Source organism: Streptomyces sp. NPDC008125 (assembly GCF_042957125.1).
Taxonomy (GTDB): domain Bacteria; phylum Actinomycetota; class Actinomycetes; order Streptomycetales; family Streptomycetaceae; genus Streptomyces.
On the sequence record NZ_JBIBHR010000029.1, the window covers coordinates 1 to 54,818 of the forward strand.

The 54,818-nt window shown below is 72.7% G+C and carries 52 protein-coding genes and 1 pseudogene (1 of these 53 running past the window's edge); 16 read left to right on the top strand and 37 right to left on the bottom strand.

Going from position 1 to position 54,818, the window contains the following annotated elements:
* A partial coding sequence (locus ACFZAX_RS32445) for a glycosyltransferase (RefSeq protein ID WP_390966092.1) occupies positions 1 to 1,089 on the bottom strand: 1,089 nt, incomplete at its 3' end.
* 322 nt (positions 1,090 to 1,411) lie between these two features.
* On the opposite strand from ACFZAX_RS32445, the gene ACFZAX_RS32450 reads away from it, so the two are divergent.
* Positions 1,412 to 2,788: an LCP family protein gene (locus ACFZAX_RS32450; protein ID WP_390966094.1), complete on the top strand. Its 1,377-nt coding sequence runs from the start codon at positions 1,412 to 1,414 to the stop codon at positions 2,786 to 2,788.
* Positions 2,789 to 2,821: 33 nt separating this feature from the next.
* Here ACFZAX_RS32450 and ACFZAX_RS32455 read toward each other — a convergent pair whose 3' ends face one another.
* On the bottom strand, positions 2,822 to 3,445 hold the full coding sequence (locus ACFZAX_RS32455) for a hotdog domain-containing protein (protein ID WP_390966096.1): 624 nt from the start codon (positions 3,443 to 3,445) through the stop codon (positions 2,822 to 2,824).
* A 117-nt stretch (positions 3,446 to 3,562) separates the two neighbouring features.
* Here ACFZAX_RS32455 and ACFZAX_RS32460 point away from each other — a divergent pair, with 117 nt between their 5' ends.
* Entirely contained in the window at positions 3,563 to 4,933 is a 1,371-nt protein-coding gene (locus ACFZAX_RS32460) for an LCP family protein (protein ID WP_390966097.1), read from the top strand.
* A gap of 93 nt (positions 4,934 to 5,026) precedes the next feature.
* Here the strand turns inward: ACFZAX_RS32460 and ACFZAX_RS32465 are convergent, their stop codons facing one another.
* Positions 5,027 to 6,403: an SGNH/GDSL hydrolase family protein gene (locus tag ACFZAX_RS32465; RefSeq protein WP_390966098.1), complete on the bottom strand. Its 1,377-nt coding sequence runs from the start codon at positions 6,401 to 6,403 to the stop codon at positions 5,027 to 5,029.
* Between the two features lie 289 nt (positions 6,404 to 6,692).
* Entirely contained in the window at positions 6,693 to 7,850 is a 1,158-nt protein-coding gene (locus tag ACFZAX_RS32470; protein WP_386893249.1) for an acyl-CoA dehydrogenase, read from the bottom strand.
* A 238-nt stretch (positions 7,851 to 8,088) separates the two neighbouring features.
* Between ACFZAX_RS32470 and ACFZAX_RS32475 the strand changes: the two genes are divergently transcribed.
* A complete protein-coding gene (locus ACFZAX_RS32475) occupies positions 8,089 to 9,432 on the top strand; it encodes a nucleotide sugar dehydrogenase (RefSeq protein WP_390966100.1) in 1,344 nt (447 codons plus the stop codon).
* A gap of 92 nt (positions 9,433 to 9,524) precedes the next feature.
* On the opposite strand, the gene ACFZAX_RS32480 is transcribed toward ACFZAX_RS32475, so the two are convergent.
* Genes ACFZAX_RS32480 through ACFZAX_RS32490 form a run of 3 tightly spaced genes read right to left on the bottom strand, consistent with a single transcriptional unit; the run spans position 9,525 to position 12,445 of the window.
* Positions 9,525 to 10,748, bottom strand: coding sequence for a membrane dipeptidase (locus ACFZAX_RS32480; protein ID WP_390966102.1), 1,224 nt, complete (start codon positions 10,746 to 10,748; stop codon positions 9,525 to 9,527).
* Positions 10,749 to 10,760: 12 nt separating this feature from the next.
* The gene (gene purE / locus ACFZAX_RS32485; protein WP_327176131.1) at positions 10,761 to 11,297 is read right to left on the bottom strand and encodes a 5-(carboxyamino)imidazole ribonucleotide mutase; all 537 of its coding nucleotides are present in this window, start codon (positions 11,295 to 11,297) and stop codon (positions 10,761 to 10,763) included.
* Positions 11,294 to 12,445, bottom strand: a complete 1,152-nt coding sequence (locus ACFZAX_RS32490; protein WP_390966104.1) for a 5-(carboxyamino)imidazole ribonucleotide synthase — start codon at positions 12,443 to 12,445, stop codon at positions 11,294 to 11,296. The genes purE and ACFZAX_RS32490 overlap by 4 nt, the downstream gene beginning before the upstream one ends.
* A 173-nt stretch (positions 12,446 to 12,618) precedes the next feature.
* Here ACFZAX_RS32490 and ACFZAX_RS32495 point away from each other — a divergent pair, with 173 nt between their 5' ends.
* Positions 12,619 to 13,137: a GtrA family protein gene (locus tag ACFZAX_RS32495; RefSeq protein ID WP_390966105.1), complete on the top strand. Its 519-nt coding sequence runs from the start codon at positions 12,619 to 12,621 to the stop codon at positions 13,135 to 13,137.
* Between the two features lie 39 nt (positions 13,138 to 13,176).
* Here the strand turns inward: ACFZAX_RS32495 and ACFZAX_RS32500 are convergent, their stop codons facing one another.
* A complete protein-coding gene (locus ACFZAX_RS32500; RefSeq protein ID WP_390966107.1) occupies positions 13,177 to 14,442 on the bottom strand; it encodes an ATP-binding protein in 1,266 nt (421 codons plus the stop codon).
* 108 nt (positions 14,443 to 14,550) lie between these two features.
* Positions 14,551 to 15,228: a response regulator transcription factor gene (locus ACFZAX_RS32505; RefSeq protein ID WP_327176135.1), complete on the bottom strand. Its 678-nt coding sequence runs from the start codon at positions 15,226 to 15,228 to the stop codon at positions 14,551 to 14,553.
* Between the two features lie 488 nt (positions 15,229 to 15,716).
* Between ACFZAX_RS32505 and ACFZAX_RS32510 the strand changes: the two genes are divergently transcribed.
* Positions 15,717 to 17,204 (top strand): oligopeptide:H+ symporter, encoded by a 1,488-nt coding sequence (locus ACFZAX_RS32510; RefSeq protein ID WP_390966110.1) that lies wholly within the window; start codon positions 15,717 to 15,719, stop codon positions 17,202 to 17,204.
* 126 nt (positions 17,205 to 17,330) lie between these two features.
* On the opposite strand, the gene ACFZAX_RS32515 is transcribed toward ACFZAX_RS32510, so the two are convergent.
* Entirely contained in the window at positions 17,331 to 17,822 is a 492-nt protein-coding gene (locus ACFZAX_RS32515; protein WP_390966112.1) for an ATP-binding protein, read from the bottom strand.
* A 190-nt stretch (positions 17,823 to 18,012) separates the two neighbouring features.
* On the bottom strand, positions 18,013 to 18,381 hold the full coding sequence (locus tag ACFZAX_RS32520) for an anti-sigma factor antagonist (RefSeq protein ID WP_390966114.1): 369 nt from the start codon (positions 18,379 to 18,381) through the stop codon (positions 18,013 to 18,015).
* Between the two features lie 302 nt (positions 18,382 to 18,683).
* Here ACFZAX_RS32520 and ACFZAX_RS32525 point away from each other — a divergent pair, with 302 nt between their 5' ends.
* Positions 18,684 to 19,748: a SigB/SigF/SigG family RNA polymerase sigma factor gene (locus tag ACFZAX_RS32525; RefSeq protein ID WP_390966115.1), complete on the top strand. Its 1,065-nt coding sequence runs from the start codon at positions 18,684 to 18,686 to the stop codon at positions 19,746 to 19,748.
* A 232-nt stretch (positions 19,749 to 19,980) separates the two neighbouring features.
* Here the strand turns inward: ACFZAX_RS32525 and hutI are convergent, their stop codons facing one another.
* From hutI to hutU, 4 genes are read right to left on the bottom strand one after another with little or no spacing between them, the layout of a single operon-like run.
* Entirely contained in the window at positions 19,981 to 21,153 is a 1,173-nt protein-coding gene (gene hutI, locus ACFZAX_RS32530; RefSeq protein WP_390966116.1) for an imidazolonepropionase, read from the bottom strand.
* 50 nt (positions 21,154 to 21,203) lie between these two features.
* Positions 21,204 to 22,541, bottom strand: a complete 1,338-nt coding sequence (locus tag ACFZAX_RS32535; RefSeq protein WP_390966117.1) for a formimidoylglutamate deiminase — start codon at positions 22,539 to 22,541, stop codon at positions 21,204 to 21,206.
* Positions 22,532 to 23,830 carry an allantoate amidohydrolase gene (locus tag ACFZAX_RS32540; RefSeq protein ID WP_390966119.1) on the bottom strand — a complete coding sequence of 433 codons (1,299 nt, stop codon included), beginning with the start codon at positions 23,828 to 23,830 and terminating at the stop codon, positions 22,532 to 22,534. The genes ACFZAX_RS32535 and ACFZAX_RS32540 overlap by 10 nt, the downstream gene beginning before the upstream one ends.
* On the bottom strand, positions 23,827 to 25,569 hold the full coding sequence (gene hutU / locus ACFZAX_RS32545; protein ID WP_390966121.1) for a urocanate hydratase: 1,743 nt from the start codon (positions 25,567 to 25,569) through the stop codon (positions 23,827 to 23,829). The genes ACFZAX_RS32540 and hutU overlap by 4 nt, the downstream gene beginning before the upstream one ends.
* Positions 25,570 to 26,194: 625 nt before the next feature.
* On the opposite strand from hutU, the gene ACFZAX_RS32550 reads away from it, so the two are divergent.
* The 4 genes from ACFZAX_RS32550 to ACFZAX_RS32565 all read left to right on the top strand — a co-directional run bounded on the left by ACFZAX_RS32550 (position 26,195) and on the right by ACFZAX_RS32565 (position 28,377).
* Positions 26,195 to 26,608, top strand: a complete 414-nt coding sequence (locus ACFZAX_RS32550) for a hypothetical protein (RefSeq protein ID WP_390966123.1) — start codon at positions 26,195 to 26,197, stop codon at positions 26,606 to 26,608.
* A complete protein-coding gene (locus tag ACFZAX_RS32555; protein WP_390966125.1) occupies positions 26,605 to 27,402 on the top strand; it encodes a transcriptional regulator in 798 nt (265 codons plus the stop codon). Before ACFZAX_RS32550 ends, ACFZAX_RS32555 begins: the two co-directional genes overlap by 4 nt.
* Before the next feature lie 38 nt (positions 27,403 to 27,440).
* Complete coding sequence (locus ACFZAX_RS32560) at positions 27,441 to 27,899, top strand: roadblock/LC7 domain-containing protein (protein ID WP_390966127.1); 459 nt, start codon at positions 27,441 to 27,443, stop codon at positions 27,897 to 27,899.
* A 103-nt stretch (positions 27,900 to 28,002) separates the two neighbouring features.
* Positions 28,003 to 28,377 carry a hypothetical protein gene (locus tag ACFZAX_RS32565; RefSeq protein ID WP_390966129.1) on the top strand — a complete coding sequence of 125 codons (375 nt, stop codon included), beginning with the start codon at positions 28,003 to 28,005 and terminating at the stop codon, positions 28,375 to 28,377.
* A 96-nt stretch (positions 28,378 to 28,473) separates the two neighbouring features.
* Here ACFZAX_RS32565 and ACFZAX_RS32570 read toward each other — a convergent pair whose 3' ends face one another.
* From ACFZAX_RS32570 to ACFZAX_RS32580, 3 genes are all read right to left on the bottom strand, one after another.
* Positions 28,474 to 29,043: a hypothetical protein gene (locus ACFZAX_RS32570; RefSeq protein WP_390966131.1), complete on the bottom strand. Its 570-nt coding sequence runs from the start codon at positions 29,041 to 29,043 to the stop codon at positions 28,474 to 28,476.
* Between the two features lie 151 nt (positions 29,044 to 29,194).
* Complete coding sequence (locus tag ACFZAX_RS32575; protein ID WP_390966133.1) at positions 29,195 to 30,049, bottom strand: MurR/RpiR family transcriptional regulator; 855 nt, start codon at positions 30,047 to 30,049, stop codon at positions 29,195 to 29,197.
* A gap of 613 nt (positions 30,050 to 30,662) precedes the next feature.
* Entirely contained in the window at positions 30,663 to 32,066 is a 1,404-nt protein-coding gene (locus ACFZAX_RS32580; protein WP_390966134.1) for a cystathionine beta-synthase, read from the bottom strand.
* 156 nt (positions 32,067 to 32,222) lie between these two features.
* Here ACFZAX_RS32580 and ACFZAX_RS32585 point away from each other — a divergent pair.
* The 3 genes and pseudogenes from ACFZAX_RS32585 to ACFZAX_RS32595 form a co-directional block, all read left to right on the top strand.
* Positions 32,223 to 33,212, top strand: a pseudogene (locus tag ACFZAX_RS32585) (SGNH/GDSL hydrolase family protein); the annotation flags it as partial.
* 492 nt (positions 33,213 to 33,704) lie between these two features.
* Positions 33,705 to 34,925: an acetyl-CoA C-acetyltransferase gene (locus ACFZAX_RS32590; protein ID WP_390966136.1), complete on the top strand. Its 1,221-nt coding sequence runs from the start codon at positions 33,705 to 33,707 to the stop codon at positions 34,923 to 34,925.
* Between the two features lie 373 nt (positions 34,926 to 35,298).
* The gene (locus ACFZAX_RS32595) at positions 35,299 to 36,201 is read left to right on the top strand and encodes a hypothetical protein (protein WP_390966138.1); all 903 of its coding nucleotides are present in this window, start codon (positions 35,299 to 35,301) and stop codon (positions 36,199 to 36,201) included.
* 86 nt (positions 36,202 to 36,287) lie between these two features.
* On the opposite strand, the gene ACFZAX_RS32600 is transcribed toward ACFZAX_RS32595, so the two are convergent.
* Together ACFZAX_RS32600 and ACFZAX_RS32605 are read right to left on the bottom strand one after the other, a co-directional pair.
* On the bottom strand, positions 36,288 to 36,605 hold the full coding sequence (locus ACFZAX_RS32600) for a hypothetical protein (RefSeq protein WP_390966140.1): 318 nt from the start codon (positions 36,603 to 36,605) through the stop codon (positions 36,288 to 36,290).
* Between the two features lie 107 nt (positions 36,606 to 36,712).
* On the bottom strand, positions 36,713 to 37,576 hold the full coding sequence (locus ACFZAX_RS32605; protein ID WP_390966141.1) for a Bax inhibitor-1/YccA family protein: 864 nt from the start codon (positions 37,574 to 37,576) through the stop codon (positions 36,713 to 36,715).
* Positions 37,577 to 37,915: 339 nt separating this feature from the next.
* On the opposite strand from ACFZAX_RS32605, the gene ACFZAX_RS32610 reads away from it, so the two are divergent.
* Positions 37,916 to 38,689, top strand: coding sequence for an SDR family NAD(P)-dependent oxidoreductase (locus tag ACFZAX_RS32610; protein WP_390966143.1), 774 nt, complete (start codon positions 37,916 to 37,918; stop codon positions 38,687 to 38,689).
* A 127-nt stretch (positions 38,690 to 38,816) separates the two neighbouring features.
* On the opposite strand, the gene groL is transcribed toward ACFZAX_RS32610, so the two are convergent.
* The 3 genes from groL to ACFZAX_RS32625 all read right to left on the bottom strand — a co-directional run bounded on the left by groL (position 38,817) and on the right by ACFZAX_RS32625 (position 42,301).
* Complete coding sequence (gene groL / locus ACFZAX_RS32615) at positions 38,817 to 40,439, bottom strand: chaperonin GroEL (protein ID WP_266705118.1); 1,623 nt, start codon at positions 40,437 to 40,439, stop codon at positions 38,817 to 38,819.
* A 98-nt stretch (positions 40,440 to 40,537) separates the two neighbouring features.
* Entirely contained in the window at positions 40,538 to 40,846 is a 309-nt protein-coding gene (gene groES, locus ACFZAX_RS32620) for a co-chaperone GroES (protein ID WP_028439209.1), read from the bottom strand.
* Between the two features lie 498 nt (positions 40,847 to 41,344).
* Positions 41,345 to 42,301, bottom strand: a complete 957-nt coding sequence (locus ACFZAX_RS32625; RefSeq protein WP_390966146.1) for a polysaccharide deacetylase family protein — start codon at positions 42,299 to 42,301, stop codon at positions 41,345 to 41,347.
* A gap of 190 nt (positions 42,302 to 42,491) precedes the next feature.
* Here ACFZAX_RS32625 and ACFZAX_RS32630 point away from each other — a divergent pair, with 190 nt between their 5' ends.
* Complete coding sequence (locus ACFZAX_RS32630) at positions 42,492 to 43,727, top strand: methyltransferase domain-containing protein (protein ID WP_390966148.1); 1,236 nt, start codon at positions 42,492 to 42,494, stop codon at positions 43,725 to 43,727.
* Here the strand turns inward: ACFZAX_RS32630 and ACFZAX_RS32635 are convergent, their stop codons facing one another.
* The 6 genes from ACFZAX_RS32635 to tsaB all read right to left on the bottom strand — a co-directional run bounded on the left by ACFZAX_RS32635 (position 43,728) and on the right by tsaB (position 47,650).
* Positions 43,728 to 44,378, bottom strand: coding sequence for a hypothetical protein (locus ACFZAX_RS32635; RefSeq protein ID WP_390966150.1), 651 nt, complete (start codon positions 44,376 to 44,378; stop codon positions 43,728 to 43,730).
* Between the two features lie 141 nt (positions 44,379 to 44,519).
* On the bottom strand, positions 44,520 to 44,984 hold the full coding sequence (locus ACFZAX_RS32640; protein ID WP_390966152.1) for a VOC family protein: 465 nt from the start codon (positions 44,982 to 44,984) through the stop codon (positions 44,520 to 44,522).
* 143 nt (positions 44,985 to 45,127) lie between these two features.
* A complete protein-coding gene (locus tag ACFZAX_RS32645; protein ID WP_390966154.1) occupies positions 45,128 to 45,397 on the bottom strand; it encodes a hypothetical protein in 270 nt (89 codons plus the stop codon).
* Positions 45,394 to 46,509: a tRNA (adenosine(37)-N6)-threonylcarbamoyltransferase complex transferase subunit TsaD gene (tsaD, locus tag ACFZAX_RS32650; protein ID WP_390966175.1), complete on the bottom strand. Its 1,116-nt coding sequence runs from the start codon at positions 46,507 to 46,509 to the stop codon at positions 45,394 to 45,396. Before tsaD ends, ACFZAX_RS32645 begins: the two co-directional genes overlap by 4 nt.
* Positions 46,510 to 46,514: 5 nt before the next feature.
* The gene (gene rimI, locus ACFZAX_RS32655) at positions 46,515 to 46,976 is read right to left on the bottom strand and encodes a ribosomal protein S18-alanine N-acetyltransferase (protein ID WP_387367372.1); all 462 of its coding nucleotides are present in this window, start codon (positions 46,974 to 46,976) and stop codon (positions 46,515 to 46,517) included.
* A gap of 26 nt (positions 46,977 to 47,002) precedes the next feature.
* The gene (gene tsaB / locus ACFZAX_RS32660; protein WP_390966177.1) at positions 47,003 to 47,650 is read right to left on the bottom strand and encodes a tRNA (adenosine(37)-N6)-threonylcarbamoyltransferase complex dimerization subunit type 1 TsaB; all 648 of its coding nucleotides are present in this window, start codon (positions 47,648 to 47,650) and stop codon (positions 47,003 to 47,005) included.
* Between the two features lie 204 nt (positions 47,651 to 47,854).
* On the opposite strand from tsaB, the gene ACFZAX_RS32665 reads away from it, so the two are divergent.
* The gene (locus tag ACFZAX_RS32665; protein WP_390966179.1) at positions 47,855 to 48,394 is read left to right on the top strand and encodes a hypothetical protein; all 540 of its coding nucleotides are present in this window, start codon (positions 47,855 to 47,857) and stop codon (positions 48,392 to 48,394) included.
* 48 nt (positions 48,395 to 48,442) lie between these two features.
* Here the strand turns inward: ACFZAX_RS32665 and ACFZAX_RS32670 are convergent, their stop codons facing one another.
* The 8 genes from ACFZAX_RS32670 to glmS all read right to left on the bottom strand — a co-directional run.
* A complete protein-coding gene (locus ACFZAX_RS32670; protein WP_390966156.1) occupies positions 48,443 to 48,661 on the bottom strand; it encodes a hypothetical protein in 219 nt (72 codons plus the stop codon).
* A 270-nt stretch (positions 48,662 to 48,931) separates the two neighbouring features.
* Positions 48,932 to 49,474 carry a tRNA (adenosine(37)-N6)-threonylcarbamoyltransferase complex ATPase subunit type 1 TsaE gene (gene tsaE / locus ACFZAX_RS32675; RefSeq protein ID WP_390966158.1) on the bottom strand — a complete coding sequence of 181 codons (543 nt, stop codon included), beginning with the start codon at positions 49,472 to 49,474 and terminating at the stop codon, positions 48,932 to 48,934.
* Between the two features lies 1 nt (position 49,475).
* Complete coding sequence (locus tag ACFZAX_RS32680; protein ID WP_390966160.1) at positions 49,476 to 50,690, bottom strand: alpha/beta fold hydrolase; 1,215 nt, start codon at positions 50,688 to 50,690, stop codon at positions 49,476 to 49,478.
* A gap of 66 nt (positions 50,691 to 50,756) precedes the next feature.
* Positions 50,757 to 51,896, bottom strand: a complete 1,140-nt coding sequence (alr, locus tag ACFZAX_RS32685; protein ID WP_390966162.1) for an alanine racemase — start codon at positions 51,894 to 51,896, stop codon at positions 50,757 to 50,759.
* A gap of 64 nt (positions 51,897 to 51,960) precedes the next feature.
* Positions 51,961 to 52,359 (bottom strand): DUF488 family protein, encoded by a 399-nt coding sequence (locus ACFZAX_RS32690; protein WP_390966181.1) that lies wholly within the window; start codon positions 52,357 to 52,359, stop codon positions 51,961 to 51,963.
* A 68-nt stretch (positions 52,360 to 52,427) separates the two neighbouring features.
* A complete protein-coding gene (locus ACFZAX_RS32695; protein WP_390966164.1) occupies positions 52,428 to 53,879 on the bottom strand; it encodes an NAD(P)H-hydrate dehydratase in 1,452 nt (483 codons plus the stop codon).
* A gap of 107 nt (positions 53,880 to 53,986) precedes the next feature.
* A complete protein-coding gene (locus ACFZAX_RS32700) occupies positions 53,987 to 54,355 on the bottom strand; it encodes a holo-ACP synthase (protein WP_327176171.1) in 369 nt (122 codons plus the stop codon).
* A 21-nt stretch (positions 54,356 to 54,376) separates the two neighbouring features.
* Positions 54,377 to 54,818, bottom strand: partial view of a glutamine--fructose-6-phosphate transaminase (isomerizing) gene (gene glmS, locus ACFZAX_RS32705; protein ID WP_390966167.1) — the 3' end only. 1,433 nt of this gene lie beyond the right edge of the window; only the last 442 of its 1,875 coding nucleotides appear in the window; its start codon lies beyond the right edge, outside the window; its stop codon occupies positions 54,377 to 54,379.

Genomic DNA, 54,818 nt, shown 5'->3' on the forward strand with positions numbered 1-54,818 from the left:
GCGAAGGCCCTCAGCGGGGACGACGAGAAGGCCTGCATGCACGTGAACCCGGACTTCACCTGGTAGGCCCCGGGGCACGCGTACGAGGGAGGGGCGGCGGCCGGCGATGACGCGCCGGGCCAGCGAGCGGGGGCTGGTGAGGAAGCCGTACCCCCAGGACATGTGCATGGTGGCGAGGGCGACCGGGATCTGCGCGCGGGCCTTCAGCGACAGCCCCTTGCCGGCGGGCAGCGATCCGGCGGTGATGGCGGCCGCGTAGGCGGCGGGGACCAGGAAGGCCCAGGGGGTGACCGCGGCGCCGACGACGATGCCCGCGGCGATGGCGCAGACGGCGGTCGGCGGGGCGAGGTAGCGCAGGTTGATCGAGCCGGCGTGGTAGCGGGCGACGACGTGCCGCCAGCGGCCGTAGTCCTTGTACTGCTTGGCGAGCGCCCGCACCGAGGGGCGGGGCCGGTACTGGACCTTCAGCTCGGGCGAGAACCAGATCAGGCCGCCGGCCTCGCGGATGCGGAAGTTCAGCTCCCAGTCCTGGGCCCGGATGAACTCGACGTTGTACCCGTCGGCCTTCTCCAGCGCCTCGCGGCGGAAGACGCCGAGGTACACCGTCTCGGCGGGGCCCGCCTGGCCGCCGGTGTGGAAGGCGGCGTTGCCGACGCCGATCTTCGAGGTCATCGCCGCGGCGACGGCGTCCTCCCAGGCGTTCTCGCCCTCGGCGTGCATGATGCCGCCGACGTTCTGCGCGCCGGTCTCCTCCAGGAGGCGGACGGCGGTGGCGATGTAGTCGGGCGAGAGCATGCCGTGCCCGTCGACCCGCACCACGATCGGGTGGCGGGAGGCGGCGATGGCGGCGTTGAGGGCGGCGGGGGTGCGGCCCGTGGGGTTGGGGACGGTGTGGACGCGGGAATCCTCGCGCACCAGTTCGGCGGCGATCTCGTCGGTGCGGTCCTTGGACGGGCCGAGCGCGATCACCACCTCCATCTCACCGGCGTACTCCTGTTCCAGGATGTGCCGGACCGAGTTCCTCAGGTGCCGCTCCTCGTCGAGCACCGGCATGATCACTGAGACGGCGGGGTACTGCGCGGCAGACATGTGGTCCTCGGGGGGTCCTCGGGGGCGCCGGGCTCCGGGTCGCACCACGGGAGACGGCGGTTGATCGACAGGTGGTGCGCGCGGCCACGTTACCGCTTACGGGGGACAACGGCGCGTCCCGCCGGGTCGCAGCCCGGAGCGGAGATCGTATGGACTTACCGTACGGACGGTCTGCCCACGCCCAGGAGGTTTCCCCCTCGTGATCACGCCGCCCGGACCGCCCCGTCCACCGCACCCCCGGCGCACCCCGCCGCGGCGCGGTCCGGCGCCGTCCGCGAGGCCGCCGAGATCGCGGCGGCAGGACGAGCGGCCCCGCTGGGGGATGCGGCTGGCGACGGGGCTGTCGGTGCTGGTGCTCGGTGCGGGCGGCATCGGCCACGCTCTGGTCACCGGCCTGGAGACCGGGATCGACCGGGTGGACCCCTTCCGGGACATGAAGAACCGGCCGTCCGGGAGCCGCGGGACGAACCTGCTGGTCGTCGGCACCGACGGCCGCGACAGCATCACCGCGGCGGAGAAGAAGAAGTACCGGCTCGGCGGCGCCCCCTGCCACTGCACCGACACCCTCATGCTGGTGCACCTCTCCCGGGACCGGCGGCGGGCGAGCGTGGTGAGCCTGCCGCGCGACAGCTACGCCGTGATCCCCGCGCACACGGACAGGACGACCGGCAAGCAGCACGCCGCGCACCCCGTGAAGCTGAACGCCGCCTACGCCGAGGGCGGGCCGAACCTGACCGTGCGCACCGTGGAGCAGCTGACCGGGGTCAAGATCGACCACTACCTGGAGGCGGACTTCACCAGCTTCATGAAGACGGTGGACGCCCTGGACGGCGTGGACATCTGCACGGTGAGGCCGCTGAAGGACGCGTACACCGGCCTGGATCTCCCGGCGGGCACCCACGAGCTCGACGGCGGCCAGGCCCTCCAGTACGTCCGCTCGCGGCACATCGACGGGGCGGCCGATCTGGGGCGGATGGAACGGCAGCAGAAGTTCGTCGCGGCGGTGATCGAGCGGGCGACCAGCAAGGGGGTGCTGCTGAACCCCGTGAAGTTCCAGCAGGTCGTCTCGGCGATGCTGGGGTCGGTACGGGCGGACGAGGGGTTCGGCACCGAGGAGTTGCTGGAGCTTGGCTCGGCGATGCGCGGGTTCACCGCCGCCTCGTCGGAGTTCGCCTCCGTCCCGGTGGGTGACCCGAGCTTCCCGGTCAAGGGGATCGGGTCGACCGTGAAGTGGGACACCGCGCGGGCGGACGCGCTGTTCCGGACCCTGCGCGAGGACGAGCCGCTCACCGCGGCGAAGCCGTCCGCCGCTCCCGAGGAGTCGAAGGCGACGGTGGTGGACGTGGCGCCCCAGCAGATCCGGGTCCAGGTCTACAACGGAACGCCGCGGGCCGGTCTCGGCAAGGAGCTGGACGCCGCCCTGCGCGCCACCGGCTTCAACACCACCATGGCGCCCCTCAACGGCGCGGTCCGCGACCTCGCGCGCACCCTGATCACCTACGACCCGCGCTGGGACCGCTCGGCGAAGTCGCTGGCCACGGCGTTGCCCGGCAGCGAGCTGCGGGCGGCGCCCGGCCAGGGCGCCACGCTGCGGGTGACGGTCGGAGCGGACTGGACGGCGGTGGTGCCGGTGCGGGCGGAGACCGTACCCCGGGGTACGTTCCACGCCGTCACCGGCGACGAGGTCGTCTGCCCGTGACTCCGGCCGCGGAGAGCTCGTCCCCGGCCGGGGTCAGCTCTCGTCGATGCCGTCCGCGGCGCGCTGCTCGCGCAGCTCCTTGATCGCGCGGCGCCGGGCGAGGCGGTGCGTACGCCGGATCTGGGCCTCCTGGTGGCGCCGCTTGTCGCGCTCGGTGCTGGGGATCACCGGCGGCACGGGCCGGGGGCGGCCGTCCGCGTCGACGGCGGCGAAGACGAGGTAGGCGCTGCCGACCTGCTGGGCGGGGGTCGACTCGTTCCACCGCTCGGCCATCACCCGTACCCCGACCTCCATGGAGGAGCGGCCCGTCCAGTTCACCTGGGCGCGTACGTGCACGAGGTCGCCGACCCGGACCGGCTCCAGGAAGACCATCTCGTCCATCGAGGCGGTCACGGCGGGCCCGCCCGAGTGCCGGCCGGCCACGGCCCCGGCCGCGTCGTCCACCAGCTTCATGATCACGCCGCCGTGCACCGTGCCCAGGAGGTTGGTGTCGGTGCCGGTCATGATGTGGCTGAGGGTGGTGCGGGACGCCTCGGTGGGCTTGCCGGGGAGGTCACCGGCACCGTCGCGGCCGTCCTCGCCGTCCGTACCGGTCGGGGAACGGCTTCCGTCCTCGGGGCTGCTTTCGTCCTGGAGGCGATTGGCCAGTTTTGTCATACCGTCCACTGTATGCGGCCGATGCGTGACCGAATTTGCATCAGCTTCGCAACAGCCCTGAACCGTTTCTTCTCACACCCTGTGATCCGCGTGCCCGGGGACGGCAGACTGGTCCGCATGAGTGACAGGCCCGGATGGACCGACGACAGCGACCGTTACGGCCGGGGCAGCGCCTCCCCCGAGCCCGAGGGTGCGCGCTCCATGCCCCGTGTCCAGCGACGCACCCCGCCGCGCGCCCCTCAGGTGCCGCCGCAGGGGCAGGGTTACCAGGGACGCCAGGGGTACGGCGCCCCCGAGGCGCCCCGGAACGACCCGTACGGCCAGGGCGACCCGTACGGCCGGGGCGACCAGGCCGCCGGGCCCGGGTACGACAGCGGCTACAACACCGGCCAGGTCTACGGATCGCCCCAGGGCCCCGGACACGGCCAGGGCCACGGGCCGGGGCCGGGCGGCGGCCGTGGCGGGCGCGGCGGTGACGGCGGCTACGTCCAGGGCCGGCCCGCGCCGGACTGGCGGCGCCGGATCAAGCTCGGCGCGCTGGCCCTGGTGGTCGTCGTGCTGGCGGTCTCCGTCTCCACGTACTTCTGGGCGGACTCCAAGCTCAAGCGCGAGGTCGACCTCTCCAAGGTCATCGACCGCCCGGACGCGGGCGACGGCACCAACTACCTGATCGTCGGTTCCGACAGCCGCCAGGGCATGTCGGCCGCGGACAAGAAGAAGCTGCACACCGGCTCCGCCGAGGGCAAGCGCACCGACTCGATGATGATCCTGCACAACGGGTCGAACGGGCCGACGCTGGTCTCGCTGCCCCGTGACTCGAACGTGGAGATCCCCTCGTTCGTGGGCTCCGAGTCGGGCAAGAGGTACGAGGGCACCGGCCGGACGGTGAAGCTGAACGCCGCGTACGCGGAGGACGGCCCGGAGCTGCTGGTGCGGACCGTCGAGTACAACACCGGGCTGCACATCGACCACTACGTCGAGATCGGCTTCGGCGGCTTCGCCAACATCGTGGACGCGATCGGCGGGGTCGAGCTCGACATCCCGAAGGCCTTCAAGGACAAGAACTCCGGCGCCGACTTCCAGGCGGGCAAGCAGACGCTCAACGGCGAGCAGTCCCTCGCCTTCGTCCGTACCCGCTACGCCTTCGCGGGCAGCGACCTGGACCGTACGAAGAACCAGCAGAAGTTCCTCGCGGCCCTCGCGAGCCAGACGGCGACCCCGTCGACACTGATCAACCCGTTCACGCTGTACCCGGTGCTGGGCGCGGGTCTCGACACCCTCGTCGTGGACAAGGACATGTCGCTCTGGTCGCTGGCCCGGATGTTCTTCGCCATGAAGGGCGTCACCGGCGGCGACGGTACGTCGATGAACATCCCGCTCTCCGGGCAGAGCACCAGCGGGGGCAACCTCATCTGGGACAAGGCGAAGGTCAAGCAGCTCGTGGAGCAGCTGAAGAACGACGAGAAGGTCACGGTGCAGGGCAACTGACCCTTCCGGTCACGGCGGAGCCGGGCCCCCGATCGGGGGCCCGGCTCCGCCGTGCGGGGGGTCCGCCGGGCCCGCGCGACGGCCGGAGCGGGGTCAGTCGAAGCCGAAGCCCCTGGGCAGCGGCTCCTGGTGGAAGAGCCCGGCCGGCACGGCGGCGGCGAGCGCCCCGTAGCCCGTCGGGTTCAGGTGCAGGTGGTCGGGGTCGCCGTACGCGGACAGGATCTGGCGCGGGCTCTTCGGGTCGCGGACCGCGCGGTCGAAGTCGACCACGCTGTCGAACCGGCCGCTGGTGCGGATCCAGGCGTTGACCTTCTGCCGGGCCTGCTCGCGGTACCCGTTCGGGTCGTCGTAGGCGGCGTTGCCGCCGAAGGGCGTCAGCGTCGCCCCGTAGACCCGGATGCCCCGGGTGTGGGCCCGGACGATGATCTGGTCGTAGGCGGCGATGAGGTCGTCCGCCGTCTTCTGCTGGGCGGCCCCGGTGGCGTCGGCCGTACCGATGTCGTTGACGCCCTCGAAGACGAGGGCCCATGCGACGCCGCTCTGCGCCAGGACGTCGCGGTCCACCCGGGAGAGGGCGTTGGGCCCGAGGCCGTCGTTGAGCACGCGGTTGCCGCCTGCCGCCTGGTTGAGGATGGCGGTACCGGCCGTGTCCGGGCGCGACCGCAGCCGGTCGAGGAGCTGGTCCGGCCAGCGGTTGTTGGCGTCGGTGGTGGAGCCCCGGCCGTCGGTGAGCGAGTCGCCGACGATGACGGCGGCGGCGGTGGTGTCCGGGGACCAGACCTCGACGCCGCTGAGGAAGTACCAGTGGGCCGCAGAGGCGGCACCGGCCAGGTCCTCGTCCCGCACGTGGTCGCCGGCGAGCAGGTACGAGGTGGTCCGCGAGCCGGGGTGCGAGGTGATGCTGTTCGACGCCTGCCCGTCCGCCAGGTACACGGTCACCGTGAGGTTCGTCCCGGGCGCCACGGCGAAGTCCAGCGGGTCCGAGACGACCTGCGAGCCCACCGGGACGACCGCCGAGGCGCTCCCGCTGAACGTCACCGTCCGGGAGGTCGCGGGCTGGACCGCACGGGCTCCGGCCCGGCCCCCGGCGGGCAGCGCCACCGACACCGAGGTGAGCGGCAGCGCGGCGCCGCCGAACGCGTTGGAGAACCGCAGCCGCACCTGCTTCCCGCCGACCGACACGTGGACGGTCTGCCGCAGGGTGGCGTCGTCGAGGACCTTGCCGTCCTGGCTGAACGGGGCGGGCGGCATGTTGCTCGGCTCGGTCAGCTGCGGCATGGAGGTCCAGGTGTTCACCCAGTGCGTCCCCGCCTTCCGCGCGTGCGCGGTGGCGCTCCGCCCGCTCCCGCCGTTCGCCGCCGGGTGCCCCGTGTCCGAGGCCCCGGCGGCTCCCACGGCGACACCGGTGGCCAGGGTCGCCGCGAGCGCCACCGTCACGGCCAGACCGGCCTTCGAAACTTTTCGAGCCATGGACTGTTTCCCCTCGAACGGAGTGATCCCCTTGCGCCCTTCGGCGGTGACGGTAAACGGGGCGTTTCCTGGGTGTCAATGGCTCTCGCACGATCCGATACACCGCATGAACTCGGCGAAAGTTTCGGCGAGTTGGGCATATGGGGACGGGTCGCGGCAGAGGCGGACCGCAGCAGCCCGTCGAGCGCCGGGGCCGGGGCGGAATCCTCCGGACCCGGCGCGAGCGGCGGACACGCGTACGGCCCCGGCGCGCGGGTGCGCGTCGGGGCCGTACGGGTACTGCCGGCGGTTACGGCAGGTTGCGCGCCATCACGATCCGCTGGACCTGGTTCGTGCCCTCGTAGATCTGGGTGATCTTGGCGTCGCGCATCATGCGCTCGACCGGGTAGTCGCGGGTGTAGCCGTAGCCGCCGAGGAGCTGGACGGCGTCGGTGGTGACCTCCATGGCGACGTCGGAGGCGAAGCACTTGGCGGCGGCACCGAAGAAGGTGAGGTCGCCGTCGACGCGCTGGGACTTGGCGGCGGCGCTGTAGGTGAGCTGGCGGGCGGCTTCCAGCTTCATCGCCATGTCGGCGAGCATGAACTGCACACCCTGGAAGTCGGCGATCGGCTTGCCGAACTGCTTGCGCTCCTGGACGTACCCCTTGGCGTAGTCGAGGGCGCCCTGGGCGATGCCGAGCGCCTGGGCCGCGATGGTGATGCGGGTGTGGTCCAGGGTCTTCATCGCGGTGGCGAAGCCGGTGCCCTCCTCGCCGATCATGCGGTCGGCGGGGATGCGGACGTTGTCGAAGTAGATCTCGCGGGTCGGGGAGCCCTTGATGCCGAGCTTCTTCTCCGGGGCGCCGAAGGAGACGCCCTCGTCGGACTTCTCGACGACGAACGCGGAGATGCCCTTGGAGCGCTTGGTCGGGTCGGTGACGGCCATCACCGTGTAGTACTCGGAGACGCCCGCGTTGGTGATCCAGCGCTTCACGCCGTTGAGGACCCAGAAGTCGCCGTCCCGCACGGCCTTGGTCTTCATGCCCGCCGCGTCGGAGCCCGCGTCCGGCTCGGAGAGGGCGTACGAGAACATCGCGTCGCCCTTGGCGAGCGGGCCCAGGTACTTCTTCTTCAGCGCCTCGGAGCCGGAGAGGATCACCGGGAGGGAGCCGAGCTTGTTGACGGCGGGGATCAGGGAGGAGGACGCGCAGGCGCGGGCCACCTCCTCGATCACGATGACGGTGGCGAGCGCGTCGGCGCCGGCGCCGCCGTACTCCTCGGGCACGTGGACCGCGTGCAGGTCGGCGGCGACGAGGGCGTCCAGCGCCTCCTGGGGGAAGCGGCCCTCCTCGTCCACCGCCGCCGCGAACGGGGCGATCTTCGCCTCGGCGAGCGACCGGATCGTCTCGCGGAGCATGTCGTGCTCCTCGGCCGGACGGTAAAGGTCGAAATCGGTCGAACCCGCCAAGACGCTCACTCCCCAAAGATGCTAACTACCGTTCAGTAACCCAATTTTAGTCCCGCCCCCGCGCGATGGCCTACGCGTCGGACGCGTGAGCTTGACGACAGCGAGTGGCGGAGTGGTCGCAATCACTCCAGGACGCGAAAGAAACGGCACGCCAGGGGCACAAGGGGCGGAAATGGCGGCCGGGCGGCCCCGACTATGCTCGGCGAGGCACGTCCGTCCGTTTCATCCAGGAGCACCCATGGCCCTCAGGATCACTGTGATCGGCACCGGCTACCTCGGCGCCACCCATGCCGCGGCCATGGCGGAGCTGGGCTTCGAAGTGCTCGGGCTCGACGTGGTGCCGGAGAAGATCGAGCTGCTCCAGGCGGGCCGGGTCCCGATGTACGAGCCGGGTCTGGAGGAGATCCTCCAGAAGCACGTGGCGGGGATCGAGGGCTCCACCGGGCGACTGCGGTTCACCACCTCCTGGGAGGAGGTGGGCGCCTTCGGCGACATCCACTTCGTCTGTGTGAACACCCCGCAGAAGCACGGCGAGTACGCCTGCGACATGAGTTACGTGGACAGCGCCTTCGCCTCGCTGGCCCCGCACCTGACCCGCCCGGCGCTGGTGGTCGGCAAGTCCACGGTCCCGGTCGGTTCGGCGGCCCGGCTGGCGAAGCTGCTGGCCGGACTGGCCCCGGTGGGCGCGGACGCGGAGCTGGCCTGGAACCCGGAGTTCCTGCGCGAGGGCTTCGCCGTGAAGGACACCCTGCACCCGGACCGGATCGTCGTCGGGGTGGAGAGCGAGCGGGCCGAGAAGCTGCTCCGCGAGGTGTACGCCGTTCCGGTCGCGGAGGGTTCTCCCTTCGTCGTCACCGACTTCCCCACCGCCGAACTCGTGAAGACCTCGGCGAACTCCTTCCTCGCCACCAAGATCTCCTTCATCAACGCGATGGCCGAGGTCTGCGAGGCGGCGGACGGGGACGTGGTGAAGCTGGCGGAGGCGATCGGGTACGACGAGCGGATCGGCTCGAAGTTCCTGCGGGCCGGCATCGGCTTCGGCGGCGGATGCCTGCCCAAGGACATCCGGGCGTTCATGGCGCGCGCCGGTGAGCTGGGGGCCGACCAGGCGCTGACCTTCCTGCGCGAGGTCGACTCGATCAACATGCGCCGCCGGGGCCACATGGTGGAGCTGGCCCGGGAGGCCGTGGGCGGCAGCTCGTTCCTGGGCACCCGGGTGGCGGTGCTGGGTGCGACCTTCAAGCCCGACTCCGACGACGTGCGCGACTCCCCCGCGCTCAACGTGGCCGGGCAGATCCACCTCCAGGGCGGGCAGGTCACCGTGTTCGACCCGAAGGGCATGGAGAACGCCCGCCGTCTCTTCCCGACCCTCGGCTACGCGGACACCGCGCTGGACGCCGTGCGCGGCGCGGACGTGGTGCTGCACCTGACGGAGTGGCGGGAGTTCCGCGAGCTGGACCCGGAGGCACTGGGCGAGGTGGCCGCGCACCGCATACTGCTGGACGGCCGCAACGCCCTGGACAGCACGGTGTGGCGGGCGGCCGGGTGGACGTACCGGGCGATGGGCCGCCCGACCGCCTGACCTGCCGGCGCGCCCGCCCGAGCCGTACGTACGCCGAGAGGCCGCACCCGATGGACCGGGTGCGGCCTCTCGGCGTACGTACGGCCGGGCCGTCAGGCCTGGGCCTTGGCGTCCAGCTGCTCGATGGTGGCGTGGGACGGGCTCCGGCGGAACTGGAGGTCGCGGGCGACCGCCTCCGCGTCGCGCAGCACGCGCACCGCGTTGCCCCAGGTGAGCTTGGCGAGGTCGGCCTCGGACCAGTTGCGGCGCAGCAGCTCCGCGACGAGGTTCGGGTAGCCGGAGACGTCCTCCAGCCCCTCGGGGAGGAACGCCGTGCCGTCGTAGTCGCCGCCGATGCCGATGTGGTCGACGCCGGCCACCTCACGCATGTGGTCGAGGTGGTCCGCGACGGTGGCGACGGTGGCGACCGGGCGCGGGTTGGCTTCCTCGAAGTCCTCGTGGATGCGCATGGCCTGCGGGGACGTGTCGAGGTGGTGCAGCCCGTGCTCGCGCATGTTCCGGTCGGCGGCGAGCGTCCACTCGACGGCGGCCGGCAGGACGAACTTGGGTACGAAGGTGGCCATCGCGACCCCGCCGTTGTCGCGCAGCGAGAGCAGCACGTCGTCGGGGACGTTGCGCGGGTGGTCGCAGACGGCGCGGGCCGAGGAGTGCGAGAAGACGACGGGCGCCTCGCTGGTGGCGAGGGCGTCGCGCATGGTGCCGGGTGACACGTGCGAGAGGTCGACGAGCATGCCGCAACGGTTCATCTCGCGGACGACCTCGCGGCCGAACTCGGAGAGTCCGCCGAGGCGGGCGACGTCGGTCGCGGAGTCGGCCCAGTCGAGGTTGTCGTTGTGCGTCAGCGTCATGTAGCGGACGCCGAGGGTGTGCAGGGCGCGGAGGGTGGCCAGCGAGTTGTTGATGGAGTGGCCGCCCTCGGCCCCCATCAGGGAGGCGATACGGCCCTCGGTGCGGGCCGCCTCCATGTCGTCGGCGGTCAGCGCCCGGCGCAGGTGCGCGGGGTAGCGCGTCTGCATCTCGCCGACGACGTCGATCTGTTCGAGGGTGGCGCTGACGGCTTCGTCGCCGGCGAGGTCGGAGCGTACGTACACCGACCAGAACTGCGCGCCGACGCCTCCGGCGCGGAGCCGGGGCAGGTCGGTGTGGAGGAAGCCGGTCTGGTCCTGGGCGATGTCACGGGCGTTCAGGTCGTAGCCGGTCTGTTCGCGCAGGGCCCACGGGAGGTCGTTGTGACCGTCGACGACGGGGTGGACGGCTAGCAGATCCCGGGCCCGTCGCAGGAGGTCCGCGTGGTTCGTGTGGTTCGCGTGGTCCATGGGACTGCCTGCCTACTTCCCGAAGCCGAAGGAGCCGGAGCCCTCGACCTTGGCCCGCAGCCGCCGGCCCTTCTCGGTGGCCTGTTCGTTCAGTTCGCCGAGGAAGGTGGTCATCCGCTCGCGGAGCTCCTCGTCGGCGGTGGCGAGGATACGGGCGGCGAGGAGCCCGGCGTTGCGGGCACCGCCGACCGAGACGGTGGCGACGGGGATGCCGGCGGGCATCTGGACGATGGAGAGCAGGCTGTCCATGCCGTCCAGGTACTTCAGCGGTACGGGGACGCCGATGACCGGCAGCGGGGTGACGGAGGCCAGCATGCCGGGCAGGTGGGCGGCCCCGCCCGCGCCCGCGACGATCGCCTTCAGACCGCGGCCGGCCGCCTGCTCGCCGTAGGCGATCATCTCGCGGGGCATCCGGTGGGCGGAGACGACGTCCACCTCGTACGCGATGCCGAACTCGTCCAGGGCCTGGGCGGCGGCCTCCATGACGGGCCAGTCGGAGTCCGACCCCATGACGATGCCGACTACGGGTGCGGTGCGCGGGTCTGTCATTCGGTGATCGTCCCTCGGAGGTAGTCGGCCGCGTGCCGGGCGCGCTCCCGCACGTCCGCCAGATCGTCGCCGTAGGTGTTCACGTGTCCGACCTTGCGGCCGGGCTTCACGTCCTTGCCGTACATGTGGATCTTGAGCTGCGGGTCCCGGGCCATGCAGTGCAGGTAGCCCTGGTACATGTCGGGGTAGTCGCCGCCCAGGACGTTGCACATGACCGTCCAGGGGGCGCGCGGGCGAGGGTCGCCGAGTGGCAGGTCGAGCACGGCGCGGACGTGGTTGGCGAACTGCGAGGTGATCGCGCCGTCCTGGGTCCAGTGGCCGGAGTTGTGCGGGCGCATGGCCAGTTCGTTGACGAGGATGCCGGGTGTCCCGTCGGCGCCACGCGTCTCGAAGAGCTCGACCGCGAGGTGGCCGACGACCCCGAGCTCGGCGCCGATCCGCAGGGCGAGCTGCTGAGCCTCGCCGGCCAGCTTCTCGTCGAGGCCGGGGGCCGGCGCGATGACGGTGTCGCAGACCCCGTCGACCTGGACGGACTCCACGACGGGGTAGGCGACGGCCTGGCCGTGCGGGGAGCGGACGATGTTCGCCGCGAGCTCGCGGGTGAAGGCGACCTTCTCCTCGGCGAGGACCGGGACTCCGGCGCGGAAGGGCTCGGCGGCGTCCGCCTCGGAGCGCACCACCCAGACGCCCTTGCCGTCGTAGCCGCCGCGGACCGTCTTGAGGATCACCGGGTAGCCGTCCCCCTCGCCCGCGAAGGCGGTGACGTCGGCGGGGTCCGTGACGATGCGGTGGCGGGGGCAGGGCACGCCGAGCTCGGTGAGCCGGGCCCGCATCACGCCCTTGTCCTGGGCGTGCCGCAGAGCGTCGGGTCCGGGGCGCACGGCGATGCCGTCGGCCTCCAGGGCCCGCAGGTGCTCGGTGGGCACGTGCTCGTGGTCGAAGGTGATCACGTCGCAGCCGCGCGCGAAGGCGCGGAGGGTCTCCAGGTCGCGATAGTCGCCGACGACGACCTCGCTCACCACCTGGGCGGCCGAGTCCTGCGGAGTGTCACTGAGCAGCTTGAATGTCAGGCCGAGGGGGATGCCCGCCTCGTGGGTCATGCGGGCGAGCTGACCGCCGCCGACCATGCCGACTACCGGGAACGTCACGCCCCCAGGGTATCCGCCGTCCAGGTGCCCCTTGACTCTGGCCCGAACGGGTCCCCGGGGGGTGTGGCGCCGTCGTCGCTGGACAGGTGGCCCGAGGCCCCGGGCATCACACGGCCGGGCTGGTTAGCATGAGCACGTTGACGAAACCGACCGGACGGGGCTGAACGATCATCATGAGCGAACGGGGCGCACTGCGGACCCGGCTTGATCGGCTGGCCCGGGAGGTCGCCAAGTTCGGCGTGGTCGGCGCGCTCGGCCTGGTGGTCAACATCGCGGTGTCCAACGTGATCTGGCGCACCACGGACATTCCGACCGTGCGGGCCGGGCTGATGGCCACCGGCGTGGCCATCCTCTTCAACTACGTGGGGTTCCGGTACTGGACGTACCGGGACCGCGACAAGAGCGGCCGGACCCGCGAGCTCGCGCTGTTCCTGCTGTTCAGCGCGGTGGGCGCGGTGATCGAGACGGGCGTGCTGTACGCGGCGACCTACGGCTTCGGCTGGGACACCCCGGTGCAGAGCAACGTCGCCAAGGTCGTGGGCATCGGGATCGCCACGCTCTTCCGCTTCTGGTCGTACCGCACCTGGGTGTTCAAGGCGCTCCCCGAGAAGGAGGCCGTGGCCGTCGCGGAGCAGTTTCCCGGGCGGCGGCAGCCCTCGGAGCCGGTAGCGCCGGACACCGTACGGAACTGACGTCCCCGGTCGTCGAAGAGGCCCCGCCCGGTCCCGCGCTCAGCGGACCGGGCGTTCCTGTTCCTCGGGGGTGCGCGCGACGCTGCCGAGGAAGAGGGCGAAGACGGGCGGCTGCTGCTGGAGGAGTTCCAGCCTGCCGCCGTCGGCCTCCGCGAGGTCGCGGGCGACCGCGAGTCCGATGCCGGTGGAGTTGCGCCCGCTGATGGAGCGTTCGAAGATCCGGGCGCCGAGGTCGGCGGGGACGCCCGGGCCCTCGTCGGTGACCTCCACGACGACCTGGTTGCCGGTGACGCGGGTGCGCAGGGCGACCGTGCCGCCGCCGTGCATCAGCGCGTTCTCGATCAGGGCGGCGAGCACCTGGGCGACGGCGCCGGGGGTGCCGACCGCCCGCAGGCCGTGCCGGCCGGAGCGGACGACGGCGCGGCCCTCGCCGCGGTAGGCGGGGCGCCACTCCTCGATCTGCTGCTTGATGACCTCGTCGAGGTCGAAGACGACGGCGGAGCCGGTGCGCGGGTCCCGGGCGTTGGTCAGCAGCCGCTGCACGACGTCGGTGAGGCGCTCGACCTGGGTGAGGGCGATGTTCGCCTCCTCCTTCACCGTGTCCGGGTCGTCGGTGACGGAGATTTCCTCGATGCGCATGGAGAGCGCGGTGAGCGGGGTGCGCAGCTGGTGGGAGGCGTCGGCCGCGAGCCGCCGCTCGGCCGTCAGCATCCGGGCGATCCGTTCGGCGGAGGCGTCGAGGACGTCGGCGACCCGGTCCAGCTCGGCCACCCCGTACCGCTTGTGGCGGGGGCGCGGGTCGCCGGAGCCGAGGCGTTCCGCGGTCTCGGCGAGGTCGGTGAGCGGGGAGGTGAGCCGGTTGGCCTGGCGTACGGCGAGGAGGACGGCCGAGATGATCGCGAGGAGGGCCACCGCGCCGATGATCAGCAGGGTGCGGCCGACCTCGCGGGTGACGGCGGAGCGGGACTCCTCGACGATGACCCGTTCGCCCTCCTCGCCCTTCACGACGGCGGTGATGGCGTTGCCGCCGGGCCGCGTGCCGACCTCGATCGGGGCGCGACCGGGGAGCTCGACACGGGCGTACCGGTCGCCGACGACCTGTTCGTCGAGCACGCCGGCGGTGATCCGCTCCTCGCCGAGCAGCCGGCTCTCCACGACGCTGATCAGGCGCAGCGCCTCGGAGTCCACGCTCTCCTGGGCGCTGTTGCTGATGGTGCGGGTCTCCACGAGGACCAGGGAGATGCCGAAGACGGCGATCACCACGAGCACCACGGAGAGCGTGGAGTTGATCAGTCGGCGGCGCATGAGGTGCTTCTGCCCGTCAGCTTTCTGTGCTCGTCGGCCGCCGGTTCTCGCCGGCCGTCAGCTCTCTACGTCCGTCAGCTCTCTTCGGCCGTCAGCTCTCTTCGGGCGTCAGCTCTTCTCGAAGCGGAAGCCGACGCCGCGGACGGTGGCGATGTAGCGGGGGTTCGCCGCGTCGTCGCCGAGCTTCTTGCGGAGCCAGGAGATGTGCATGTCCAGGGTCTTCGTCGACGACCACCAGGTGGTGTCCCAGACCTCGCGCATCAGCTGGTCGCGGGTGACGACCCGGCCGGCGTCCCGGACCAGCACCCGCAGGAGGTCGAACTCCTTCGCGGTGAGCTGGAGCTCCTCGTCGCCCATCCAGGCGCGGTGCGACTCGACGTCGATCCGTACGCCGTGGGTGGCGGGCTGCGGGGCGGGCTCGGCGGCGCCGCGGCGCAGCAGGGCGCGGACGCGGGCGAGGAGCTCCGCGAGGCGGAAGGGCTTGGTGACGTAGTCGTCGGCGCCGGCGTCCAGGCCGACCACCGTGTCGACCTCGTCGGCGCGGGCGGTCAGCACCAGGATCGGCACGGCGTGGCCGTCGGCGCGCAGCCGTCGGGCCACTTCGAGGCCGTCCATGCCGGGCAGCCCCAGGTCGAGGACGACCAGGTCGACGCCGCCCTGGAGTCCGGCGTCGAGCGCGGTGGGGCCGTCCTGACGGACCTCGACCTCGTAGCCCTCCCGACGCAGTGCGCGGGCCAGTGGCTCCGAGATGGATGCGTCGTCCTCGGCGAGCAGTACACGGGTCATGGGGTGATGGTAGTCCGCGAGGGAGGCCCGGAGTGAGGCACACGGAAACGCCTTCGAGTCAGGGCCCCATCCCCCTCAGGACCTTCGAATGATCGACTACGGTTCCACTCTCACCTGTGATCGATGTCTCATACTCTTCCATATGGTGCAAGGTCGTGTCGTATGGTGTTGCGACGCCTGTTGCACTAATGGGGACCTTTGGGCAGCGTTTCGCGCCGAAGGTCCCTTTCATGTGCGGGCTGGTTCCCGCCAGTCTTGTAACGAGTGAATGACCTGTGGGCCGGGCCCGGAGCGCGAAGACGCGCGCCGGGTGTGGATCCCGATGCGGTCGGTCCCCCGTCTCCGTACCTCTTCTCCAGGGGCCGGAAGGCGGAGCTGATCCCCTTTCAGGCGAGGGGGCAGGGCCCGGAACGCGTCGGTGCCGGCCACCCCCCACCGGACGTACCCCGCTTCCACGGCGGTACGTCCCCATTCAGCAAGGATCGACCATGGCGTCCAGCCTGACGAAGGAAACCGCCGGCCAGACCGGTGGGGCGACCTTCTTCGGCCACCCCCGCGGCCTGGCCACGCTCTTCATGACCGAGATGTGGGAGCGTTTCTCCTACTACGGCATGAGGGCCCTGCTCCCCCTGTACCTGATCGCTCCCAACGGGCTCCACATGAACCCGGCCACGGCGACGGCCATCTACTCGGTCTACCTGTCGCTCGTCTACCTGCTCGCCATGCCCGGCGGCTGGTTCGGCGACCGGGTCTGGGGTCCGCGCAAGACCGTGGCCATCTCCGGCGCGGTGATCATGGTCGGTCACCTCGTACTGGCCCTCCCCTCCGAGGGCACGTTCTTCGCCGGCCTCGGTCTCGTGGCCATCGGGTCGGGTCTGCTGAAGTCCAACATCTCGACGATGGTCGGCCACCTCTACGACGGCCCGGACGACCCGCGCCGCGACGGTGGCTTCACGATCTTCTACATGGGCATCAACCTCGGCGGCTTCATCGCCCCGCTGGTGATCGGCACCGTCGGCGAGAACGTCAACTGGCACCTCGGCTTCGCCCTGGCCGCCGTCGGCATGGGGCTGGGTGTCCTCCAGTTCATGCTCGGCAGCCGCCACCTGGACGCCCGCAGCTTCGAGACCCCGAAGCCGCTCTCGGCCGCCGAGCGCGCCTCCACGCTGCGCAAGTCGATGATCTGGCTGGGCATCGCCGCGGTCTTCTACATCGTCACGGTCGCCACCGGCGTCTACACGCTCAACTGGCTGCTGGTCCCGATCACGGTGGCCGGTCTGGTCATCCCGGTGATGGTCCTGGCGCGCATCAAGCGCGACAAGGAACTGAACAGCACCGAGCAGCGGAAGGTCTCCGGCTACATCTGGTTCTTCGTCGCCGCCGCGCTCTTCTGGATGATCTACGACCAGGGCGGCTCGACGATGGCCATCTTCGCCGAGGACTCGGCGAAGAATTCGGTGTTCGGCTGGGAGTTCCCGGTCTCCTGGTACCAGTCGGTCAACCCCGTCCTGATCATGGCCCTGGCCCCGGTCTTCGCCGCCTTCTGGATGGCGCTGAACCGCCGCGGCAAGGAGCCGAGCACGATCGTGAAGTTCAGCTCCGGCCTGGTGCTGGTCGGTGCGTCGTTCTTCCTCTTCCTGGCGCCCCTGACCATCGCCACCGACGGCCACCAGGCCGCCGCGATGTGGCTGGTCGCGATCTACTTCGTGCAGACCGTCGGTGAGCTGACGCTCTCCCCGGTCGGCCTCTCGGTCACCACGAAGATGGCTCCGGCCAAGTACGCCAGCCAGATGATGGGTGTCTGGTTCCTCGCGGTCACCGCGGGCGACTGCACCACGAGCCTGCTCTCCATCGCGGGAGTGGACCTCAACGGCACCGGGATCGTCACGCTGCAGGCCGCTCTCGCGGTGCTCGCGGGTGTCGCGATCTTCATGTACCGCGGCAAGGTGAAGTCCCTCATGGGCGACGTGCGCTGACGCGCCTACCCCTGACGACGGCGGAGGGCCGCCGCACCGAGTGATCGGTGCGGCGGCCCTCAGCCGTTGTCGTCGCCTTGTCGGTGCGCGCTCGTCGCCCTGCGTCCGTACGGACTCGCCGACGCCCTACTCGGGTGCGGCCAGCTCCGCCCAGACGGTCTTGCCGGGGACCTCGGGGACGCGTACCACGCCCCAGTCCAGGCAGAGCCGCTGCACGATGAACATGCCGTGGCCGCCGGGCCGTCCGGCCCGGTGCGGGGTGCGCGGGGCGGGCTGGCCGTCGCCGTTGTCGGCGACCTCGATCCGCAGCACCTTGGAGGTGGCTCCGATCCGGAGCTCCTCCGGGCCGCCCGCGTGCAGGCAGGCGTTGGTGACCAGCTCGGAGACGACCAGCAGGACGTCCTCGGCGGCGGCGCGGCGGTCGGCGCCCTCGGCGGGCAGCCAGCCCCACTCGTGCAGGGCCTCGCGTGCGAAGTCGCGGGCCATCGGCACGATGCCGGTGGCCTCCCGCAGAGAGAGGGTGCGCCACTGCCGGTCGGCCGGGGCGGACGCGGACGTGTCCGCTCCGTCCGGCTCGCGGCCGAGGCCGCCCGGCGGATGCTGCCGGGTGGTGCTCATCAGCGCTTCACCTCACCGATTCACCGAGTCGCCATCGAACAGATACAGGTCAGATTCTTGGATGCGGGCCGTCGTGGGTCCGCCGGGTTTTCTCCTGCCCGGCGAGGCCGCGACGACACCCGCTCCGGCCGGACGATCGCGTGACACGTGGGACACGCGGTGCGGCCGGAAATGGTGCGAGAGAGGCACCTCAGGAGCCCAGGGCGTCTTGGACCGTGTCGTGGACGGTGAAAACCGCCTCCGCGCCAGTGATCTCGAAGACCCTGGCCACCACGGGCCGCATTCCGGCCAGGTGGACCTCCCCGCCGGCCTCCTCCGCCTGGAGTCGTGCGCCGAGCAGGACGTTCAGCCCCGTGGAGTCGCAGAACTCGAGGCCGGAGCAGTCGACGACCAGACGCACACGTCCTTGCTCGACCGCCCTCTCCAGAGGTTCGCGCAGCAGATCGGCGGTGTGGTGATCGAGCTCACCCACCGGCGTCACGATCTCGCTGCCGCCCTCCGTCCGGGTCTCGACCAGAAGTCTTCCCCGGTTCGTACTGCCGACCGTCCCGCGGTCCATGCCGTCCCTCTTCACCGTTGGTCAGTGGGGCCTTGAGCGGCGCGTGAGCCGCCCGTATTCCTGTGTCCGCGCGCATGCCGCGACGTACGCGAAACATTACGCGGTCCGTCTCTCCCGCGGTAGCGGGAGATCTCAACAAACCGGACATAACGGTTAATTGGAGCTTGTCACTCCCACCGCTGAGCAGGTAAGGGTAGAGGGACACCTGCTTCATCCACCCCTTACCGGCTTCGGAGGCGCCGCTTCACCGCAGCAGCACGAACGGCTTCGGCAGCCCTATGCCGAGACACTGGAGGAGAACCATGTCACCCCGGCTCGACGGTTCGCGTACCCACGACGCGGCGTCGGCATGTCCTCAGGGACCGACCAATTCCGACTCCCCTGCCATCGGCGCCGTACCCGGCCCGCGCAGAAGCTCCGACGGCGTCGCCGCCGGAGGCACCGTCTCCCTCGCCGCCCCCACCGGCGAGGACGCCGTCCACGGTCACGAGGCCGCACGCGGCGAAGAGGACCCCGGCGACGGAGAGGTCCCCACCGGCGACGGCGTCGGAGGATTCGAGGGTCTCGAAGGACTTCCCGAGATCCCCTCCCCCTCGACCGTCGGAGCGCTGGACGCCCGCGCGCTGTCGAAGACGCTCTTCGAGCGGCTCGACACCCTGGAGGAGGGCACCCACGCCCACGCGTACGTACGGAACACCCTGGTCGAGCTGAACCTCGCCCTCGTGCGGTTCGCCGCCACCCGGTTCCGCACCCGCAGCGAGCCGATGGAGGACATCGTCCAGGTCGGCACCATCGGCCTGATCAAGGCGATCGACCGGTTCGAGCTGAGCCGGGGCGTCGAGTTCCCGACCTTCGCCATGCCGACGATCATCGGCGAGATCAAGCGTTTCTTCCGCGACACCAGCTGGGCCGTGCGCGTACCGCGCCGCCTGCAGGAGCTGCGGATCGACCTGGCGAAGGCGGGCGACGAACTGTCGCAGCGGCTGGACCGCGCGCCCACCACCGGCGAACTCGCCGAGCACCTCGGGCTGACCCGCGAGGAGGTCGTGGAGGGGCTGACCGCGAGCAACGGCTACAGCGCCGGCTCGCTGGACGCCCAGCACGACGACCACGAGAGCGAAGGCTCCCTGGCGGACCGCATCGGCTACGAGGACCACGGGCTGGAGGGGATCGAGTACATCGAGTCCCTCAAACCCCTCATCGCCTCACTGTCGGACCGCGACCGCCTGATCCTGTCGCTGCGCTTCGTCACCAACCTCACCCAGTCCGAGATCGGCGAGGAGCTCGGCATCTCCCAGATGCACGTCTCCCGCCTGCTCTCGCGGACGCTGGGACGGCTCCGCGAGGGGCTGACCGTCCAGGAGTGACCCGGACCTGAGGGCCCGTAGGTGGCCGCCCGGAGTCTCCGGGCGGCCACACGCAGGTCCGGGCGGCGCCTCCGGGCGCCGCTCACACCACCCGGACGCCGCGCCGCTCACACCACCCGGACGCCGCGCCGCTCACACCACCCGGACGCCGCGCCGCTCACACCACCCGGACGCCGCGCCGCTCACACCGCCCGGACGCCGCGCCGCTCACACCACCCGGACGCCGCGCCGCTCACACCACCCGGACGCCGCGCCGCCAGACCCCGGCGGCCAGCGGGACGCCCGGCCGGTAGGCGAGGTGGACGTGGCTGGGCGCGTCCAGCAGCAGGAGGTCGGCGCGGGCGCCCGGGACGATCCGGCCGACGTCGGTGCGGCGCAGGGCCGCGGCCCCGCCCGCGGTGGCGGCCCGGACCGCTTCGTCGGGGGTCATGCCCATGTCCCGTACCGCGAGGGCGACGCAGAACGCCATCGAGGAGGTGTAGGACGAGCCCGGGTTGCAGTCGGTGGAGAGGGCGACGGTGACCCCCGCGTCGAGCAGCCGCCGGGCGTCCGGCCAGGCGGCGCGGGTGGAGAACTCCGCCCCGGGCAGCAGCGTGGCGACGGTGTTCCCGGCGGCGAGGGCGTCCACGTCCGCGGCGTCGAGGTGGGTGCAGTGGTCGGCGGAGGCCGCGTCCAGCTCCACCGCGAGCCGCACGCCCGGACCGTGGCCGAGCTGGTTGGCGTGCACCCGCGGCAGCAGGCCCTTCGCCTTCCCGGCGGTGAGGACCGCGCGGGCCTGGTCGCCGTCGAAGGCGCCCCGCTCGCAGAAGACGTCGATCCACCGGGCGTACGGGGCGCAGGCGTCCAGCATCGGGCCGGTGACCAGCGCGACGTAGCCGGCCGGGTCGTCCTCGAACTCGGGCGGCACCACGTGGGCGCCGAGGAAGGTGAGCTCGTCGGTGAGCCCGGCGGCCAGGGCCAGCGCGCGGGCCTCGTCCGCGACGGTGAGGCCGTAACCGGACTTGGTCTCGAGGGTGGTGGTGCCCTGCCGGAGCGCCTCGTCCAGATGGCGTACGAGCCCGGCCGCGAGCTCCTCATCCGTGGCGGCGCGGGTGGCGGCGACGGTGGTCCGGATGCCCCCGGCGGTGTACGGGCGCCCGGACATCCGGGCGTGGAACTCCTCGGTGCGGTCGCCGGCGAAGAGCAGGTGGGAGTGGGAGTCCACGAACCCCGGGAGCACGGCCCGGCCGCCCGCGTCCACGGCGCGGTCGGCGGCGGGTGCCCGTGCCGACTCGCCGGTCCAGGCGATGCGGTCGCCGTCGATGACGACGGCCGCGTCCCGGACCAGGCCCAGCGGGGATCCGTCGCCCTGGGCGGGGTCGTTGGTGACCAGGCCGGAGATGTGGGTGAGGACGGTGCTCGTCATCGGGGGGTTGCTCCAGTCGCTCGGGCTGTGCGGGGATCGCTGGTCGCGCGTCAGTCGCGCAGGGCCGCGACGGCGTCGGCGAGCGCGGCGGGCACGTCGTCGACCTGCGTGTGGCGGCCGTCGCGTACGAGGTGGCTCCCCGCCACCACCGTGTGGCGTACGTCCGCGGCGGTCGCCGCGAAGACGGCGGCCTCGGCGGCCAGCCGGTCCACCGGTCCGGCGGTCCTGACGGAGTCCATGGCCACGGTCGTCAGGTCGGCGGGGGCTCCGGCGACGAGGCTGCCGCCCTCCGGCCTGCCGAGGGCCGCGTGGCCGGTCGCCGAGGCGGCGCGGAGCAGGGCGGCGGCCGTCCAGTGGCCCCGGATGTTCGTCCGCAGCCGCTCGTTCAGCTCCATCGCGCGCGCCTCCTCGAAGAGGTCGATCACGGCGTGGCTGTCGCTGCCGAGGGAGACCGGGGAGCCCGCGTGGTGCAGGGCGACGGCGGGGCCGATGCCGTCGGCGAGGTCCCGTTCGGTGGTGGGGCACATGCAGGTGCCGGTGCCGGAGGCGCCGATCAGCTCGATGTCCTCCCCGGTGAGGTGGGTGTGGTGGATGCCGGTGGTGCGGGGGCCGAGGACGCCGTGGTCCGCGAGGAGCCGGGCGGGGGTCCGGCCGTGGGCGGCGAGGCAGGCCTCGTTCTCGGCGGTCTGCTCGGAGAGGTGGACGTGGAGCGGGGCGGCGCGGTCGGCGGCCCACTGGGCGACGGTCTCCAGCTGATCGGCCGGGACGGCCCGCACGGAGTGGATGGCGGCACCGATCAGGGCGTGGCCGCCGCCCCGGAGCGCGGCGGCGCGTTCGGCCCAGGCGTCCGCGGTGGTGTCGGAGAAGCGGAGCTGGTGGTGGTCGGGTTCCTGGCCGAATCCGGCGGCGAGGTAGGCGGTGTCGAGCAGGGTGATGCGGATGCCGGCCTCGGCGGCGGCGGCGATCAGCGCCTCGCCCATCGCGTTCGGGTTGGCGTAGGGGGTGCCGCCGGGGGCGTGGTGGAGGTAGTGGAACTCCCCGACGGCGGTGATGCCCGCGAGGGCCATCTCGGCGTAGGTGGCGCGGGCGAGCGCGAAGTAGGTGTCGGGGGTGAGCTTGGCGGAGACCCGGTACATCCGCTCACGCCAGGTCCAGAACGTCCCGGATCCGACCTGCACGGTGGAGCGCAGGGCCCGGTGGAAGGCGTGCGAGTGGGTGTTCGCCAGCCCCGGCAGGGTGAGACCCCGCAGTACGGTCGCGCCGGGCGGCGGGGTCCCGACGCCGGTGCGGACGGCGGTGATCAGCCCGTCCGCGACGTCGAGGGCGACCCCGGGTTCGACGTGGGTGCCGAGCCAGGCCTGGGAGAGCCAGTACGTCGTCACCTGCATGCGAGACCCTCCAGTACGTCGGCGAGTGCGGCGACCCCGGCCACGCAGTCCTGCTCGGTGGCGTGCTCGGCGGGCGAGTGGGAGACACCGGTGGGGTTCCGTACGAACAGCATGGCGGTCGGCACGGAGGCGGACAAAATACCCGCGTCGTGTCCCGCCCCCGTGGCGAGGACGGGTACGGGTACGGGGTGCCGCCGATCGCCGGTGCGGTCGCCGGGTACGCCGTCTCCGGGTACGCCGTCTCCGGGAACGCGGTCTCCCAGGATGCGGGCGAGTTCGTCGCGCAGGGTGTGCCGGAACTCGACGACGGGCGTGAAGGAATCCCGTACGACGTCGAGGGCGACGCCCGCCCGTTCGGCGTGGTCCCGGGCGGCGCGTTCGACGGCGGCGGTGAGGGCGTCGAGGGTGGCGGCGTCGGCGGCGCGGGAGTCGAGCCAGCCCCGGACGAGGGACGGCACCGCGTTGACGCCGTTGGGCTCGACGGCGACCTTGCCGAAGGTGGCGAGCGCTCCGGCGAGTTCGGCCTCCCGGCGGGCGGCGAGGACGGTCTCGGCGTACGGCAGCATCGGGTCGCGGCGGTCGGCGAGGAGGGTGGTCCCGGCGTGGTTGGCCTCGCCCCGGAAGTCGTACCGCCAGCGGCCGTGCGGCCAGATGGCGGAGGCGATCCCGAGGGGGTCGCCGGTGCGGTCGAGGGACCGTCCCTGCTCGACGTGGAGCTCGACGAACGCGCCGATCCGGCCGAGGCGTCCGGGGTCCGGGCCGATGGCGTCGGGGTCGTACCCGGCGGCCTCCATCGCGCGGGGCAGCGTGACGCCCGCGGCGTCGGTGAGGAGGTGGGCCTGCTCGCGGGTGAGCCGGCCCGCCGCCAGCCGGGAGCCGGTGCAGGCGAGTCCGAAGCGGGCGCCCTCCTCGTCGCCGAAGTTGACGATTCCCAGCGGCCTGGTGAACTCCGCCCCCCGCCGGCGGAGTTCGTCGAGCGCGGCGAAGGCGGAGACCACCCCGAGGGGGCCGTCGAAGGCGCCGCCGTCGGGTACGGAGTCCAGGTGGGAGCCGGTGACGACGGCGTCCCCCGCCAGGGGGTCGCCGAGCCAGGCCCACTGGTTGCCGTTGCGGTCGGTCTCGTGGACGAGCCCGCGCGCCTCGGCCTGACCGCGGAACCACGCCCGGCAGTCGGCGTCCGCGCGGGTCCAGGCGTAGCGGCGGTATCCGCCGGAGGCGGGGTGGCGGCCGAGGGGGGCGAGCTCGCGCCACATCTCCCGGAAGGCCGCCTCGGCGTCCCGGGCGGTCATCGGCGGCCGGCCCGGGTCGTGGCCGCCTCGTCCGCCCCGTCGGTACCGGTCGCGGACGCGTGCCGCTCCGGGCCGTCCGTCCCGTCGCCCTCCCGCATGGGGACGCGGACGCCCCGGTCCTCCGCGACCCGTTCGGCGCCCTCGTACCCCGCGTCGACATGGCGGACGACGCCCATGCCCGGGTCGTTGGTGAGCACCCGGCGGATCTTCTCCCCGGCCAGCGGGGTGCCGTCCGCGACGGTGACCTGCCCGGCGTGGAGGGAGCGGCCCATGCCGACCCCGCCGCCGTGGTGGATGGAGACCCAGGACGCCCCGGAGGCGACGTTGACCATGGCGTTCAGCAGGGGCCAGTCGGCGATGGCGTCCGAGCCGTCGAGCATCGCCTCGGTCTCCCGGTACGGGGAGGCCACCGAGCCGCAGTCCAGGTGGTCGCGGCCGATCACGAGGGGGGCGGCGAGTTCACCGCTCGCGACCATGTCGTTGAAGCGTGCCCCCGCCCGGTCGCGTTCGCCGTAGCCGAGCCAGCAGATCCGGGCGGGCAGGCCCTGGAAGTGGACACGTTCACCGGCGAGTCCGATCCAGCGGCGGAGCGACTCGTTCTCCGGGAAGAGGTCGAGCATCGCCCGGTCGGTGCGGTGGATGTCGGCGGCCTCGCCGGAGAGCGCCGCCCAGCGGAACGGCCCCTTGCCCTCGCAGAAGAGCGGCCGGATGTAGGCGGGGACGAAGCCGGGAAAGTCGAAGGCCCGGTCGTAGCCGGCGAGTCGCGCTTCGCCGCGGATGGAGTTGCCGTAGTCGAAGACCTCGGCCCCGGCGTCCATGAAGCCGACCATCGCCTCCACGTGCCGGGCCATCGACTCCCGGGCCCGGCGGGTGAAGTCGGCGGGCTTCTCGGCGGCGTACGCGGCCATCGCGTCGAACTCGACCCCGACCGGCAGGTACGCCAGCGGATCGTGGGCGCTCGTCTGGTCCGTGACGATGTCGATCGGCGCCCCGGCCGCGAGCAGCTCGGGCAGGATCTCGGCCGCGTTGCCCAGGAGTCCGATCGAAAGCGGCCTGCGGGCGTCGCGGGCCTCGGTGGCGAGCGCGAGGGCGTGGGCGACGCCGTCGGCCCGTACGTCGAGGTAGCGGTGTTCGATCCGGCGCTCGATGGCGCGCGGGTCGCAGTCCACGCAGATCGCGACCCCGTCGTTCATGGTGACGGCGAGCGGCTGGGCGCCACCCATGCCGCCGAGTCCGGCGGTGAGGGTGATGGTCCCGGCGAGGGAGCCGCCGAACCGCTTGGCGGCGACGGCGGCGAAGGTCTCGTAGGTGCCCTGGAGGATGCCCTGGGTGCCGATGTAGATCCAGGAACCCGCGGTCATCTGGCCGTACATGGTGAGGCCGAGCGCCTCCAGGCGCCGGAACTCCTCCCAGTTCGCCCAGTCGCCCACCAGGTTGGAGTTGGCGAGCAGGACGCGCGGGGCCCACTCGTGGGTCTGCATCACGCCGACCGGGCGGCCGGACTGGACGAGCATCGTCTCGTCCTGCTTGAGGGTGCGCAGGGTACGGACCATGGCGTCGTAACTCCGCCAGTCCCGGGCCGCCTTGCCGGTGCCGCCGTAGACGACCAGCTTGTCGGGGTGTTCGGCGACCTCGGGGTCCAGGTTGTTCTGGAGCATGCGCAGGGCGGCCTCCTGCTGCCAGCCCAGGGTGCTCAGTTCGGTGCCGCGCGCGGCCCTGACGGGGCGGGGTCCTGACATGGTGCGCCTCCTTGGTCAGCCATCCATTCACATCCTGATGCGATGAATAGTTCTAGTCAACGGTGCGCCACCGGACACGCGACCGTACGGGGAGGCGGGGCGGAGGGGGCCGTCGGCGGGGCGGGCCGAGGTGGAGCGGCCAGGTCGGGGCGGGCCAGGAGGAGGCGAGCGGGAGGCGGCGAGCGGGTGGCGGCGGGGCGGGACCGCCCGGAGGGGGACCGGCCGGGGCGGGACCGCCAGAGCCCGGAGCGAGGGCGGCCGGAACCGATCGGTCGCAAACGGCCCGGACAGCTGACACGTGACACACGGACACCACCCCAAAGCTCTGCGCAGCTTTCGCGCCATCTCGGCGATTTTCGGACAGCAACGACTTTCGTTCACACATCCCTGCATATGAAACGGCAGATAACGCAGAGAACCGGAGCAGATCGATCAATCGACGGCCTGCCCTTCCGTCCGGATACGTCCGTTTGTCAGACTTCTCCCTCACGCCTTCTCCTCAATTCCCTTACACCGCCCGCCGCATGTACCACTGGAAAATGCCAAACCACCCTCCCGGGACCGGCCACCGTGCGTAGCCTCTGGATCACAGCTCCGAACGCCATTGCCTGGAGGGGAAGCCGCGGTGCCGGGAATCGACGAGTGTCTGCTCGAAGTGATGAGGCTGCCCGGAGCCCGGGGCGCCGCGGTCGTCGACTGGACGAGCGGCCTCGCCCTCGGCACCATCGGTGACTCGCCCAACGGCGACCACGAGGCGACCGCGGCGGAGACCGCCGAGGTGGCCCGGATGGCGGCCGAGCAGCCTGCCTTCACCCTCAGCCCGTACACCGACGGCCGGACGGACGCGAGCGCCCGCAGCGGACTTCCGGTCGAGGACGTCATCATCACGACGCACACCGGCTACCACGTGATCCGCTTCGTGGAGACGGTCTTCGACAGCAGCGTCTTCCTCCATCTCTGGCTCGACCGGACCGACGGAAACCTCGCCCTCGCCCGGATACGCCTGGGCGAGCTGGCCGAACGGCTGGTCCTGGCATGAGCACCAGGACGACGCCCCCCGAGGTGGACCAGGCAGCCGTCCTCTCCCCGATGCTCCAGCGGCTCGCGGCCGAACGCGCCACCGGCGCCCTGATGCGCGACCGCGGCACGCTCTACCTCGCCGACGGGAAGGTGGTGCACGCGGAAAGCCCCTCCACCCCCGGCATCGACGTCCTGCTCACCACGGGCGGGGCGCTGCGCCACGAACGCTGGTGGGACGCGGTCGCCCAGGCGGGCGCCGGCCGAAGGGTCGGCCGCTACCTCGTCGACAGCGGCCATGTTCCGGGCGGAGCACTGGAGTTGTGCCACCTGGGCGCGCTCTACGACGCCGCTTTCTTCGTCCTCGCCCCCACGCGTACGCCGACCAGGTTCCGGTACGGCGTGTCCCACTGGATCGGCCCGGTCCGGCCCGTCGCGGTGGGTGCCGTCGAGCGCGAGACGCTCCGGCGCCGTGAACTGCTGGACCGGATCTGGCCGGACGCGCTGACCGACAGCTCCCCGCTCGTCCGCGCGGCGCACCCGCTGGACACTCCGGTGCCGTCGCGCCAGCGCCATGTGCTGGAGCTGGTCGACGGCGTACGGACGGCCTCCGACATCGCCCAGGTCCTGGGGCGTTCGGCCTTCCACACCCTGGTCGACCTGCGGAGGCTCGCCGCCTCCGGCCTCGTCGAGCCCGTCCGCGAAGCGGTGCCGGCGAGGGCGGCGTCGCCCGGCCGGGTCGTGCTCCCCGATGTGACGTCCGACCCGGACGTCGCTCTGCTGCGCCGGCTCCGAGATGCATTGGAGGGCTTGTGATACGCGCGCTCAGACAGCGTGCCGGGAGGAGACAGCTGATGGCGCCCGAGGCCGAACTACAGGATGTCCTCGACGAACTCCGGCGGCTGCGGGCCCGGGTGCCCCTCATCGGCGGTGCGCTGGCCGCCAGCACCGACGGCCTGGTGCTGGCCCACGACACCCCCGGCGTGGAGGCCGAAGGAGTCGCCGCCCTGACCGCAGCCGCGCTCGGCGTCGCGATCAGGATGACCGAGGCGACCGGCCGCGCAGGGTTCCGGGAGCTCCTGGTCCGGGGGGAGTCCGGCTACATCGCGACGTACGCCGCGGGCTCGTCCGCCGTACTGACGCTGCTCGCCGAGGACCGCGTCAACGTCGGCCGCCTCCACCTGGAGGGCCGCCGGGCGAGCGCCCGGGTCGGGGAACTCGTCGACGCCGCCCTGGACCGCGTCGAGCGGACTCCTCCCCCGCCTCCGGCCCGCCCCGCGCAGAGCCGTGCGCTGCCGCAACGCCCCGTGTAGGGCGGCGGGGCCGGGGCCCCCGACACTCCACAGCCAGGACTGAACCATCACGCAGAAGAGGATCCGGTCACCCCGACCGGTCAGGGAAAGGAAACGAGCACTCATGGCCAACACCGAAACCGCACTCAAGGAAGCGATGTCGTCCATCGAGGGATCCCTCGGTGTCGCTCTCGTCGACTACACCAGCGGCATGGCTCTGGGCACCCTCGGCGGCGGCAAGGACTTCAACCTCGAAGTCGCGGCCGCCGGAAACACCGACGTCGTCCGCGCCAAGCTGCGCACCATGGACCACCTCGGCCTCAAGGAGGAGATCGAGGACATCCTGATCACGCTGAGCGGTCAGTACCACCTGATCCGGCTGCTCAAGACCCGCGGCAGCAACGGGCTCTTCCTCTACTTGGTCCTGGACTCCAACCGCGCCAACCTCGCGATGGCCCGCCACCAGCTGAAGCGGATCGAGGCCGAACTGGAGGTCTGAGGACCGCCCGACCCGGTCCGGACGCACGGATGCCGCCACCCCTTCCGTACGAAGGGGACGGCGGCATCCGTATGTTCGGACCGGGTCAGGCCCGGGTCAGGCGGCGACCCGGCGCGCACCGCCGGCCCGCGCGTCGCCCGCCACCGGCCCGGTCGTCCGGTACGCCTTCACCTGTTTGCCGGCGGGCCGGCCGCGCTTCACCCAGTCCGTACGGACCCAGTAGAGGACGTCCCCGCGCTGTTCGAGCCGCCCGATGCGCGAGGCCCGCAGCCACAGCCCCGCGCCCGCCCCGGCCAGCACCATCCCGCCGGCCCCCGGCAGCAGGAAGCCGGCGCCGAGGGCGACCAGGAAGGCGCCGAGCAGCCACCACCGGTGGGTGCGCCGCCAGTTCCGTACGGTCACCGCCCGGTCCTGGAGCACGTCGGTGCGCCCCGCCCGGGCGGACCCCTTCGCCAGCTCCGCGTACCGCTCAGCCCCGACCGTCGAAACCAGGGCGAGCGTGATGACGAAGAGCGCCGCACCCGTGAGCAGCCCGATCCGGCGGCCCGTCCCGGCGGGGACGAGCGCCCCCACGACGACGACCAGGAGCCCCGGCCACCACAGGGGTGCGGCCCCGGCCCGCACGATCACGGCCACCCTCGCCAACGACTGCGCCCCGCGCCCCATGTCCGTACCCCTCTCCGCGTACCCACCGGCGCCTCAGGGGTGTCCCTGGGCCGGTTCCTCTCGGCGCGGAGATTAGTGGGTTCATCTGAGTTCCGTCTGAGAATCGGTACGTCTCACAGGTGCGCGGTTGCTGCCGAAGGGGGGACAGCCCCTACTCCACGAACAGCCCCCGCGCCGCCGCCCGTGCGTCGAAGGACTCCAGCCGGGCCTGCGCGTCCGGCAGTCCGTCGCACATCGCCTCCAGCAGGACCCGGCCGAGCAGCATCGGGGCGCAGGCGGTGTCGAAGGCGAGGCCGGTGCCGACCGGGGCCGGGATGAGGAGGTCGCTGAGTGCGGCGACCGGGGCGAAGGCCGAGTCGGCGACGGTCACCGTGGTGAGCCCCTGCTCGCGGGCATGGCCGAGCGCGTCCAGGGTCTCCCTCGGGTGGCGGGGCAGCGCGAAGCAGAGGAGCACCTCGGCGCCGGCCCGGCGGGCTGCGTCGATGCGGTCGTGCAGCATCGAACCGCCCTCGTCGAGCACGCGGACGTCGGGGTGCACCTTCGCGGCGAAGTAGCCGAATCCGCGGGCCTGCGCGGACGCGGCGCGCAGCCCGAGCACCGGAAGCGGGCTGGACGCGGCGAGCAGCCGTCCGGCCCGCTCCACCGGTTCCGGGTCGGCGAGGAGTTCGGAGAGGTGGCGCAGGTTCTCGATCTCGGCGTGGACGGCCTGCTGGTAGGCGTTGTACGTGTACGGGTCCTCGGCGCCGGTCTCCCCGTCGGTGTCGGCGGGCGCGGTCTCCCGCAGGTGCCGGCGGAGCGACGGGTACCCGTCGAAGCCGAGCGCCACGGCGAACCGGGTCACGGAGGGCTGGCTGACTCCGGCCAGCTCGGCGAGTTCGACGCTGGACAGGAAGGGGGCGTCGGCGGCCCTGCGTACCAGGGAGTGGGCGATCCGGCGTTGGGTCGGTGTGAGCCGCCGCCCCTCGAAGAGCCGCTGCAACCGTGCCGCGGGTCCGCTCCCGCCCATGCTCCGCCTCCGTACGTCCGTGGTCCGTGCCCGCCGCGGCGCGATCCCGCAGCGGCGCGAACCCGCCCCGATCCGCCGCCGTGGCATCCATTCAGCCAGCAAGCGGAGTGCATGTCCATATACAGAGGAGCGGCGGGCGGCAGGGAACGCGGCGGGGTCCGGCGCGGGCACGCCAGGCGCTCCGGGTACGCCGGGCCTGCGGAGAGAGGTGAGGGGGCGCGAAGGCGCCAGGGGCACCCGGCTGCCGAACGCGCCGGCGGCCCGGGGGCGAACCCCGCTGCCGAACGCGCCGACGGCCGGCCGGTGAACCCGGCCGGCCGTCGGCGGAAGCATGTCGCGGGGACCGCCGCACCCCCGGTCGCCCGGGGGGCGGGACGACGGCGGTCCCCGCGAGGGACGCGGTCCGGGTCAGGGCCGGGCACTCGCGTCCTGGCGACTTTGGAGGTCCGGGAGCCGCTCCGTAGTCCATGTCGCCGTATGTGGGGCCGGCGGGTTTCCCTGCCGACATCCACCAATGTGCCGGACGCGTGTTAACCGGGTGCTGCGTGGACGTGACGCGCTCGTACCAGTTCTGCGACGGGCCCCGGCGGGACCGGGCGGCGGCCCGAGGGGGTCAGACGGTGACACCGCTCCCCTTCGCCAGGAAGGAGAGGAGGTCCTGCCTGCTCACGACCCCCTTGGGCTTCCCCTCCACCAGCACGATCGCGGCGTCGGCCCCGCCGGAGCCGCTGAGCACGGCCATCAGGTCCTCCACCGGTTCGCCGGATCCGACCTGGGGCAGCGGCGGCGACATGTGCTTCTCCAGCGGGTCGGTGAGCTGCGCCCGCTTGGTGAACAGGGCGTCCAGGAGTTCGCGCTCCACCACCGAGCCGACGATCTCGGCGGCCATCACGTCGGGGTGTCCGGCGCCCGGCTTCACGATCGGCATCTGGGAGACGCCGTACTCGCGCAGGACCTCGATGGCCTGGCCGACCGTCTCGTCCGGGTGCATGTGGACGAGCGAGGGCATCGGACCCTCCTTGTGGGCGAGCACCGCGTCGACGCGGGCGGAGGGGCCGGTGTCCTCCAGGAAGCCGTAGTCGGCCATCCATTCGTCGTTGAAGATCTTGCTGAGGTAGCCGCGTCCGCTGTCCGGCAGCAGGACGACCACCACGTCGTCCGGGCCGAGCCGCCGGGCGACCTCCAGGGCCGCGACGACCGCCATCCCGCAGGAGCCGCCGACGAGGAGCCCCTCCTCCTTGGCCAGGCGGCGGGTCATCTGGAAGGAGTCCTTGTCCGAGACGGCGACGATCTCGTCCGTGACGGTCCGGTCGTAGGCGGACGGCCAGAAGTCCTCGCCGACGCCCTCCACCAGGTACGGGCGCCCGGAGCCGCCGGAGTAGACCGAGCCCTCCGGGTCGGCGCCGACCACGGTGACCCCGCCGTCACTGATCTCCTTGAGGTAGCGGCCGGTTCCGGTGATGGTGCCTCCGGTGCCGACGCCCGCGACGAAGTGGGTGATCCGCCCCTCCGTCTGCTCCCACAGCTCGGGACCGGTGGTCTCGTAGTGGGAGCGCGGGTTGTTCGGGTTGGAGTACTGGTCGGGCTTCCAGGCTCCGGGGGTCTCACGGACCAGCCGGTCGGAGACGTTGTAGTACGAGTCGGGGTGCGAGGGATCGACGGCCGTCGGGCAGACGACGACCTCGGCGCCGTATGCGCGCATCACGTTGATCTTGTCCATGGACACCTTGTCCGGGCAGACGAAGACGCACTTGTACCCCTTCTGCTGCGCGACGATGGCGAGGCCGACGCCGGTGTTGCCGCTCGTCGGCTCGACGATCGTGCCGCCGGGACGCAGTTCGCCGCTCCGCTCCGCCGCCTCGATCATGCGCAGCGCGATGCGGTCCTTCACCGAGCCGCCGGGGTTGAAGTACTCGACCTTGGCCAGGACGGTCGCCTGAATGCCGGCCGAGACGCTCCGCAGTCTGACCAGCGGGGTGTTGCCGACAAGACTGATCATCGAATCGTGGAATTTCACCGTGTGCTCCGGGATCTCCGAGATGGTCCGGCCCAGAGTATGCGTACGGGCACCGCATTGGGCGAAGCGATTGGACGCATCCCTCCGCGGGGCAGGTAGGTACGTGTACGGCTGAGTGGCGAGAAGGAGGTGGACCGCACGGTGTCGACGGCAAGAGTGGCACGGCGGATCGCGGCGGGCGCCGCGTTCGGCGGCGGCAGCATCGGGCTCATCGGGGCGGCGACGGTCGGCCTCGTCCTGGCCGAGGTGCAGCTCGCGAAGCGGCAGGTGGGCGGCGGTATCGCCCCGGTACCTCCGAGTGCGGACGGGCGGTACGGCGTCGCCTTCGCCGGGCCCGCCGACCCGCTCCGGCTGGCTCTGCTCGGTGACTCCACGGCGGCCGGCCAGGGGGTGCGGCGGGCCGGGCAGACCCCGGGGGCGCTGCTCGCCTCGGGGCTCGCGGCGGTCGCCGAGCGGCCGGTGGACATGCGCAACGTGGCCCAGCCCGGGGCCAGATCGGACGATCTGGAGCGGCAGGTGGCCCTGTTGCTGGCCGATCCGTCGGGTCACCCGGACGTGTGCGTGATCATGATCGGCGCGAACGACGTCACCCACCGGATGCCCGCCACGCAGTCGGTGCGCTGCCTGAACACCGCGGTCCGCAGACTGCGGACGGCGGGCGCGGAGGTGGTCGTGGCGACCTGCCCGGACCTCGGCACGATCGAGCCGGTCTACCAGCCGCTGCGGTACCTGGCCCGCCGGGTCAGCCGGCAGCTGGCGGCGGCCCAGACGATCGGCGCGGTGGAGCAGGGCGGGCGCACGGTCTCGCTGGGCGATCTGCTGGGGCCCGAGTTCGAGGCGAACCCGCGCGAGCTCTTCGGCCCGGACAACTACCACCCCTCCGCCGAGGGGTACGCCACGGCGTCGATGGCGGTGCTCCCGACGCTCTGCGCGGCACTCGGTCTGTGGCCGGAGACGGACCACCTCGACGGTTCGCGGCGCGAGGACATGCTGCCGGTGGCGAAGGCCGCGTCGCAGGCGGCGCGGGAGGCCGGTACGGAGGTCACGGGGGCGCGCGCTCCCTGGGCCCTGCTCAAGCACCGCAGGCGGCGGCGTCTCCCCTCGCACACGGAGCCCCACCCGCACCCGGCGGACCGGGCGACGGGCCGGGCGGCGGAGCACCCGGCGGACCACGCGGACCACGCGGACCACGCGGACCACGCGGACCACGCGCCGGAGCGTGCGCCGGACGGACAGGGGCCCGGGGAAACCGGTGCGCCCCGAAGCCCGGGCACGGACACGGACACGGCTCACGGTTCCGGTTCCGGCCCCGCTGCACCCGGGGCGAACGCCGACGCGCAGGCGCGCGCGGCCCGGCGACGCCCGTGAGGGAGACGGGACGCACGGGGCGTGAACGGTGCGCCGAGGCGCCCCGAGCAGACTGAGCAAGCGCTTAGAAAAGAGGCCCGCATCACACGGCCAGGCCGGTGACCCCGGCCTGGCCGCCGGGTAACTTCCCAGACAGTGATGCCGGAACGGTCCGGCGGGGAGCCGCCGTCGGCGGTGGTCCCGCCGGCCGTCCGACCGGCCGTCCGGTCGCGTCCCGCCCGGCCACGGCCGTACCGTCGTTGAGCCTTCCCCTCCCCATGGAGCCGCGTGATGCCCGAAGCCGTGATCGTCTCTGCAGCCCGTTCGCCCATCGGCCGCGCCTTCAAGGGGTCGCTCAAGGACGTCCGGGCCGACGACCTGACCGCCACCATCATCCAGACCGCTCTGGCGAAGGTCCCCGAGCTGGACCCGCGGGACATCGACGACCTGATGCTCGGCTGCGGCCTCCCCGGCGGCGAGCAGGGCAACAACCTGGGGCGCGTCGTCGCCGTGCAGATGGGGATGGACCACCTGCCGGGCTGTACGGTCACCCGCTACTGCTCCTCCTCGCTCCAGACCAGCCGCATGGCGCTGCACGCCATCAAGGCCGGCGAGGGCGACGTCTTCATCTCCGCCGGTGTCGAGATGGTCTCCCGCTTCGCCAAGGGGAACTCCGACAGCCTGCCGGACACCCGCAACCCGCTCTTCGCCGAGGCCGAGGCGCGTACCGCCGCCCGCGCCGAGGCGACCGGCACCGACTGGCACGACCCGCGCGAGGACGGGCTGATCCCGGACGCGTACATCTCGATGGGGCAGACCGCGGAGAACCTCGCCCGGCTCAAGGGCATCAGCCGCGCGGAGATGGACGAGTTCGGCGTACGGTCCCAGAACCTCGCCGAGGAAGCCCTGAAGAACGGTTTCTGGGAGCGCGAGATCACGCCGGTCACGACACCGGACGGCACGGTCGTCTCGAAGGACGACGGCCCGCGCGCGGGCGTCACGCTGGAGGGCGTCTCCGGGCTGAAGCCGGTCTTCCGCCCCGACGGCCTGGTCACCGCGGGCAACTGCTGCCCGCTCAACGACGGCGCCGCCGCTCTCGTGATCATGTCCGACACCAAGGCGCGCGAGCTCGGCCTGACCCCGCTCGCCCGGATCGTCTCCACCGGCGTCTCCGGCCTCTCCCCCGAGATCATGGGATACGGGCCGGTCGAGGCCAGCAAGCAGGCGCTGAAGCGGGCCGGCCTGACCATCGACGACATCGACCTCGCCGAGCTCAACGAGGCCTTCGCCGCCCAGGTCATCCCCTCCTACCGGGACCTCGGCCTGCCGCTGGAGAAGGTCAACGTCAACGGCGGGGCCATCGCGGTCGGCCACCCCTTCGGCATGACGGGCGCCCGCATCACCGGCACCCTGATCAACAGCCTTCAGTTCCACGACAAGCAGTTCGGCCTGGAGACCATGTGTGTCGGCGGCGGCCAGGGCATGGCCATGGTCATCGAGCGCCTCAGCTGATCCGAGCCGGTACGGGCCCGGTCCGGCCGGCCCGACCCCGGCCCGGTCCGGCGACCGGGTCGCCCGGGGCCGGGCGGAGGGACTCCCTCCGCCCGGCCCTTCACGTGCGCCCCGCCACGGATCCCGTCGGGGCCCCGCGGACCCGCGGGCGAACCCCGCCGAGCCCGCACCGTGACCGAAACTGTCCCAGGATGTGATGTGCACCCCCGGACGTCATCGTTTCCGCAGGTCAGAGCGGATCGACCGAATGCGCCGGGACCAAAGCCCTGTCCAGTTCGTGACGTTATGCACTGACGGCGGGCTGAGCGACAGGACAAGCTGATGTAGGAAGTCGGGGGTATCGACAGAGACCGGGAGTATGTCAGTGAGCGCCATGTCGTTTGCCCTGTTGCTGACCAGCGCCGCCGCCACGGCCGTGGGCGCCGCTGCCGTGCACTCCGCTCGCGGGCTGCACCGGCAGATCGCCGGGCTGCGCGACGAGCTCGCCCGGGACCGTGCCCGCACGGTGCCCGCGCAGGGTCGTACCGGCACCGCGCCCGCCGACGAGATACGCGCGGCGGTGTCCGAGGCCCTCGCCGAGGAGCGGGAGCGCGAACTCGCCGAGGCGCGCGCCTTCTGGGCGGCGCAGGAGGCCCGTGACGCGGCCGACGCCCCGTCGCTGCTGGGCGGACTGGCCGGGCTGGGCGAGGACGCCTCGTACTTCCTGCCCCGGCAGGCGGACTTCGCCGGCCTGGAGGCGCTGACCTTCCCGTACGCCGAGGAGCCGGACGAGGCCGACGAGGCGGCGTACAACGCCTTCGCGGCCCGTCCCGCCCACCCTGAGGACGCGGCCGTGACCGACGCGCTGCAGGAGCTCGCCGAGGCCGCGGAGGAGCCCGGGGCGGCGGAGTTCGCCGACGACTCCCCCGAGCTGGCCGCCGCCCGCCGCCGTCACCCGTCCCACCCGGACTTCGTCCCAGTCCGGACACCGGTGATCACCGACCACGAGCGGACGGTCAACCGCCTGGAGGAGCTCGCCGACACGGGCATCGAGCTGACGGACGTACGTCCCGGTCCGCTCGGCACCCTGGACGTGTACGTCTTCGCCGACGGCACCACGCTCTGTATGACCCCGGGCCACCGGGAGACGGCCGAGCGGCTCGCGGACTCCCTGCGCGCGGGCGAGCAGCCGGTGCTGCTGGGCGGTTCGGGTGTCTCCGGCGCCTACGCGCTGACCTTCTCCTGCGGCGCGGACAACGTCTACATCCTCGCGGACCGGGTCATCGCCTCGTTCTGACCCCGGGTACGGACAACGACGGCGGGAAGTCCGCGCGGGGCCCCCGGGCTCCGAGAGCCGTCCCGCGGCTCCCGGCGGGACGGCCCCTACGCGAAAGCCTCCGCCGCCGCCTCCGTCACGTACCGCACGGCCTCGTCCAGCTCCTCGGGCGGGGCCGTTTCCAGTGCCACGGCCAGGTCGTGACCGGCGACGGCCACCTGGTCACCGACGCCGAACATCCCGGCGTCAGGCAGGACGCGCGGCTCCTGTCCCGGCCGTTCCACGCGCTGCGCGCGGGCGCTCAGCTCCCGGGCGGCTTCCAGTGCCCGTGCTGCGGTGCCCTGCTGGAGGCGGCTCTGCGGAGCGGCCCGCAGCCGGTCGGCGAAACGGTCCACGGCGGTGATCAAGGGGGTTGTATCAAGCACTCCGCGACCCTACGCGCCCGGCGCCCGCCCCGGCACACGCGGACGGCCCGCAGGCAGTGCCTGCGGGCCGTCCGTGGACCGGCGCGACGGGAGTCGGCGGTACGGGATCAGTCGTCGCCGCTGAGGATCGCGACGAGCCGCAGCATCTCCAGGTAGATCCAGACCAGGGTCACGGTGAGGCCGAAGGCGGCCGTCCACGCCTCCTCGCGCGGAGCGCCGTAGGCGATGCCGTCCTCGACCACCTTGAAGTCCAGGGCGAGGACGCAGGCGCCGATCACGATGGCGACGATGCCGAAGACGACACCGAGCGCACCGCTGCGGAAGCCGAGGCCGTCACCGCCGCCGAAGAGGGCGAAGAGGCCGTTGACCAGCATGAGCAGCATGAAGCCGATCAGGGCGGCCATGACGAAGCCGTAGAAGCGGCGGGTCACCCGGATGAGACCGGTCCGGTACGCGAGCAGGACGCCGCCGAAGACGGCCATGGTGCCGAGCACGGCCTGCATGGCGGCGCCGGGGCTGACGTAGGCGTCGACGACGTTGCTGACGACGCCGAGGAAGATTCCCTCGAACGCGGCGTAGGCCAGGATCAGCGGCGGGGACGGCTTGCGCTTGAACGAGTTGACCATCGACAGGACGAAGCCGATGAGCGCGGCTCCGATGGCGATGCCGTAGGACTTACCGAGGTTCTCGGTGTCGATCGGCAGGAGCCACCAGGCGAGCACGGCGCCGACGACGACCGTGCCGAGCGTCATCGCGGTGCGGCTGACGACGTCGTCGATGGTCATCGCACCGGAACGGACCCCGGGCGGCGTCTGCTGTGCGTAGGGGTTGGTGGCGTACGGATGGGCGGTGCCCTGCGCGTAGGGGTTCTCACCCGTGACGGTGGCCCCGGCCTGCGGCGCCGCGTACCCAGCGGTACCGCTGTCGCGGCTGAACCCACGTCGCGAGAAGACCGGGTTGCTGCTCCTCATCTCACTCCTCCATGGCCACACAGCGTGGCCTTGCGACAAGAGTAATGGGTAGGCAAAGGATGCACCCTCGTGCCGAGGGAGGATCTTTACGGCTCCGGAACGCCGGATCGCGCTCTCTGCGCACCGCGCCCTGCGTCCCCGCCCCTCTGTCCGTTCCCGTTTTCCGGTCCCCTGCCCGGAAAGCGCCGCGACAACCCGTTCCGGGAACGTCACGGCGCACGCGGGGCCCCGAAGCGGCACCCGCCCGGGTGCCGTACGTCAACCGGCCGCCCGCCCCGCACACCGGCGGGGGTGGGACGGGTGCGCGGGAAGCGGGGCGGGACCACTAACGTGCCGCGCATGACGACTGCACTGATTACCGGCGCGACGGCGGGCATCGGCGCCGCGTTCGCGCGGCGGCTCGCGGGACAGGGGCACAACCTCGTGCTGGTCGCCCGGGACACCGAGCGGCTGCGGGACCAGGCCACCGAACTGCACGACCGGCACGGCATCGAGGCCACGGTGCTCACCGCCGACCTCTCCCGGGACGCCGGGATCGCGGCCGTCGAGGAACGTCTCCGCGACCGCGGCCATCCGGTCGAACTCCTCGTCAACAACGCGGGATTCGGCAACAAGGGACGCTATCTGGAGGTGCCGCTCGACGACGAGCTGGCGATGTTGAAGGTGCACTGCGAGGCGGTGCTGCGGCTGACCTCGGCGGCGGCGGCCGGGATGCGCGAGCGCGGCCGGGGCGGGATCGTCAACGTCGCCTCGGTCGCGGCGTTCGTCCCCCGCGGCACGTACGGGGCGTCGAAGGCGTGGGTCGTCCAGTTCACCCAGGGCGCCGCCAAGGACCTGGCCGGGTCCGGGGTGCGGCTGATGGCGCTCTGCCCCGGCTTCGTGCGGACGGAGTTCCACCAGCGGGCCGGCATGGGCACCGGGAACATCCCCGGCTGGATGTGGCTGGACGTCGACAAGCTGGTGACCGCCGCCCTCGCCGACCTGGCGCGCGGCCGGACGGTGTCGGTGCCGGACGCCCGGTACAAGGCGCTGATGGGGCTGGTGAAGGTGACCCCGCGCAGTCTGCTGGGCGAGATGACCTCGCGGGCGGGACGCACGTACGGCCCGAAGTGAGGCGACCGGTGGGGCCCGCCCGGGGAACGGCGGCGCCCGCCGGGAAAACGGCGAGGTCCGGTGCCCCCGCGACGGGGGCACCGGACCTCGTACCGCTCACCGGCGGACCAGCCGGTGAGCGACCGTACTAGTGGGAGTGACCGTGGCCGTGACCGGCCTCGGCCTCTTCCTCGGCCGGCTTCTCGACGACCAGGGTCTCGGTCGTGAGCAGCAGCGACGCGATGGACGCGGCGTTCTCCAGGGCCGAGCGGGTGACCTTGACCGGGTCGATGACGCCGGCCTTGATCAGGTCGCCGTACTCGCCGGTGGCGGCGTTGAAGCCCTGGCCCTTGTCGAGGTCCGAGACCTTCGAGGTGATGACGTAACCCTCGAGGCCGGCGTTCTCGGCGATCCAGCGCAGCGGCTCGACGGCGGCGCGGCGCACGACCGCGACACCGGTGGCCTCGTCGCCGGTCTTGCCGAGGTTGCCCTCCAGGACCTTGACGGCGTGGACAAGGGAAGAGCCACCACCGGAGACGATGCCCTCCTCGACCGCGGCGCGGGTCGCGGAGATGGCGTCCTCCAGACGGTGCTTCTTCTCCTTGAGCTCGACCTCGGTGGCGGCACCGACGCGGATCACGCACACGCCGCCGGCCAGCTTCGCGAGGCGCTCCTGGAGCTTCTCGCGGTCCCAGTCGGAGTCCGTGTTCTCGATCTCGGCCTTGATCTGGTTGACGCGGCCCTTGACGTCACCGGCGTCGCCGCCGCCGTCGACGATGGTCGTGTCGTCCTTGGAGACGGTCACGCGGCGGGCGGTGCCCAGCACGTCCAGACCGGCCTGGTCGAGCTTGAGGCCGACCTCCTCGGCGATGACGGTCGCACCGGTGAGGGTGGCGATGTCGCCGAGCATGGCCTTGCGGCGGTCGCCGAAGCCCGGGGCCTTCACCGCGACGGCGTTGAAGGTGCCACGGATCTTGTTGACGACGAGGGTGGAGAGCGCCTCGCCCTCGACGTCCTCGGCGATGATCAGGAGGGGCTTCGAGCCGCCGGCCTGGATGACCTTCTCCAGCAGCGGGAGCAGCTCCTGGATCGAGCCGATCTTGCCCTGGTGGATCAGGATGTACGGGTCGTCGAGGACGGCCTCCATACGCTCCTGGTCGGTCACCATGTACGGGGACAGGTAGCCCTTGTCGAAGGCCATGCCCTCGGTGAACTCGAGGTCCAGGCCGAAGGTGTTGGACTCCTCGACGGTGATGACACCGTCCTTGCCGACCTTGTCCATCGCGTCCGCGATGAGCTCGCCGACCTGCGGGTCCTGCGCGGAGAGCGCGGCCACGGCGGCGATGTCGGACTTGTCCTCGATCGGACGGGCGGTCGCGAGGAGCTCCTCGGACACGGCCTTGACCGCGGCGTCGATGCCCTTCTTCAGGGCGGCCGGGGAGGCGCCCGCGGCGACGTTGCGCAGACCCTCGCGGACGAGCGCCTGGGCGAGGACGGTCGCGGTGGTGGTGCCGTCACCGGCGACGTCGTTGGTCTTGGTGGCGACCTCCTTCACCAGCTGGGCACCGAGGTTCTCGAACGGGTCGTCGAGCTCGACCTCGCGCGCGATGGTGACACCGTCGTTGGTGATGGTGGGCGCGCCGAACTTCTTGTCGATGACGACGTTGCGGCCCTTGGGGCCGATCGTCACCTTGACCGTGTCGGCAAGCTTGTTGACGCCGCGCTCAAGGGCGCGACGGGCGTCCTCGTCGAACTTCAGAATCTTCGCCATGGGCTGTTTTCCCTCTCGAACGAACTGCGCCCCTCGCCACCCGGCTTGTTATTTCGCAGGGGGCCAGGGGCGCAGAACACACAGCAAATGTGGGTGAATTACTTCTCGATGATCGCGAGGACGTCGCGGGCCGAGAGGACGAGGTACTCCTCGCCGTTGTACTTCACCTCGGTGCCGCCGTACTTGCTGTACAGGACGACATCGCCGGTCTTGACGTCGAGCGGAAGGCGCTCGCCGTTCTCGAAGCGGCCCGGGCCCACGGCCAGGACGACGCCCTCCTGGGGCTTCTCCTTGGCGGTGTCCGGAATGACCAGGCCGGAAGCCGTGGTCTGCTCGGCGTCGAGCGGCTGGACCACAATGCGGTCCTCGAGCGGCTTGATCGCAACCTTGGAGCTGGTGGTCGACACGATCCGGTCTCCCCCTTCGGAGATCTCACGGGGTTTAACAGTCTTGGGTCGCGCCGGGCCGGATCCGTCGTCGCGGGTGCCGGACCTGCCCTGTCGCGCAGTACTGCTGGCACTCTCCAGGGGGGAGTGCCAGCACCGAGACTATGACCGCGATTAGCACTCGGTCAAGCGGAGTGCCAATTCAGTACCCGTGCGTGGCGCCGCCCGGCCGCCGGGGCGGGCCGGCCGGGCGGCGGCGCGGCCGGGGGCGCGGGCCGGCCGGTGTGCCGTGACGACGTGCCGGACGCACCCCGACCGGGCGTCCGCGAGGACAACGCCGGGGCGGTACGCGCCGTTCCGGGCGAGGGTGCCCGCAGGCCGGTCCCACCCGCCGCCCAGCGGCCGTCACCCGTCGCCCGGGGGTGTGCGGACGGCGCGGTGGCGGTACTCGTGAGCGCGCTGGAACTCGTCGTCCGCCCGCTCGCCGCGCTCCGGAGACCGCCGGCCCCCGCCCGGGGATCAGACGTAGTCGTCCAGCCGGGCGACCGCGTACCCCTTCTCCGTGATGACCTTCATGACGTTGCGGACCATGTCGGCCATGGTCCCCTTCCACTGCCCGGGGCCCTGGAAGTGGGTCAGGACGATGTCGCCGGGGTGCAGGTCCCGGTCCCACTCGCGCCAGTCCATGTGGTCGGGGAACGCCTCCTCCGCCCACAGCGGCACGGCCTTGATCCCGCAGGACTTGGCGACGACGAGGGTGTCCCGGTTGTAGTTGCCGTACGGCGGCCGGAGGAGCACCGGCCGCTTGCCGAAGTGCTTCTCGATCCGGTCCTGCTGGTCGCAGATCTCCTTCTTCTGCTCGGCGTAGGAGAGCCCGGGCAGATAGGGGTGGGTGAGGGTGTGGTTGTTGAGAGTGACGCCTTTCTTCTGCATCTCGGCGAAGTACCCGTAGTCCTCGCTCGCGAGGTAGTCGCTGAGGAAGGCGGTGTACGGGATCTTCAGCTCGTCCATCATCCGGATGAACTCGGGGTCCTTCTCGGCCCCGTCGTCGATGGTGAGGAAGACGATCCGCTGATCGGTGGGGACGGTCGTGAAGACCTGCGGCAGGTCCTCGCCGTCGTCGACCTCGAACCCCTCGCGGCTGGTGATCTCGGGCTTCACCGCGGGCGGTGCGGGGGCGGGCAGCGGGACCTCGGCCAGCCCCCATCTCTTCGCGACGGCGACCCGCTGCGCCTGGCGCCGCTTCAGCTGTTCGGCGTACGGGACGAGGGCGCCGACCGGGCCGGCCTGCGGGGCCGCTGCCGCCGCCGCCCGGCCACCCGCGCCCGCCGAGCCCCGGCGGCCGTGCTGGTCGGTACCGGAGGGGCTCTGGCCGCATCCGGCGGCGAGGGCGGCGCCCAGCAGGGCCACCAGGACGAACGTGCCCGATGTGCGCCGCTTCACTGTCCTTTTTTCCTTTTGTCGTACTAGTTGCATGGCGCCGCATCCTGCCAGCCCTCCCCCGGCCTTCCCGTCCCGACACCGCCGCCCGTCCGGCCGCGTCCCCCGCCTGGCGCACAACCCCGTGGGAAGCGGAACGCCGGGGACGCAGCGGGAGCCGGGGTGCGGCCCGGGGTGGCCGTCGCCGCCCGCCCGACGGGAAGGGCAGGACACGGCCTGGCCCACAATGGGACGGGTGAACGCACCTCTCCCCGCCGGTGACGGCCCCGCCGACCCGCTCGCCTCCTTCGCCGCCCTGCGTACGCCCGAGGGCGCCGCCCTCCTGGACGAGTTGCGTGACCACGACCCGGCGCGCGAACTGGCCACCGCCACCCGGCTGCGCCGCGATCACGCCCCGGACCTGGTCTCGGCCGCGCTGGGGCAGGCCAGGCTCCGCCAGCGGGCGGTGGCGAAGTTCGGCGCCGAGGACGCGTACCGGATGTTCTTCACGCCCGACGGCGTCGAGCAGGCGACCCGTACCTCCGTCGCCACGTACCGCGCCGGACGGTTCGCGGCGCTCGGCGGGGTGCGGCGGGTGGCCGACCTGTGCTGCGGCATCGGCGGCGACGCCATCGCGCTGGCCCGGGCGGGCATCGCGGTGCTGGCCGTCGACCGCGACCCGCTCACCGCCGAGGTGGCCCGCGCCAACGCCGAGGCGCTCGGCCTCGGCGGGCTGATCGAGGTCCGGTGCGCCGACGTGACCGGCATCGACACCGCCGGGTACGACGCCGTCTTCGTCGACCCGGCCCGGCGCGGCGGGCGCGGCCGGATCTTCGACCCCGAGGCGTACTCGCCACCGCTCTCCTGGGCGACCGCCGCCGCGCTGAAGGCCCCGCGCGCGGCCCTGAAGATCGCGCCGGGCATCCCGCACGAGGCGATCGGTCCGGAGGCCGAGGCCGAGTGGATCTCGGACGGCGGGGACGTGAAGGAGGCGGTGCTCTGGTACGGCGAGGGCTTCGAGGCCGGTTCCTACCGGGCGACCCTGCTGCCGTCCGGCGCCACCCTCGCCACCCGCTCCCCGCTGCCGGCCCCGCCGGTGGGCCCGGTAGGGCGCTATCTGTACGAGCCGGACGGCGCGGTGATCCGCGCCAGCCTGGTCGCCGACATCGTGGCCCGGTGCGGCGGGCGGCTGATCGACGAGACGATCGCCTACGTCACCAGCGACGAGCCGTACTCCTCCCCGTACACCTCCGCGTACGAGATCACCGATCGGCTGCCGTTCAACATGAAGCGGTTGAAGGCGCTGCTGCGGGAGCGGGAGGTGGGGGTGCTGACGGTGAAGAAGCGCGGGTCGGCGGTGGAGCCGGAGGAGGTGCGCCGCCGGATGAAGCTCGCGGGGCCGAACTCCGCGACGGTCCTGCTGACCCGGGTCGCCGGCGCCCCGACCATGCTGGTCGGCCGGCCCTTCCGCCCGGAATGCTGATCAGCCCGCAGCCGGGGCGGTCCGGCGGGACCCGCCGCGCCCGAGCACCCGCACCACCCAGCGGCGGTGCGCGACCGCGGTGACCGCGCCGGTCAGCCCGGTGATCCACGCGCAGAGGCCGACACCCATGCCGAGGACCACCAGGCCGTACGGGTCCTCGCCCGGCGTGGCCGCCGCCGGGACGGCGAAGCAGGCGAAGAGGCCCGCGGCGCCCAGGACGTAGGACACCAGCAGCCAGGCGAGTCCGAGCCCGGGCATCCGCAACGTCCCGTCCCGGTCGGGGTCGCGGTCGAGCGCGCCCCAGCCGGCCAGCAGCGCGCGGACCTTGCGGGCCCGCACGATGTCGAGGCCGAGGAACACGGCCGCCGGGACGAGCACGGCGATGCCGACGAAGAGGGCGGCGACCGCGATCAGGTCGGTGATCGGGTCGAGGGACTCCTCGAAGAAGATCATCGACGTACCGACCAACGCCCAGCCGACGGCGGCGATTCCGCCCCAGGTCAGCAGCAGCGCGAGCCGTCCGCCGCCGACGTGCAGCCGCACCAGCCCGCCGAGGACCTGGGCCCGGTCGGCGAGCAGGGAGGCGCGGTCCGGCCAGGACCGGATCTCCGCGGGCGGTGGAGGCGGGGGCAGCGGGGCTCTCGAAGGCATGGCCCGACCCTACCGAGCCGGCCGACAACGGCCGTGCTTCCGTGGACGGTTACCGCCTCCGGCGCAGAACGTCCGCCGCGCGGCGACCGGTTGGCGGCCACCGGTCGCCGGGTCCGCTCCCACGCGTCGCCGGGTCCGCTCTCACGCGTTGAGCAGCGTCTCCACGTCGAGCTTGCCCATGCCCATCATCGCCTTCATGGCGCGGTCGGCGCGGTCCCGGTCGGGGCCGCCGAGGATGTCGGGGAGGGCGCGCGGCACGATCTGCCAGGACAGCCCGAACCTGTCCTTGAGCCAGCCGCACCGGCTCTCCTCGCCGCCCTCGGTGAGCGCCGCCCACAGCCGGTCCACCTCGGCCTGGTCCGCGCAGTCCACGGAGAGCGAGACGGCCTCGGTGAAGTGGAAGGCGGGTCCGCCGTTGAGGCCGGTGTACTCCTGGTCCGCGAGCCGGAAGCGGACGGTCATCACGGCGCCGGCCTCGCCCGGGGAGCCCTCCGGGTAGTGGCTGGTCTCCAGGACGCGCGAGTCGCCGCCGAAGACGGAGACGTAGAAGTCGGCGGCCTCGGCGGCCCGGCCGTCGAACCAGAGACAGGGGGTGATCTTCTGCATGGTCTTCTCCTCCAGGGGTCCCGCTCGGCCCGGGCCCGGTCACCGGTCCGGGGCTCTGGAAGGTAGACCCGGCGGGCGCCCGGAACTCATCGGACACGCGGGGCCGCCGCCCGTACGGCGGCGGCCCCCGTCCCACGGTGGGGTCAGGAGTCGACCGGCCCCAGCGACTCGAAGCGCCAGCGGTGCACCGCGCGGGTGATCAGCCGTCCGTCGGGCTCGGGGAGTTCCGGCAGCTGGTCGCCGTACTCCCCCGGCCACCAGGTGATCACCAGCACCCGGTCCTTCGGGGCGCGCAGCAGCTCGGTGCGGAGCGGGGTGCGGGCGAGTTCGCCGGCCCGGGCACGGGCCCACTCCAGCAGTTCCGTACCCCGCCCGTCGGCGGCGCGGGCCTCCCACATCAGTGCGACGGTCATGAGTACAGGTTGTCCTTGCTGATCTCGTGCACGTGGTCGTGGTCGTGGGTATGACCGTGATCGTGCTGGGCGCCCGGTACGTGCGGGTCCGTCACCGGCAGCGAGGAGTCGGCGGAGAGCTCCCAGTCGGAGGCGGGCCGGTTGCGGGCGACCATCTCGGCGCCGAGGGCGGCGACCATCGCGCCGTTGTCGGTGCAGAGTCCGGGGCGGGGCACCCGGAGCCGGATTCCGGCGCGCTCGCAGCGTTCCTGGGCCAGCGCGCGGAGCCGGGAGTTGGCGGCGACGCCGCCGCCGATCATCAGGTGGTCCACGCCCTCGTCCTTGCAGGCGCGGACGGCCTTGCGGGTCAGCACGTCGACCACGGCCTCCTGGAAGGACGCCGCCACGTCGCGTACCGGCACCTCCTCGCCGGCCGCGCGCTTCGCCTCGATCCAGCGGGCGACGGAGGTCTTGAGCCCGGAGAAGGAGAAGTCGTACGCGGGGTCGCGGGAGCCGGTCAGGCCGCGCGGGAACGCGATGGCCTCGGGGTCGCCCTCCCTGGCCAGCCGGTCGATGACCGGGCCGCCGGGGAAGCCGAGATCCAGCACGCGGGCGATCTTGTCGAAGGCCTCGCCCGCCGCGTCGTCGATGGTGGCGCCCAGCGGCCGTACGTCGCTGGTGATGTCGGGGGCGAGCAGCAGCGAGGAGTGGCCGCCGCTGACCAGCAGGGCCATGGTCGGCTCGGGCAGCGGGCCGTGCTCCAGCTGGTCGACGCAGATGTGCGAGGCCAGGTGGTTCACGCCGTAGAGCGGCTTGTTCAGCGCGTACGCGTACGCCTTGGCGGCCGAGACGCCGACGAGGAGCGCTCCGGCGAGGCCGGGACCGGCGGTGACGGCGATGCCCTCCAGGTCGCGGGCGCTGACCCCGGCGTCCTTGAGGGCGCGCTCGATGGTGGGGACCATCGCCTCCAGGTGGGCGCGGGAGGCGATCTCCGGGACGACTCCGCCGAAGCGGGCGTGGGTGTCCACGCTGGACGCGACGGCGTCGGCGAGGAGGGTGGTGCCGCGCACGATGCCGACGCCGGTCTCGTCGCAGGAGGTCTCGATGCCGAGAACGAGCGGTTCGTCAGCCATTGCCATCAGCCATTCTCTGTTCCTTGTACGTGGAGGCGCATGACGAGTGCGTCGATGTTGCCCGGCTGGTAGTAGCCGCGCCGGAAGCCGATCGGCTCGAAGCCGAAGCGTTCGTAGAGCTTCTGGGCGCGGGTGTTGTCGACCCGGACTTCGAGCAGCACGGTGGCGCATTCGAAGGCGGTGGCGTGCTTCAGGAGGTCGGTGAGGAGTTCCGAACCGAGGCCGCCGCCCCAGTGGTCGCGGGTGACGCCGATGGTCTGCACGTCGGCGAGGTCGCCGGCGGCGGCGAGTCCGGCGTAGCCGACGATCCGCCCGGTGGCCGGTTCCTCGGCGACGACGTAGCGCCGGGTGGCGTGCGGGCCGCGGGCGTGGGCGAGCTCGGACCAGAACATCCCGGCCGACCAGGCGTCGTCCGGGAAGAGCTCGTGTTCGAGCTCCAGCACCGGTTCGATGTCCCACCAGCGCATCTCGCGCAGTTCAGTGGTCGGGACGGTCACTTCGGGGTGACCACCTTGTAGTTCTTCGGGACCTGCGCGTCGGGCCTGCGGAGGTAGAGCGGCTGCGGGTCGAGCAGCTTCTCACCGGCGGCGAGGCGTTCGGCGGCGAGCGCGGCGAGCGCTCCGGCCGAGACGTGCTCGGGTCCGCGCGCGTCGGGGAAGGAGCCGGGGTAGAGCACCGCTCCGGCGCCGACGACGGGGAGGCCGGCCAGTTCCTCGGCGATGTCGGCGGGCCGGTCGACGGAGGGGCCGCCGGTCCGGGTGCGGGGGTCCGTGTACCGCGCCCAGTAGACCTCCTTGCGGCGGGCGTCCGTGGCGACGGCGAAGGGCCCGGTGATCCCGGCCTCTCCGGCGGCGTACGCGAGTCCGTCCAGGGTGCACAGCCCGTGCACGGGGACGGAGAGCGCGGAGGCGAAGGTCGCGGCGGTCACGAGGCCGACGCGCAGCCCGGTGTACGGGCCGGGGCCGACGCCCACGACGATGCCGGTCACGGCGTCGAGGGTGGTTCCGGCTTCGGAGAGGACGCGGTCGACGGTGGGGAGCAGCAGCTCCCCGTGGCGTCTGGCGTCCACCTGGCCGGACTCCGCGACGACGGAGGTGCCGTCGTGGAGGGCGACGGTGACGGCGGGGGTGGCGGTATCCATGGCGAGCAAGAGCACGCAAACAGCCTACGGCTCCGGCGACCGGGGCATCGCTCCCGTACGTCGTCCCGGCCCGCTCCGTGGCTGCTGCTACCGTCACCCGGGATACGCGAGTACGACGTAAACCTTGTACGACATGCGACAGGCGGCATGCGGCGGACCGCATGCGAAAGGGGAGCTCAGGTGGCAAGGGGCAGCTCGGGAATCGTGGCCGGGCTCACGGCGGCGGCCGTCGCCGCGGTCGCATTCCTCGCTTACCAGGCGTCGGCGAACGCCCCGGATTCGGTGGCCGCCCCCTCGACGAGCGTCTCCGCCTCCGCGTCCGCGAAGCCGTCCGCGAAGCCGTCCGCCCCCGAGGCCGACCCGCTCGCGGTGCCGGACGGCTCCGGGACCGGCCTCCGGGTCGTGTACGCGCTCAAGGAGCGGCGGGTGTGGCTGGTCGGCGAGGACGGCAAGGCGTCGCGGACGTTCAAGGTGGTCGCGAGCAGCGTCAGCCCCGAGCCGGGTTCGTACGCCGTCTTCTCCCGCACCGGCTCGGTGACGGGCTCGGACGGCGTGCCGATCGAGCACGTGGTGCGGTTCGCCGAGGTGGACGACACCGTGATCGGCTTCAGCGCGGCGCAGGACGGCTCGCTGCCGACCCCGGACCCGACGCTGAAGACCGGCGGGGTGCGGATGAAGCGGGCGGACGCCGACGCGATGTGGTCGTTCGCCACGGTCGCCGTGAAGGTCGTCGTCGTCCCGTAGCCGGGCGTTTCCCCGGACTTCCCCGGAGAGCCGGGCCTTTTCGGGGGCTCAGGCCGCTTCGCGCCGCGCGGGCGGCCTGATTCCGTGCACCCTGGCCGCGAACCCGGTGTCGTCCTCCGCCACGGCGTCGGCGTCGTCCGCCGCGGGTGCCGGCGGCGCGGTCGGAGGGGTCGACACGGCGCTGGCCGCCGCACACGACGCGAGCAGATCCTTCATCGGCACCCCGGAGGGGGACGGGTACCGGGCTTCTCGCTCGGGCGTCGGCATGATGCCTCCTGGGCTCCACTGGAGGAGTAGTTAGGTATACCTAACAAGTTCGCCAACCCATACCACCACGGGCGGGGCCGTCTGCGCAACATTTTACCGACAGCCTGTCGGAAACCACCCCGGGACCCGCCTCGCCTTCGCCACCGGGCCACCCGGACACGCCTGCGGGGCGCCTCCCCGGAGGAAGACGCCCCGCAGGGGGTGTGCCGGAATCAGGCCGGGAGAGCCGGACCGGGTGGAGCCGGACCGGGAGCCCCGGACCGGGCGGAGTCAGGCCGGGTGCCCGCCGATCCGGGTTCCCAGGTCCGCCCAGCGCGCCCCGACACCCGCGAGGGTCACTTCGCGGCGTTCGTCGTCGGTGTCTCCGGTGGCGCGGTCGATGACCACGTGGAGCCGGTCGTCGGAGAGCTCCTCGACCTTGCCGTCGCCCCACTCCACGACCACCACCGAGTCCGGCAGCGACACGTCGAGGTCCAGGTCCTCCATCTCGTCGAGCCCGCCGCCCAGGCGGTACGCGTCGACGTGGACCAGGGCGGGGCCGTCCGCCAGCGGAGGGTGGACCCGGGCGATCACGAAGGTGGGGGACGTGACGGCGCCCCGCACCCCGAGTCCCTCGCCGAGGCCCCGGGTCAGGGTCGTCTTTCCGGCGCCGAGTTCGCCGGTGAGCATCACCAGGTCGCCGGGGGCCAGCAGCCCGGCCAGCTCCCGGCCGAGCTCGGTCATCTGCTCGGGTGACTCGACGGCGATGCGTACGGTGACGGCGTCCGGGGCCGCCGCGATCTCGGCGGCCCGGCCGTTGTGCGGTGCTTCCATGTCAGACCACGTTAGTCGGAGCGGGTACGGCTCCGATCCGCACCAGCAGGTCCGCGAGCCGGTCGGTCACCGTCTCGGGGTGCTCCAGCATCACCAGATGGCCCGCGTCCGGCACGATGACCAGCTCCGCCTCGGGCAGCACGTCGGCGATGGCCTCGCTGTGGGAACTGGGCGTGACCAGGTCCTTGTCGCCCGCCAGGATCAGCACCGGCATGTCCCGGAAGACGGGCAGCGCGGCGCTCTTGTCGTGCTCCGTGAACGCCGGGTAGAACTCCGCGACGACGTCGATGGGGGTCGCCTCGATGAGCCGCTCGGCGAACCGGGCGACCGCCGGGTCCACGTCCCGGGAGCCGAACGAGTACCGCTTGATCAGGCCCGCGAAGAGGTCGGCGGTGGCCCTGCGGCCCCGCTCCACCAGCTCCGTCTGCGTACCGAGCGCCTTCAGCACCCCGGGGAGCACCCGGCGCACCGCGTTGACGCCCGCGACCGGCAGCCCGAAGTTGACCTCGCCGAGCCGTCCGCTGGAAGTGCCGACGAACGCGGCGGCGGCGACCCGGTCCCGGACGAGTGCCGGGTACTGGTCGGCCAGCGCCATCATCGTCATGCCGCCCATCGAGTGCCCGACCAGCACGAGGCGCCCCTCGGGGGCCGCCGCGTCGATGACCGCCTTCAGGTCCCGGCCCAGCTGCTCGATGGTGACCGGCACCCCGTCGGCCTGTGACCTGCCGCGCGCGGACCGGCCGTGGCTGCGCTGGTCCCAGTGGACGGTACGGACCAGCCCGCGCAGCGCCGCCCGCTGGAAGTGCCAGGAGTCCTGGGCGAGGCAGTAGCCGTGGCTGAAGACGACGGTGACGGGGCCGGGGGACTTGCGGCCGAAGAGGCGGCGCTTGCGCGACCCGGTGGAGCCGACGCTCCCGGTGGCCGCCGGTTCGGCCTCGTCGATCTCGTAGTACAGCGCGGTGCCGTCGTCGGCGACCGCCTGGCCCGGGGTGCCGCGCAGGGCGCCGTACGGCCCGGAGGCGTCCAACGCCAGGCGGGCCTTCTTCCGCATGCCCCGGCCGACCGTGAGGCGTTCCACGGCGACCCCGGCCGCCGCACCGGCCGCGAGCACCCCTATGGCGGCCCCGGCGAACCCGGCCCGGCGCCATCCGCCCGCCGTGGCCGCGGCAGCCGCCATCACCGCGTCCCCCGAGGCTCCCGCACTGCTGTCGCTCACCGTGCCCGCTCCTCGTCCGTGGTCGTGGTCCGTGCTCGCCGGTGGTGCCGTACGGCGCAGCCGCCGCTACGCGCTGACGTGTACCCGGGGCACCCGCGTACCGATCCTGGTGACGATCTCGTACGCGATGGTGTCCGCCGCCACCGCCCAGTCCTCGGCGGTCGGCTCGCCCCGGTCGCCCGGCCCGAACAGCACCGCTTCGGCGCCCGGCTCGGTGCGGTCGCCCTCCAGGTCCACGACGAACTGGTCCATCGCGACCCGCCCGGCGACCGTCCGCACCCGGCCGGCGACCAGCACCGGTCCACGACCCGAAGCGTGGCGCGGGATGCCGTCGGCGTACCCGAGGGGCACCAGGGCGAGGGTGGTCTCGGCGGGGGTCGTGTAGTGGTGGCCGTAGCTGATGCCGTGCCCGGCGGGGACCTGCTTGACCAGGGCGACGGAGGCGGAGAGCGTCATCACCGGGCGCAGCCCGAAGTCGGCGGGGGCGCCCAGCTCGGGGCTGGGCGAGATGCCGTACATCGCGATGCCGGTGCGCACCAGGTCGAAGTGGGACTCCGGCACGGTCAGGGTGGCCGGGGAGTTGGCGATGTGCCGGACCTCGGGCTCCACGCCGGCCTTCTCGGCGTACGCCACCATGTCGCGGAAGACCGTGAGCTGGGCGGCGATCGAGGGGTGGCCGGGCTCGTCGGCGCAGGCGAAGTGGGACCAGAGGCCGGTGACGCGGACGGTCCCGGCCGCCTCGGCGGTACGCGCCTCGGCGACGAGCTCGGGCCAGTCGGCGGGCTGGCAGCCGTTGCGGCCGAGTCCGGTGTCGGCCTTCAGGTGGATACGGGCCGCCCGGCCCGCCTCCCCGGCTGCGGCGACGACCTCGCGGAGCGCCCAGAGGCCGCTGACGGAGACGTCGATGTCGGCCTCGACCGCCTCGCGCCAGGGGCCGCCGGGCGTCCACAGCCAGCACATGATCCGGGAGTCGAGACCGGCTGTGCGCAGGGCCAGGGCCTCCTGCGGAGTGGCGGTGCCGAGCCAGGTCGCACCGGCTTCGAGCGCGGCGCGGGCGCAGGGCACGGCGCCGTGGCCGTAGGCGTCGGACTTCACCACGGCCATGAGTTGGGCCCCGCCCGCCCGCGCGCGCAGCTCGCGCACGTTGGCGCGGAGTGCGGCGAGGTCGATCTCGGCCCGGGCTCTCAAGGACGCTTTCTCGTTCATCGCGGCCCAGTCTCTCAGGTCGCCGCACGGGGCCCCGGCGCGCGGGGCCTTCCGCGCCTCGTGCTCAGCCGCCGCCCGGCCGGTGGGCCCGCGCGTGCTCCAGGTACTCGACGAGGACCGGCACATGGCCGGCGTCGATGTCCTTGACGGAGGTCACCAGGGTCACCGGGTCGTCCCCCTCCAGCAGACCCAGCAGGAGGGCGACCGACTCGGCGTGCGCGGAGTCGTCGAGTTCGGTGCGGTAGCGGTCGACGAACGCGTCGTGCCGGGCACCGGAGCGGTCCTGGTGGTACCAGCCGCGCAGCTCGTCGGAGGGGGTGATGTCCTTCAGCCACCGGTCGACGGCGGCCCTCTCCTTCGACACCCCGCGCGGCCAGAGCCGGTCGACAAGCACCCGCACGCCGTCCGCGCGCGGCTCGGGCGGGTCGTAGACCCTGCGGACCCGGATGCCGCTCTTCCCCATGGCTGCCACCTCCCGGTCGGTGTCCGTCGCCGCTTCCAGGGTGGTCCCGGCGGGCGGCCCCCGCATGCTCAGCCCCGGCGCACGTCGCGCCAGGCGGCCGGGATGCCCTCGGCGATGTCCTGCGCGGAGACGGGTGCCCCGTCCGCGCCGTGCCGTCCGGCGAGGCCGTGCAGGTGGGCGCCGACCGAGGCGGCGTCGCGCGGGGCGAGGCCGGCCGCGAGCAGCGAACCGATCAGCCCGGAGAGCACGTCCCCGCTGCCCGCCGTGGCGAGCCACGCGGTCCCGGTCGGGTTCACCCGTACGGGGGTGTCGCCGGCCTCCGCGATCAGCGTGGTGGACCCCTTGAGGAGGACCGTGGCGCGGTAGCGGGCGGCGAGTTCGCGTACGGCGGTGAGCCGCCCCGCCTCCACCTCCGCGCGCTCCACGCCGAGCAGCGCGGCGGCCTCCCCTGCGTGCGGGGTGAGGACGGTGGCCGCCGAGCGGGCGCGCACGGCGTCGCCGTCCATCAGCCGCAGCCCGTCCGCGTCGATCAGCACGGGCACGTCGGTGGCGAGCACGTCCTCGACGGCGGCGGTGGCCGCCCGCCCGTCGCCGAGCCCGGGTCCGGCCACCCAGGACTGCACCCGGCCCGCCTGCGAGGGCCGCCCCTCGTGCACCAGGGTCTCGGGGAACCGGGCGATCACCGTCTCCCCGCCCGGCCCCGCGTACCGCACAGCCCCGGCGCCGCCGCGCAGCGCCCCGGCGACGGCGAGGACCGCCGCGCCCGGGTACCGCTCGGAACCGGCGACCACGCCGACGACGCCCCGGCCGTACTTGTCGCTCTCCGCGCCGGGCAGCGGCAGCAGCGCCGCCACGTCCGCGAACTGGAGCGCCTCCAGGTCGGGGCGCTCCGGCAGCTCCTGGCCGAGGCCGATGTCGACCAGCCGCAGCCCGCCCGCCCGTTCGGCGCCGGGATCGACGAGCAGCCCCGGCTTGTACGTGCCGAAGGTGACGGTGGCGTCGGCGCGTACCGCCTCGCCGTGCACCTCCCCGCTGTCCGCCTCCACCCCGCTGGGCAGGTCCACCGCGAGGACCGGCGCCCCGTGCCGCTCGGTGACCGCCTTCACCAGCGCGGCGGCCTCCGGGCGCAGCCCGCCCCGGCCGCCGATGCCGGTGATCCCGTCCACCACGAGGTCGACGATCCCGGCCTCCTCGGGGCGGTCCAGCACCCGTCCGCCGGCCGCGCGCAGCGCGGCGAGCCCGGCCGCGTGGGCCCGGTCGGGCGCGGTGAGCAGGACGCTGACCCCCGCCCCGCGCCGGGCCAGCCGGGCGCCCGCGTAGAGGGCGTCGCCGCCGTTGGCGCCGCTCCCGACGAGGAGCAGCACCCGGGACCCGTACACCCGGCCGTTGCGCCGGAGCAGGTCCCCGCAGGCGACGGCGAGCCCGGCGGCGGCCCGCTGCATCAGGGCGCCCTCGGGCAGCCGCGCCATCAGGGCCCGCTCGGCGGCCCGTACGGTCTCCACGCTGTAAGCGGTACGCATCGGTCAGCCCTTCGCAGGTCAGGAGGAACGCGTCCAGAAAACGATCATTCGGCGGGTCGGCTCACACGTACCCGTACGCCCGCCCGCACAAGCCCCCGGCCCACCCCTCAACCTTCGGCGACCACCATGGCGGACGCCACCCCCGCGTCGTGGCTGAGCGAGAGGTGCCAGCTGCGGACGCCCAGGGCCTCCGCGCGGGCGGCGACCGTGCCGGTGACCCGGAGGCGGGGCTGCCCGCTCTCCTCCACCCAGACCTCGCAGTCGGTCCAGAGGAGGCCGCCGGGCGCCCCGAGGGCCTTGGCGACGGCCTCCTTGGCGGCGAACCGGGCGGCGAGCGAGGCGATGCCGCGCCGCTCGCCGCCGGGCAGCAGCAGCTCCCGGTCGAGGAAGAGCCGCTCGGCCATCTGGGGCGTACGTTCCAGCGCGGCGTCGAACCGCGCGATCTCGGCCACATCGATTCCGACCCCGATGATCACGGGCCCACCCTCGTTCCTCTGCTACTCCACGGTCACGGACTTCGCCAGGTTGCGCGGCTGGTCCACCTCGTTGCCCCGGGCCGTCGCGAGTTCGCAGGCGAAGACCTGCAACGGGACCGTGGCGACCAGGGGCTGAAGCAGCGTAGGCGTCGGTGGAATCGTAATGAGGTGGTCGGCGTACGGGGCGACGGTCTCGTCGCCCTCCTCCGCGACGACGATGGTGCGGGCGCCCCGGGCGCGGATCTCCTGGATGTTGGAGACGATCTTGTCGTGCAGGACGGACCGCCCGCGCGGGGACGGGGCGACGACGACGACCGGCAGGTCCTCCTCGATGAGCGCGATCGGCCCGTGCTTCAACTCCCCCGCCGCGAACCCCTCGGCGTGCATGTACGCGAGCTCCTTCAGCTTCAACGCCCCTTCCAGCGCCACCGGGTGGCCGACGTGCCGGCCGAGGAAGAGCACG

What these genes read in the sequence shown, in the direction of transcription:
- ACFZAX_RS32450 (WP_390966094.1), top strand. Translation starts at nt 1,412, where the DNA reads ATGCGGCTGGCGACGGGGCTGTCGGTGCTGGTGCTCGGTGCGGGCGGC.
- ACFZAX_RS32455 (WP_390966096.1), bottom strand. Translation starts at nt 3,445, where the DNA reads ATGACAAAACTGGCCAATCGCCTCCAGGACGAAAGCAGCCCCGAGGAC.
- ACFZAX_RS32460 (WP_390966097.1), top strand. Translation starts at nt 3,563, where the DNA reads ATGAGTGACAGGCCCGGATGGACCGACGACAGCGACCGTTACGGCCGG.
- ACFZAX_RS32465 (WP_390966098.1), bottom strand. Translation starts at nt 6,403, where the DNA reads ATGGCTCGAAAAGTTTCGAAGGCCGGTCTGGCCGTGACGGTGGCGCTC.
- ACFZAX_RS32475 (WP_390966100.1), top strand. Translation starts at nt 8,089, where the DNA reads ATGGCCCTCAGGATCACTGTGATCGGCACCGGCTACCTCGGCGCCACC.
- ACFZAX_RS32480 (WP_390966102.1), bottom strand. Translation starts at nt 10,748, where the DNA reads ATGGACCACGCGAACCACACGAACCACGCGGACCTCCTGCGACGGGCC.
- purE (WP_327176131.1), bottom strand. Translation starts at nt 11,297, where the DNA reads ATGACAGACCCGCGCACCGCACCCGTAGTCGGCATCGTCATGGGGTCG.
- ACFZAX_RS32495 (WP_390966105.1), top strand. Translation starts at nt 12,619, where the DNA reads ATGAGCGAACGGGGCGCACTGCGGACCCGGCTTGATCGGCTGGCCCGG.
- ACFZAX_RS32500 (WP_390966107.1), bottom strand. Translation starts at nt 14,442, where the DNA reads ATGCGCCGCCGACTGATCAACTCCACGCTCTCCGTGGTGCTCGTGGTG.
- ACFZAX_RS32505 (WP_327176135.1), bottom strand. Translation starts at nt 15,228, where the DNA reads ATGACCCGTGTACTGCTCGCCGAGGACGACGCATCCATCTCGGAGCCA.
- ACFZAX_RS32510 (WP_390966110.1), top strand. Translation starts at nt 15,717, where the DNA reads ATGGCGTCCAGCCTGACGAAGGAAACCGCCGGCCAGACCGGTGGGGCG.
- ACFZAX_RS32515 (WP_390966112.1), bottom strand. Translation starts at nt 17,822, where the DNA reads ATGAGCACCACCCGGCAGCATCCGCCGGGCGGCCTCGGCCGCGAGCCG.
- ACFZAX_RS32520 (WP_390966114.1), bottom strand. Translation starts at nt 18,381, where the DNA reads ATGGACCGCGGGACGGTCGGCAGTACGAACCGGGGAAGACTTCTGGTC.
- ACFZAX_RS32525 (WP_390966115.1), top strand. Translation starts at nt 18,684, where the DNA reads ATGTCACCCCGGCTCGACGGTTCGCGTACCCACGACGCGGCGTCGGCA.
- hutI (WP_390966116.1), bottom strand. Translation starts at nt 21,153, where the DNA reads ATGACGAGCACCGTCCTCACCCACATCTCCGGCCTGGTCACCAACGAC.
- ACFZAX_RS32535 (WP_390966117.1), bottom strand. Translation starts at nt 22,541, where the DNA reads ATGCAGGTGACGACGTACTGGCTCTCCCAGGCCTGGCTCGGCACCCAC.
- ACFZAX_RS32540 (WP_390966119.1), bottom strand. Translation starts at nt 23,830, where the DNA reads ATGACCGCCCGGGACGCCGAGGCGGCCTTCCGGGAGATGTGGCGCGAG.
- hutU (WP_390966121.1), bottom strand. Translation starts at nt 25,569, where the DNA reads ATGTCAGGACCCCGCCCCGTCAGGGCCGCGCGCGGCACCGAACTGAGC.
- ACFZAX_RS32555 (WP_390966125.1), top strand. Translation starts at nt 26,605, where the DNA reads ATGAGCACCAGGACGACGCCCCCCGAGGTGGACCAGGCAGCCGTCCTC.
- ACFZAX_RS32560 (WP_390966127.1), top strand. Translation starts at nt 27,441, where the DNA reads ATGGCGCCCGAGGCCGAACTACAGGATGTCCTCGACGAACTCCGGCGG.
- ACFZAX_RS32565 (WP_390966129.1), top strand. Translation starts at nt 28,003, where the DNA reads ATGGCCAACACCGAAACCGCACTCAAGGAAGCGATGTCGTCCATCGAG.
- ACFZAX_RS32570 (WP_390966131.1), bottom strand. Translation starts at nt 29,043, where the DNA reads ATGGGGCGCGGGGCGCAGTCGTTGGCGAGGGTGGCCGTGATCGTGCGG.
- ACFZAX_RS32575 (WP_390966133.1), bottom strand. Translation starts at nt 30,049, where the DNA reads ATGGGCGGGAGCGGACCCGCGGCACGGTTGCAGCGGCTCTTCGAGGGG.
- ACFZAX_RS32590 (WP_390966136.1), top strand. Translation starts at nt 33,705, where the DNA reads ATGCCCGAAGCCGTGATCGTCTCTGCAGCCCGTTCGCCCATCGGCCGC.
- ACFZAX_RS32595 (WP_390966138.1), top strand. Translation starts at nt 35,299, where the DNA reads ATGTCGTTTGCCCTGTTGCTGACCAGCGCCGCCGCCACGGCCGTGGGC.
- ACFZAX_RS32605 (WP_390966141.1), bottom strand. Translation starts at nt 37,576, where the DNA reads ATGAGGAGCAGCAACCCGGTCTTCTCGCGACGTGGGTTCAGCCGCGAC.
- ACFZAX_RS32610 (WP_390966143.1), top strand. Translation starts at nt 37,916, where the DNA reads ATGACGACTGCACTGATTACCGGCGCGACGGCGGGCATCGGCGCCGCG.
- groL (WP_266705118.1), bottom strand. Translation starts at nt 40,439, where the DNA reads ATGGCGAAGATTCTGAAGTTCGACGAGGACGCCCGTCGCGCCCTTGAG.
- ACFZAX_RS32625 (WP_390966146.1), bottom strand. Translation starts at nt 42,301, where the DNA reads ATGCAACTAGTACGACAAAAGGAAAAAAGGACAGTGAAGCGGCGCACA.
- ACFZAX_RS32630 (WP_390966148.1), top strand. Translation starts at nt 42,492, where the DNA reads ATGGGACGGGTGAACGCACCTCTCCCCGCCGGTGACGGCCCCGCCGAC.
- ACFZAX_RS32635 (WP_390966150.1), bottom strand. Translation starts at nt 44,378, where the DNA reads ATGCCTTCGAGAGCCCCGCTGCCCCCGCCTCCACCGCCCGCGGAGATC.
- ACFZAX_RS32640 (WP_390966152.1), bottom strand. Translation starts at nt 44,984, where the DNA reads ATGCAGAAGATCACCCCCTGTCTCTGGTTCGACGGCCGGGCCGCCGAG.
- ACFZAX_RS32645 (WP_390966154.1), bottom strand. Translation starts at nt 45,397, where the DNA reads ATGACCGTCGCACTGATGTGGGAGGCCCGCGCCGCCGACGGGCGGGGT.
- tsaD (WP_390966175.1), bottom strand. Translation starts at nt 46,509, where the DNA reads ATGGCTGACGAACCGCTCGTTCTCGGCATCGAGACCTCCTGCGACGAG.
- rimI (WP_387367372.1), bottom strand. Translation starts at nt 46,976, where the DNA reads ATGCGCTGGTGGGACATCGAACCGGTGCTGGAGCTCGAACACGAGCTC.
- tsaB (WP_390966177.1), bottom strand. Translation starts at nt 47,650, where the DNA reads ATGGATACCGCCACCCCCGCCGTCACCGTCGCCCTCCACGACGGCACC.
- ACFZAX_RS32670 (WP_390966156.1), bottom strand. Translation starts at nt 48,661, where the DNA reads ATGCCGACGCCCGAGCGAGAAGCCCGGTACCCGTCCCCCTCCGGGGTG.
- tsaE (WP_390966158.1), bottom strand. Translation starts at nt 49,474, where the DNA reads ATGGAAGCACCGCACAACGGCCGGGCCGCCGAGATCGCGGCGGCCCCG.
- alr (WP_390966162.1), bottom strand. Translation starts at nt 51,896, where the DNA reads ATGAACGAGAAAGCGTCCTTGAGAGCCCGGGCCGAGATCGACCTCGCC.
- ACFZAX_RS32690 (WP_390966181.1), bottom strand. Translation starts at nt 52,359, where the DNA reads ATGGGGAAGAGCGGCATCCGGGTCCGCAGGGTCTACGACCCGCCCGAG.
- ACFZAX_RS32695 (WP_390966164.1), bottom strand. Translation starts at nt 53,879, where the DNA reads ATGCGTACCGCTTACAGCGTGGAGACCGTACGGGCCGCCGAGCGGGCC.